The organism is Stenotrophomonas sp. GD03877, assembly GCF_029840555.1.
Classification (GTDB): Bacteria; Pseudomonadota; Gammaproteobacteria; order Xanthomonadales; family Xanthomonadaceae; genus Stenotrophomonas; species Stenotrophomonas geniculata.
In genome coordinates this window covers 107,339-161,140 of sequence record NZ_JAOCCT010000005.1, presented here as the reverse complement: position 1 = coordinate 161,140, position 53,802 = coordinate 107,339, and the positions used below count along the sequence as shown (strand labels likewise).

60 protein-coding genes and 3 pseudogenes (2 of these 63 only partly in view) are annotated in these 53,802 nt (G+C 65.5%); 11 read left to right on the top strand and 52 right to left on the bottom strand.

Going from position 1 to position 53,802, the window contains the following annotated elements:
- From N5D20_RS05635 to N5D20_RS05570, 14 genes are all read right to left on the bottom strand, one after another.
- Positions 1–18: the 5' portion of an integrating conjugative element protein gene (locus N5D20_RS05635; protein ID WP_003821123.1), read on the bottom strand. The gene continues 1,380 nt to the left of window position 1, outside the view; 18 of the gene's 1,398 nt are visible here — the first part of the coding sequence; its start codon is at positions 16–18; the stop codon falls past the left edge of the window.
- Between the two features lie 9 nt (positions 19–27).
- Positions 28–975: a TIGR03756 family integrating conjugative element protein gene (locus N5D20_RS05630; RefSeq protein WP_012614067.1), complete on the bottom strand. Its 948-nt coding sequence runs from the start codon at positions 973–975 to the stop codon at positions 28–30.
- Positions 972–1,418, bottom strand: a complete 447-nt coding sequence (locus tag N5D20_RS05625; RefSeq protein WP_003821119.1) for a TIGR03757 family integrating conjugative element protein — start codon at positions 1,416–1,418, stop codon at positions 972–974. The genes N5D20_RS05630 and N5D20_RS05625 overlap by 4 nt, the downstream gene beginning before the upstream one ends.
- A 162-nt stretch (positions 1,419–1,580) precedes the next feature.
- A complete protein-coding gene (locus N5D20_RS05620; RefSeq protein WP_003821118.1) occupies positions 1,581–2,075 on the bottom strand; it encodes a JAB domain-containing protein in 495 nt (164 codons plus the stop codon).
- Between the two features lie 182 nt (positions 2,076–2,257).
- Positions 2,258–3,043 (bottom strand): thioredoxin domain-containing protein, encoded by a 786-nt coding sequence (locus N5D20_RS05615; RefSeq protein WP_012614069.1) that lies wholly within the window; start codon positions 3,041–3,043, stop codon positions 2,258–2,260.
- A gap of 13 nt (positions 3,044–3,056) precedes the next feature.
- Entirely contained in the window at positions 3,057–5,942 is a 2,886-nt protein-coding gene (locus tag N5D20_RS05610; protein ID WP_012614070.1) for a conjugative transfer ATPase, read from the bottom strand.
- A complete protein-coding gene (locus tag N5D20_RS05605; protein ID WP_003149753.1) occupies positions 5,942–6,382 on the bottom strand; it encodes a TIGR03751 family conjugal transfer lipoprotein in 441 nt (146 codons plus the stop codon). Before N5D20_RS05605 ends, N5D20_RS05610 begins: the two co-directional genes overlap by 1 nt.
- Positions 6,363–7,781 carry a TIGR03752 family integrating conjugative element protein gene (locus tag N5D20_RS05600; protein WP_004350605.1) on the bottom strand — a complete coding sequence of 473 codons (1,419 nt, stop codon included), beginning with the start codon at positions 7,779–7,781 and terminating at the stop codon, positions 6,363–6,365. The genes N5D20_RS05605 and N5D20_RS05600 overlap by 20 nt, the downstream gene beginning before the upstream one ends.
- Entirely contained in the window at positions 7,771–8,682 is a 912-nt protein-coding gene (locus N5D20_RS05595; RefSeq protein WP_004350604.1) for a TIGR03749 family integrating conjugative element protein, read from the bottom strand. The genes N5D20_RS05600 and N5D20_RS05595 overlap by 11 nt, the downstream gene beginning before the upstream one ends.
- Positions 8,679–9,371 carry a PFL_4703 family integrating conjugative element protein gene (locus N5D20_RS05590; protein WP_012614071.1) on the bottom strand — a complete coding sequence of 231 codons (693 nt, stop codon included), beginning with the start codon at positions 9,369–9,371 and terminating at the stop codon, positions 8,679–8,681. Before N5D20_RS05590 ends, N5D20_RS05595 begins: the two co-directional genes overlap by 4 nt.
- On the bottom strand, positions 9,368–9,778 hold the full coding sequence (locus N5D20_RS05585) for a TIGR03750 family conjugal transfer protein (RefSeq protein WP_003821108.1): 411 nt from the start codon (positions 9,776–9,778) through the stop codon (positions 9,368–9,370). The genes N5D20_RS05590 and N5D20_RS05585 overlap by 4 nt, the downstream gene beginning before the upstream one ends.
- A 12-nt stretch (positions 9,779–9,790) precedes the next feature.
- A complete protein-coding gene (locus tag N5D20_RS05580) occupies positions 9,791–10,150 on the bottom strand; it encodes a TIGR03745 family integrating conjugative element membrane protein (RefSeq protein WP_003153634.1) in 360 nt (119 codons plus the stop codon).
- A gap of 16 nt (positions 10,151–10,166) precedes the next feature.
- Entirely contained in the window at positions 10,167–10,400 is a 234-nt protein-coding gene (locus tag N5D20_RS05575; protein WP_003050225.1) for a TIGR03758 family integrating conjugative element protein, read from the bottom strand.
- Complete coding sequence (locus N5D20_RS05570) at positions 10,397–10,780, bottom strand: RAQPRD family integrative conjugative element protein (RefSeq protein WP_003090167.1); 384 nt, start codon at positions 10,778–10,780, stop codon at positions 10,397–10,399. The genes N5D20_RS05575 and N5D20_RS05570 overlap by 4 nt, the downstream gene beginning before the upstream one ends.
- A gap of 203 nt (positions 10,781–10,983) precedes the next feature.
- Between N5D20_RS05570 and N5D20_RS05565 the strand changes: the two genes are divergently transcribed.
- The 8 genes from N5D20_RS05565 to N5D20_RS05530 are packed head-to-tail and all read left to right on the top strand — an operon-like array spanning position 10,984 to position 18,222.
- Entirely contained in the window at positions 10,984–11,454 is a 471-nt protein-coding gene (locus N5D20_RS05565) for a helix-turn-helix domain-containing protein (protein ID WP_003050245.1), read from the top strand.
- Positions 11,451–12,026, top strand: a complete 576-nt coding sequence (locus tag N5D20_RS05560; protein WP_003153636.1) for a PIN domain-containing protein — start codon at positions 11,451–11,453, stop codon at positions 12,024–12,026. The genes N5D20_RS05565 and N5D20_RS05560 overlap by 4 nt, the downstream gene beginning before the upstream one ends.
- Positions 12,027–12,043: 17 nt before the next feature.
- On the top strand, positions 12,044–12,958 hold the full coding sequence (locus N5D20_RS05555) for an AAA family ATPase (protein WP_003050256.1): 915 nt from the start codon (positions 12,044–12,046) through the stop codon (positions 12,956–12,958).
- Positions 12,955–13,425: a type III CBASS phage resistance system CD-NTase-associated protein Cap8 gene (gene cap8 / locus N5D20_RS05550; RefSeq protein WP_003153638.1), complete on the top strand. Its 471-nt coding sequence runs from the start codon at positions 12,955–12,957 to the stop codon at positions 13,423–13,425. Before N5D20_RS05555 ends, cap8 begins: the two co-directional genes overlap by 4 nt.
- Entirely contained in the window at positions 13,422–13,922 is a 501-nt protein-coding gene (cap7, locus tag N5D20_RS05545) for a type III CBASS phage resistance system CD-NTase-associated protein Cap7 (RefSeq protein ID WP_003090159.1), read from the top strand. The genes cap8 and cap7 overlap by 4 nt, the downstream gene beginning before the upstream one ends.
- Complete coding sequence (locus tag N5D20_RS05540) at positions 13,922–14,824, top strand: CBASS oligonucleotide cyclase (RefSeq protein ID WP_003153640.1); 903 nt, start codon at positions 13,922–13,924, stop codon at positions 14,822–14,824. Before cap7 ends, N5D20_RS05540 begins: the two co-directional genes overlap by 1 nt.
- A gap of 38 nt (positions 14,825–14,862) precedes the next feature.
- The gene (nucC, locus tag N5D20_RS05535; protein WP_003050273.1) at positions 14,863–15,588 is read left to right on the top strand and encodes a CBASS effector endonuclease NucC; all 726 of its coding nucleotides are present in this window, start codon (positions 14,863–14,865) and stop codon (positions 15,586–15,588) included.
- A gap of 9 nt (positions 15,589–15,597) precedes the next feature.
- A complete protein-coding gene (locus N5D20_RS05530; RefSeq protein ID WP_003153642.1) occupies positions 15,598–18,222 on the top strand; it encodes an AAA family ATPase in 2,625 nt (874 codons plus the stop codon).
- A gap of 40 nt (positions 18,223–18,262) precedes the next feature.
- Here N5D20_RS05530 and N5D20_RS05525 read toward each other — a convergent pair whose 3' ends face one another.
- The 24 genes and pseudogenes from N5D20_RS05525 to merT all read right to left on the bottom strand — a co-directional run bounded on the left by N5D20_RS05525 (position 18,263) and on the right by merT (position 38,014).
- Entirely contained in the window at positions 18,263–19,012 is a 750-nt protein-coding gene (locus N5D20_RS05525) for a TIGR03747 family integrating conjugative element membrane protein (protein WP_003153644.1), read from the bottom strand.
- A complete protein-coding gene (gene traD / locus N5D20_RS05520; protein ID WP_004350569.1) occupies positions 19,009–21,198 on the bottom strand; it encodes a type IV conjugative transfer system coupling protein TraD in 2,190 nt (729 codons plus the stop codon). Before traD ends, N5D20_RS05525 begins: the two co-directional genes overlap by 4 nt.
- A gap of 4 nt (positions 21,199–21,202) precedes the next feature.
- The gene (locus tag N5D20_RS05515; RefSeq protein WP_003109779.1) at positions 21,203–21,751 is read right to left on the bottom strand and encodes an integrating conjugative element protein; all 549 of its coding nucleotides are present in this window, start codon (positions 21,749–21,751) and stop codon (positions 21,203–21,205) included.
- The gene (locus tag N5D20_RS05510) at positions 21,748–22,338 is read right to left on the bottom strand and encodes a transglycosylase SLT domain-containing protein (RefSeq protein WP_003109780.1); all 591 of its coding nucleotides are present in this window, start codon (positions 22,336–22,338) and stop codon (positions 21,748–21,750) included. The genes N5D20_RS05515 and N5D20_RS05510 overlap by 4 nt, the downstream gene beginning before the upstream one ends.
- Positions 22,320–23,057: a TIGR03759 family integrating conjugative element protein gene (locus tag N5D20_RS05505; protein WP_003098886.1), complete on the bottom strand. Its 738-nt coding sequence runs from the start codon at positions 23,055–23,057 to the stop codon at positions 22,320–22,322. The genes N5D20_RS05510 and N5D20_RS05505 overlap by 19 nt, the downstream gene beginning before the upstream one ends.
- A 12-nt stretch (positions 23,058–23,069) precedes the next feature.
- Positions 23,070–23,714, bottom strand: coding sequence for a hypothetical protein (locus N5D20_RS05500; protein ID WP_003098888.1), 645 nt, complete (start codon positions 23,712–23,714; stop codon positions 23,070–23,072).
- Complete coding sequence (locus N5D20_RS05495) at positions 23,711–24,310, bottom strand: PilL N-terminal domain-containing protein (protein ID WP_003098890.1); 600 nt, start codon at positions 24,308–24,310, stop codon at positions 23,711–23,713. The genes N5D20_RS05500 and N5D20_RS05495 overlap by 4 nt, the downstream gene beginning before the upstream one ends.
- A 138-nt stretch (positions 24,311–24,448) precedes the next feature.
- Positions 24,449–26,728 carry a helicase-related protein gene (locus N5D20_RS05490; RefSeq protein ID WP_004350563.1) on the bottom strand — a complete coding sequence of 760 codons (2,280 nt, stop codon included), beginning with the start codon at positions 26,726–26,728 and terminating at the stop codon, positions 24,449–24,451.
- A gap of 136 nt (positions 26,729–26,864) precedes the next feature.
- Positions 26,865–27,170 (bottom strand): hypothetical protein, encoded by a 306-nt coding sequence (locus N5D20_RS05485; RefSeq protein WP_003116817.1) that lies wholly within the window; start codon positions 27,168–27,170, stop codon positions 26,865–26,867.
- 89 nt (positions 27,171–27,259) lie between these two features.
- Positions 27,260–27,580: a hypothetical protein gene (locus N5D20_RS05480; RefSeq protein ID WP_003116818.1), complete on the bottom strand. Its 321-nt coding sequence runs from the start codon at positions 27,578–27,580 to the stop codon at positions 27,260–27,262.
- Between the two features lie 50 nt (positions 27,581–27,630).
- Positions 27,631–28,764 carry a DUF6094 domain-containing protein gene (locus tag N5D20_RS05475; protein WP_223224654.1) on the bottom strand — a complete coding sequence of 378 codons (1,134 nt, stop codon included), beginning with the start codon at positions 28,762–28,764 and terminating at the stop codon, positions 27,631–27,633.
- Between the two features lie 40 nt (positions 28,765–28,804).
- Positions 28,805–29,452 (bottom strand): hypothetical protein, encoded by a 648-nt coding sequence (locus N5D20_RS05470; RefSeq protein ID WP_003116820.1) that lies wholly within the window; start codon positions 29,450–29,452, stop codon positions 28,805–28,807.
- Between the two features lie 76 nt (positions 29,453–29,528).
- Complete coding sequence (locus N5D20_RS05465; protein ID WP_003090124.1) at positions 29,529–29,789, bottom strand: hypothetical protein; 261 nt, start codon at positions 29,787–29,789, stop codon at positions 29,529–29,531.
- Between the two features lie 16 nt (positions 29,790–29,805).
- On the bottom strand, positions 29,806–30,213 hold the full coding sequence (locus N5D20_RS05460) for a hypothetical protein (protein ID WP_003116821.1): 408 nt from the start codon (positions 30,211–30,213) through the stop codon (positions 29,806–29,808).
- A gap of 104 nt (positions 30,214–30,317) precedes the next feature.
- Entirely contained in the window at positions 30,318–30,659 is a 342-nt protein-coding gene (locus N5D20_RS05455) for a hypothetical protein (protein WP_003116822.1), read from the bottom strand.
- A 94-nt stretch (positions 30,660–30,753) separates the two neighbouring features.
- The gene (locus N5D20_RS05450) at positions 30,754–31,443 is read right to left on the bottom strand and encodes a DUF3275 family protein (RefSeq protein ID WP_003116823.1); all 690 of its coding nucleotides are present in this window, start codon (positions 31,441–31,443) and stop codon (positions 30,754–30,756) included.
- A 94-nt stretch (positions 31,444–31,537) separates the two neighbouring features.
- Positions 31,538–32,365, bottom strand: coding sequence for a DUF932 domain-containing protein (locus tag N5D20_RS05445; RefSeq protein ID WP_003116824.1), 828 nt, complete (start codon positions 32,363–32,365; stop codon positions 31,538–31,540).
- Positions 32,366–32,510: 145 nt separating this feature from the next.
- Entirely contained in the window at positions 32,511–33,416 is a 906-nt protein-coding gene (locus tag N5D20_RS05440; protein WP_003116825.1) for a DUF3577 domain-containing protein, read from the bottom strand.
- Between the two features lie 310 nt (positions 33,417–33,726).
- Positions 33,727–34,177: pseudogene (locus N5D20_RS24710) on the bottom strand (XF1762 family protein).
- Positions 34,178–34,318: 141 nt separating this feature from the next.
- Positions 34,319–34,603, bottom strand: coding sequence for a DUF3085 domain-containing protein (locus N5D20_RS05430; protein ID WP_031629745.1), 285 nt, complete (start codon positions 34,601–34,603; stop codon positions 34,319–34,321).
- Positions 34,604–34,648: 45 nt separating this feature from the next.
- Positions 34,649–35,640 (bottom strand): annotated as a pseudogene (locus tag N5D20_RS05425) (Tn3 family transposase); the annotation flags it as partial.
- 24 nt (positions 35,641–35,664) lie between these two features.
- Positions 35,665–37,353, bottom strand: a complete 1,689-nt coding sequence (gene merA, locus N5D20_RS05420) for a mercury(II) reductase (RefSeq protein WP_003098932.1) — start codon at positions 37,351–37,353, stop codon at positions 35,665–35,667.
- A gap of 10 nt (positions 37,354–37,363) precedes the next feature.
- Positions 37,364–37,651 carry a mercury resistance system periplasmic binding protein MerP gene (gene merP, locus N5D20_RS05415; RefSeq protein WP_003116826.1) on the bottom strand — a complete coding sequence of 96 codons (288 nt, stop codon included), beginning with the start codon at positions 37,649–37,651 and terminating at the stop codon, positions 37,364–37,366.
- A 12-nt stretch (positions 37,652–37,663) separates the two neighbouring features.
- A complete protein-coding gene (gene merT / locus N5D20_RS05410; RefSeq protein ID WP_003116827.1) occupies positions 37,664–38,014 on the bottom strand; it encodes a mercuric ion transporter MerT in 351 nt (116 codons plus the stop codon).
- A 71-nt stretch (positions 38,015–38,085) separates the two neighbouring features.
- On the opposite strand from merT, the gene merR reads away from it, so the two are divergent.
- A complete protein-coding gene (gene merR, locus N5D20_RS05405) occupies positions 38,086–38,493 on the top strand; it encodes an Hg(II)-responsive transcriptional regulator (protein WP_003098939.1) in 408 nt (135 codons plus the stop codon).
- A 261-nt stretch (positions 38,494–38,754) separates the two neighbouring features.
- Here the strand turns inward: merR and N5D20_RS05400 are convergent, their stop codons facing one another.
- The 9 genes and pseudogenes from N5D20_RS05400 to N5D20_RS05360 all read right to left on the bottom strand — a co-directional run bounded on the left by N5D20_RS05400 (position 38,755) and on the right by N5D20_RS05360 (position 46,962).
- Entirely contained in the window at positions 38,755–39,579 is an 825-nt protein-coding gene (locus N5D20_RS05400) for a hypothetical protein (RefSeq protein WP_003098941.1), read from the bottom strand.
- Positions 39,580–39,867: 288 nt separating this feature from the next.
- Positions 39,868–40,146: a hypothetical protein gene (locus N5D20_RS05395; RefSeq protein ID WP_003116828.1), complete on the bottom strand. Its 279-nt coding sequence runs from the start codon at positions 40,144–40,146 to the stop codon at positions 39,868–39,870.
- Positions 40,147–40,243: 97 nt separating this feature from the next.
- The gene (locus N5D20_RS05390) at positions 40,244–40,981 is read right to left on the bottom strand and encodes a hypothetical protein (RefSeq protein ID WP_003116829.1); all 738 of its coding nucleotides are present in this window, start codon (positions 40,979–40,981) and stop codon (positions 40,244–40,246) included.
- 83 nt (positions 40,982–41,064) lie between these two features.
- Positions 41,065–41,751 (bottom strand): hypothetical protein, encoded by a 687-nt coding sequence (locus tag N5D20_RS05385; protein WP_003116830.1) that lies wholly within the window; start codon positions 41,749–41,751, stop codon positions 41,065–41,067.
- 182 nt (positions 41,752–41,933) lie between these two features.
- A complete protein-coding gene (locus tag N5D20_RS05380; RefSeq protein WP_003116832.1) occupies positions 41,934–42,326 on the bottom strand; it encodes a hypothetical protein in 393 nt (130 codons plus the stop codon).
- 21 nt (positions 42,327–42,347) lie between these two features.
- Entirely contained in the window at positions 42,348–42,560 is a 213-nt protein-coding gene (locus N5D20_RS05375) for a hypothetical protein (protein WP_003116833.1), read from the bottom strand.
- 337 nt (positions 42,561–42,897) lie between these two features.
- Positions 42,898–43,080, bottom strand: a pseudogene (locus N5D20_RS24705) (hypothetical protein); the annotation flags it as partial.
- Between the two features lie 465 nt (positions 43,081–43,545).
- A complete protein-coding gene (gene lspA, locus N5D20_RS05365; RefSeq protein ID WP_003098955.1) occupies positions 43,546–44,046 on the bottom strand; it encodes a signal peptidase II in 501 nt (166 codons plus the stop codon).
- Positions 44,047–44,049: 3 nt separating this feature from the next.
- Complete coding sequence (locus N5D20_RS05360; RefSeq protein ID WP_003098961.1) at positions 44,050–46,962, bottom strand: heavy metal translocating P-type ATPase; 2,913 nt, start codon at positions 46,960–46,962, stop codon at positions 44,050–44,052.
- A gap of 91 nt (positions 46,963–47,053) precedes the next feature.
- On the opposite strand from N5D20_RS05360, the gene cadR reads away from it, so the two are divergent.
- Positions 47,054–47,452: a Cd(II)/Pb(II)-responsive transcriptional regulator gene (gene cadR, locus N5D20_RS05355; protein WP_003098965.1), complete on the top strand. Its 399-nt coding sequence runs from the start codon at positions 47,054–47,056 to the stop codon at positions 47,450–47,452.
- A gap of 454 nt (positions 47,453–47,906) precedes the next feature.
- On the opposite strand, the gene N5D20_RS05350 is transcribed toward cadR, so the two are convergent.
- Entirely contained in the window at positions 47,907–48,110 is a 204-nt protein-coding gene (locus N5D20_RS05350) for a hypothetical protein (protein ID WP_023657334.1), read from the bottom strand.
- 417 nt (positions 48,111–48,527) lie between these two features.
- On the opposite strand from N5D20_RS05350, the gene N5D20_RS05345 reads away from it, so the two are divergent.
- A complete protein-coding gene (locus N5D20_RS05345) occupies positions 48,528–49,163 on the top strand; it encodes a cation transporter (protein WP_003098972.1) in 636 nt (211 codons plus the stop codon).
- A gap of 723 nt (positions 49,164–49,886) precedes the next feature.
- Here N5D20_RS05345 and N5D20_RS05340 read toward each other — a convergent pair.
- The 4 genes from N5D20_RS05340 to N5D20_RS05325 form a co-directional block, all read right to left on the bottom strand.
- Positions 49,887–51,917: a DNA topoisomerase III gene (locus tag N5D20_RS05340; protein ID WP_003116834.1), complete on the bottom strand. Its 2,031-nt coding sequence runs from the start codon at positions 51,915–51,917 to the stop codon at positions 49,887–49,889.
- Between the two features lie 283 nt (positions 51,918–52,200).
- Positions 52,201–52,641 (bottom strand): single-stranded DNA-binding protein, encoded by a 441-nt coding sequence (locus N5D20_RS05335; RefSeq protein ID WP_003098976.1) that lies wholly within the window; start codon positions 52,639–52,641, stop codon positions 52,201–52,203.
- Between the two features lie 73 nt (positions 52,642–52,714).
- Positions 52,715–53,242 (bottom strand): DUF3158 family protein, encoded by a 528-nt coding sequence (locus N5D20_RS05330; protein ID WP_049323458.1) that lies wholly within the window; start codon positions 53,240–53,242, stop codon positions 52,715–52,717.
- A protein-coding gene (locus tag N5D20_RS05325) for a PFL_4669 family integrating conjugative element protein (protein WP_011871436.1) crosses the window boundary here: on the bottom strand, positions 53,239–53,802 show its 3' portion. Its footprint extends 216 nt past the window's final position; only the last 564 of its 780 coding nucleotides appear in the window; its start codon lies off the right edge, out of view — the gene reads right to left on this strand; the stop codon is at positions 53,239–53,241. The genes N5D20_RS05330 and N5D20_RS05325 overlap by 4 nt, the downstream gene beginning before the upstream one ends.

The window sequence follows — 53,802 nt, the reverse complement described above, 5'->3', positions numbered from 1 at the left end:
TGCAGGACGGAACTTCATGGCACCCCCTCAGAGGAAATCGACGCTGCCCAGGAACACCTGGCCCCGGCGCTCGCAGCAGGCATACGGCCGCCACAGCGCCCATGCGTAGTCGCCTTGCTGGGCCTGGGTAAGGAAGCCGCTGCGCGGGAAGACCGTGCAGGACGAGGACAGGACGGGCGTGAGTTCTTGCCACTTGCCGGTCGAGGCATCGCCCTCCATCAGCGCGCCGGCCGGCCAGTAGCCGTCACGGGAGTTGGCAAGCAACGGCTGATAGACGTGGATCTGCCCGCGGCGCGTGACCACATCGCCCGCACGCTGGGCCACCACTGCGCCGGCCTTGAAGTCGTCGGTCTGGTGCAGGAAGCCGCCACGGGGATACACGTTGCCCCAGAGATTCATCGTGGTACGGGCACCGACTTCGCGCCGGCCCGGAATCAGCGCTTCCGGGTAGGCCATCTCGGGCACGTTGTAGCGCCAGGCCAGCGTATCCAGGGTGCTGAGCAAGTACGGCATAAACGCCGTGCCCGCGCCCTCACAGAAGTAGCCTGACGAAGAGACGAACTGGTTGAACACCTCTGCGCCGGGGTGACCGATGACATCCGCGTTCTTGAATTTGGCGAGGCTGTTTTCGTGATCCTCGTTCGTCGTTCCGTCGCCGCCAGCTTGGGCGGACGGGTTGGGCGTGCTCATTGCCTGGACTTCGACCCAGGGGTTTTCTCCGGTATTCGAGTACGACGACACCACTGCATCGGGGATGTAGTGGCGCACCTTGATCGACGTGCGCACGGTGCAGCCCGTCCATGTGCAGTAGAGCCAGTAGCAGATGCCGACGACGCGGTATTCGAGGCAATCGGGCGATGCCACCGAGCCGATGATGGTCGCTGTATTGAGGGCGTAGCTGCCCGTGGCGCTGAGCAGCAGCAACGAAGCCACGCCAGCGCGCAGGCGGCGCATCAGGTCGAATGGTCGGGTCACGGCTGGGTCCTCCGGTGCTGCTCGATGCGCGCGACAGCGCGAGCCACATCCGGCTCGCCATAGACCACATAGCGCCTGTCCACCACCACGGCCGGGAGGCTGGTGATGCCGAGGCTCCATGCGTCGGTAACGCCTTGGTATGCGGAAGCGATGCGTCGCTGCAGATCGGCACCGCCGCCATTCAGCCGGCGCTTGACGATGGCCGTCGCCTGTTCGGGGTCGGTGGGCAGTCCCGCGGAAAGCTCCGCTTCAATCCTGTGGGCTTCGTCCAGCTCGATCAGCCGCTCGCCGCCCATGGTCTTGACCGGGTGGCGGCTGTCGGTGACGACCACCACGTCGGCGGCGAAGGTGGCCGGGCTGAAAACGGCCAGGGCTGCCGGCAGCGCCACGGCCCGGCCGAGGGTTCGCCAGCCCGGCGCGAACCTGGAAAGGGATGCTGTCATGTCGCGTGCCCTTGAAGTTGATCAGAGCAGTAGTCAAACGCGAAGCCGACGCGGCCCCAACAAACAATGCGCATCGCGCACTGCCCGCATACCTGCTTGTCTCGCGCCCATGAAAAAGCGGAGGCCGAAGCCTCCGCGTGGATCAGGGAGCCGATGCCGTCGCTACAGCAGGCCGGATTCCGCGAACGAGTACGGCGTGCCCTGGCCGACGATGAGGTGATCCAGCACCCTCACGTCGATCAGCGACAACGCGGCCCTCAGCGTTTGGGTCAACGCACGGTCCGCGCTCGACGGCTCCGTGCAGCCCGAAGGGTGTTGGTGAGAAAAAATGACCGCTGCCGCATTCAGTTCCAAGGCACGCTGCACGATCGGACGCGCATGCACCGAGGTCGAATGGATCGTGCCTCTGAACATCGGCTCGTAGGCCAGCACCTCGTGCATGCTGTTGAGGAACACGATGGCGAAGACTTCATTGGGCTCGGCGGCCAGTTTCAGGCGCAGGTAGTCCTTGACGGCGGCAGGCCTCTCCAGGGATGGCCCCTTCTTGAAGACCCGCTGCTCCAGCAGCGCGATGGCTTGCCGGATGATCCAGTCATCGGATTGGGACATGGGGGCAAAACGTGGCTCCACGCAGGAGTCGTTGGCGACGAGAGACATGGCGGACCTCCAGAAAGTGAGCGGAGGGCGCCACCCTGGGAGGGCAAGCCCTCCTGGGGATGGAAACAGCGGAACAAGGTGCATCCATCACCGCGCGGCGGTGATTGTTCGCGGCCAGGATGCGAAAGCGAACGGGTAGCGGTCAGCGCGGCGAGCCGCGCCGTAGCCTTCAAGACCGAGGGCTACCTGGGCATGTCGCCGACAACGTCGGCAGGCATTTCGGATGTGGGGGTGGCGGGCGAACCCGGCGCGTCGCTGGCCATTTCCCCGGCCGCCAGCAGGTCCATGGCCGAGAGCAAGGCATCGCCCTCGATCGGCCCCTGCAACAGGATGGCCTGGCCCGTCTGGCGATCGAGCAGTCGCAGCGACGGCGTGGCGGTCACGCCGCTCTTGGTGGCTTCCGCGGCCTGCGCGCGGATGGCCACGTTGGGGCGCTCGCTAGCCATGCACTGTTCGATGGCTGACGTTGTTTCGGGGTAACGCAAGCCATCGGGCAAGCCCTGGCCGTCGCTGCGCGTGTGGGCATAGACCCATTCGACCGCCTGCCAGAACGCCGCATGCCCGCCCGCTTCGGCGGCGCACTCGGCCAGACGTGCCTCGGCCGACGCGGCAGGCTCGTGCGCGGCCAGCGGCTGGTGATGCCATTGCAGCGCCACGTCGGTGTTGTTGCCGACCCAGCGCTTGAGCTGCGGGAAATACTCCCGGCAGAACGGGCATTCCAGGTCGGCATAGAGCGTCAGCGTGAAACGGCCTTCCGGGTTGCCCATCTGCCAGGGTGGCCCAGCGACCTGCGCCGTGCTGACCGGCGCGCGCGACGGCGCTGAGGATTCGCCGGGCGTCCGGGACACCAGCCAGATCAGCAGCAGCGCGACCAGCGCAGCAGCCAATACCCAGGGCCAGCGAGGCCGCCAGCGGCGACGGCGGAACGCCTGGACCTGCATCGGAATGGAAGGACGTTTCTGTTCCATGGCGTTCTCCGGTTTACGACAGTTCCAGGGCCGGCGACTCGATGCCGCGGGCCTGGTCGATCTTCTCGGCCACCTTGAAAGCCGCTTCCAGTTCGGTGCAGCCGTACTGCTGCATGAGCTGGTAGCGTTCGGCCTTCTCCTCGGGTTCTGTCTGCGCGAGGGCGAGGTACAGGGACGGCGGCACGGCGCGGAACAGCACTTCCATGCTCTTGGAGAGGATGACGCCTTCGGTGAATTTCCCCGCTTCCTTGCGCGCCGAAAGCATCAGCGCCTTCTGCGCGGGCGAGAGTTCGCGGAACCGCGCGATCTTCTCAACTTCATCGGGCGGCATGCTGAGACAGATCCACCACTCGATCATGTTGAGCATGGGCTCCGCGGCGCGCGGCAGGTCGTCGATGTTCTGCGTCGCGAGCCAGAACCAGGCCCCCAATTTCCTCCACATCTTTGTAATTTTCACGACGTAGGGCGCGAGCAGCGGGTTCTTCGTGATGATGTGGCCTTCGTCGGTGACGTTGATGATCGGGCGTCCCAGGTATTGGTCGCGCTCGGCGATGTTGTTCACCGTGCTGATCAGGCTGATGTAAGCGATGGAGAGCTGCGCGTTGTAGCCCTCGCGGGCGTATGTCGCGAGGTCAACCAAGGTGATGTCGGCTTCGGGCCACGGCGTGCCGTCGCGGTCGAACATTTCGCCGTCCGTGCCTTGACAGAACATGTCCATCGCATCCGCCATCTCCAGCAGCCGCACGCGGCGCATTTCGGGCAGCGTCGGGTCCTGGCCGCGGGCGCGCAACGCGTTGCGCACGTCGCGCGTAAGCACCGTGCGTTTGTCGGCCACGCAGTGCTCGGCGGCGTCGAGGATGCACTGACGGATCAGCGAGCGGTCAGCCCGCGTCATCCGGGCTTCCTCCTTGTCCTCTCCGCCCGTGATCATCAGCCGCGCCGTGATCTCCAGTTCGCCGAGCACGTCGCGCTGCTCGTCCGCCTCCATGGCCGAGGCATCTGGTGGCGGGTCTTCATCCAGCGCGTCGGCGTCGAGCGTCTGCACGTCGCTGGGCGTCTCGATCAGCCGACGCGCGTCTGCGAATGGCGCGAGGCTGATGCCCGAACCTGGGGCCAGCTTGACCCGGTTTACCGTCAGCCCGAGCATGCGTGCGAAGTCGCTGAACAGGCCGAAGCTGTTGCCAGCCTCCACGATGAACAGCCGCGGTCGGTAGATGGCCGTGACCTGATTCAAGAGGTTGTTGAGCGTGGCGCTCTTGCCGGAGCCGGTGGGGCCGAACAGGAACAGATGGGCGTTCATCTGCCGATCCAGGCGGCTGAGCGGGTCGAAGGTGATCGGCCCGCCACCGCGGTTGAACATCGTGATGCCCGGGTGCCCCGTACCTTGAGCGCGGCCCCACACCGGCGACAGGTTCGCCGCGTGCTGAGCGAACATCAGTTGGGTGTACCACTTGCGCCGATCCTGGCCGGGGTTGTAGCAGCATGGCAGCCACCGCAAGTAGCTGTTGAGCGGCGCCACCTCGTCGTCCTCGCGCACCGGCTGCAAGCCAGCATTGAGCATCACGTTCGCCAGGTCCAGGCCGCGCCGGTCCAGTTCCGCTTCGTCGCGTCCGCGCAGGTAGAATGCCAGCGTCCCCCGGTAGAGCTTGTGTGCGCTGCCGATGAGGGAGCGGGCTTCCTGCACGTCCTTCAACGTCTGCTCCGACGCCAGCGTCTCGCCCACGGCCTTCTTCGCCAGGTGGTTGAGATCCGCTTCCAGGACATCCTGCGGCGTGGCGACCATCGTGAGACACAGCAAGGTGTCTTCCGGCATCTGGTCGAACAGCGTGTTGATGGCATCCCCTTTGCGGGTCTCGCCGGTCAGGTGTCCGGTGCCGGGCGGCATGCGCAGCCGGTCGGTGATCAGCACGCGGTGCGGCATGCCGTCGAAATACCAGGTGCCGTGCTCCACGTCGGAGCGTGGCTGGCCGAAGAACAGCCGCTGGCTGAAATCCCGCCCGCTCGCCAGCTCGATTTCGCCGGCCTCGCTTTCTTCGGTGCTGTCGGGGTAGCGCGCCAGCGCGTAGAAGCGCTCCCGGTCCTCTGCACTCGGTCCAAGCATCGCCGGGCGCGGATTGAACCACCGCAGCAGCCAGTCGTGGACGTCGGCTGCGACCATGCGCCGTGCCTGGATGCCGGCGTTCGCCAGGCCGCCGCACAGGCGGTCGCAGACGATGTTCAGCATCTGCTCGGGCGTCTGGCCGCGGCGGCTTGCCTGCCCAGTTGCACGGCGATAGATCACCATGCGCACCCGCCGCGTCTGGCCGCGCCAGCGCAGCCGCGTGACCACCGTGTCCTCGAACAGGCCGCCGGGCTTGGCCACAGCGCGCAGGTGGTGGCCGAAGAAGCGCAAGTAGAACTCGGTGAACGCCGAGCCGCGCGCACGTGGCTGCACGTAATCGCGCAAGGTCTGCATGTACTGGTCGAAGCTCGGTTCGTCCTGGGCATAGAGCTGGAGCACCCACGGGTTCTCGTCCAGTTCATCGAAACTGTCCTGAAGCGCGTTTTCCAGGGCGTCGCGGGCATGCGCGAGCCAGCCGGGTTCCCGGCCTTCGGTGCCCAGCGGCACCAGTTCGTAGAACGCCGCCACCGATTGGCCATCCTCCAGGAGCATCGATTTCGACCCGGGCAAGAACTCCACCCAGGGCAGCAGTTCCACGAAGGACGGCGCAACGTCGTACAGCGCCTGCTCGTCGGCCACGGTCGCTGGCTTGCGGCCGTGGACTGCCGAACCGGGTTCGGGGATGCCGGCCTGGCGCAAGGCCTCGACGTGGCGCTGCCAGCTGTCCGGCTGCTCATCGCTAGCCGGGCTACTGGAGCCGGCGCCGGCCAGCTTCGGCCATGGGAGTTTCCACCGCATCAGTAGTCCTCCACGCGCTCGCCCGGCATCGCGTACTGGATGCGCTGGTAGAGCGGGAAGACGGTCGTGTAGCCGGGCACCGGCACGGGATCGGTGCCGGCCAGATGCGGGTACACGTACATCACGAGATCGGGATTGGGCAGGCGCTGGAACTGGCGGTGGACCTCATTGCGCGCGGTGCGCGTGTAGCGCATCTGCTCGACAGGTGCGGCCTGCACGTCGGCGTCGGTCAGGGGCCGACGCAGGCTCTGGCGCGCATCGAGCAGCTGGCGGCCGGCGTTCCGTCCGGCTGCGCCACCGCCGTCGCCGGCCTCCTGCTGCCAGATGTCCATCATCGTGCGGTCACCGTGGGTCAGCAGCTTTTCCTTGCTGGTGGCGCAGCCGCCGAGCACCGCGACGGCGAGGGCCAGCACCAGGCCCTTAATCGAGTTCGAGAGCATGGCTTTCTCCTGCGCGGTGATCGACCTTGCGGCCTTCGGGATCGAAGTCGATGGCGAGCGGTTTTTCGAGGTGGACGGCGACCTTGGCGCCGGGCTGCACATAGACGGCGGCGAACGCCTGGCCGTAGAGCTTGTTGACCCAGGCCGACATGTCCCGGACACCGCCCGCGAGAATCTGGCCGACCGCTTCCTGGCCGGTGATGCCCACGGTGCCGATGGAGCCGTCCGAGCCGACATAGGACATGCGGCCGCTGTCGCTCTCGATGAGCGAGGCCACGCCGGCACCGGCCGCGGTGATCAGGGCCTGCGAGCCGAGGTACTGCTGGGCGTTGCTGCGCCGCTCGCCGCTGACGCAGGGGATGCCGTGCGGGTCGCTGATCCAGCCCAAGCCGTCGCGTTGCTGGTTGTTCTGCTGGTTGCCCTCGCGGTCTTCGGGGATCGTGCGGATCGTGCCGTCGTTGAAGACGAACGTGATGCTGCGCACCTGGCCGCGCACGCACGAAAGCGTCCAGTCGCCCGATGCGGTGCCGCTGAACACGGCGCCGGCCACGTCGGGAATGTCGATGCCATTGGCGGTCAGGTTGTCCGGCCCGACCAGGACTTTGAACGGATAGGGATCGTTGACCGTGCCGTCGATCGGCACGCGGCCGATCAGCGCGGTCATGGCGACCGAACCCATGAGCGTGGAGTTGGTCGGCACGGTATAGACCGGCTTGGCACTCTTGACCCCAGAGGCGCGGGCGCCCGCGTTGGCCACGGTTTCCGCGGTGGTTTCGAGCGTGCTCTGCGCCGGGCCGAAGCTCGTGGGGAAGCTCATTCCGCCGCTCGCGCCACGACCGCCGTTGCGCCCCTCGGCGGGCTTTGCGTCGTCCGGCTCGACCCACCGCACGCCGCCCTCCATGCCGGCCTCGTCGCCGCCCTGCAGCCCCAGGCCCACGGGCAGGTCCGCATGGCCGCCGCCGCGCCCGCCGATGCTGTCCAGGCGCCGCTGCAGGTCGGCGAGCAGCCCTTCGGTCTGCTGGCGCGCGCTGGCCGCCTGCTCCTGGTCGCGGCGCAGGTTGGACCGCTCGGATTCGAGCGCCGAGTTGATGCGCTGGTCGATGGAGTTCTCGCGCTGGCGCAGTCGCTGGTTCTCTTCACGCTGCGACTTGTTGTCCGAGAGCGCGGTCTGAAGCTCGGTGCGCAACTGCTTCACTTGGGCAACGAGCGTCGCCACGGTGTCGCGCGGGGTGTCGCCTTCGATGCCCAGCGCCTTCATTTCCTCGGGCGTGAGCTGGGCGCCGTTGTCCGCCGCGGGTGGCGCCGTGCTGCCTCCACCCGAGAACAGCCGGATACCGACGAACAGCACCAGGATGGCGACAGGGATCATCAGCCACTTGAGCAGGCCGTTACTGCGCATGGCGGGCCTCCTTGGCGTTCTCGTCGCCGTCCGGCTGCGGCAGATGCACGGCAGGGTCGAAGCGGTGAATCGCCGGCAGCAGCGACTGCGCGAGGCCGCGGCCGCCCGTGACCAGGTAGAGGACGGTCGTGTCCTCGGGCGTGCCGCGCGGGCCCAGCGCCTCGTGCTGGAAGGTGGCGGTGAGGAAATCGCCTTGCAGCACGCGCGGGTCGAGCGCGACCCAGTCGGCGCCGGTGTTGGTAAGGCGCACGGCAGTCACCCATTGGTCTTCCAGGCGCCACGACGCGAGCGCGACCGCGCGCACCGGCAGCGTTGGCATCAGTGTGTCCAGGTCGAGGTCGCGGGGCAGGTTGACCCGCATGACGCCCGGAAGCGGCTCGACGGTGCGCAGCGGTGCGTAGAGGTTCTGCGCGGCGAAGCGCGTCAGCACGACAGGGACCGGAGTTTCGCGCCGCGCGGTCCGCGCACCTGCCTGGCCCTGGGCGCGTGCCGGGGCCTCGGCACTGTCGGCCTGCTCGCCATAGCGTCCCGGTGCGCTGTCACCCTCGACGATGCGCACCGGCTCCAGCTCGGCTTCCCCGTCCTTGGGCGGTTCGGCTGCGATGTCCAGCAGGATCAGCGCGCCCGTGTCGGCGTCCTGCAGTTGCAACCGCGTGGGCTCGATCGGCTCGCTGGCGCGCAGGTACACCGCGCCACCCGCACTCTGCACGCGCAGGCGTTCGCCCACGCCCGCGGGCACGCCCACGCGCACGTTCCGGTCGATGAACACGATGCGTTCCTGACCGACCTTCAGCGGCACTGCCAGTGGCATGCGTTCCCAACGCAGGATCTCCACCGCCTGGGCGACGGGTGCCGCGGCCACGGCCAGTAGCCCCAGCAGCGCGAGTACAGGATGCTTCATGGGGTGTTTCCTCCTTGAGGCGCTTGCGGAGACAGGCCACTCGACGCCGGGCGCGCCGGCTCCGGTGCACTGATGCGCTGGGGCGCGCCTTCGTAGCAGTCCAGCGCCAGGCCGAACGGGTTGCGGGCGGGATCGACGTCCACCCGCGTGACCTTGATCGGATAACGCACCAGGGCGCGCTTGACCTGCTCGGCGCCGTAGTACTCGTCCGCCGTGATGTCCAGCGTCACCACCCAGTCGCGATCGGACACGGTGCGCACGCGCGCCGTGGGGTCGTCGCCATAGCCGCGGCCGGGAATCTCGTAGATGCCGCGCACGCGCTGGCGTAGCTCGCCGGTGGAGCGGCGGTAGTCGTAGTCCGCGCGAAGGAAGGCCTGGCAGGACGGGGTGAGGTACGGCGAGAGCGTGTGGAGGTTGCGCGAGTAGTCTTCTTCGCCATTGGTCGGCCAGCGGTTCAGCGTCTGGAACACGTAGAACGTGAACGCATAGACCGATTCGGGCGGCACTTCCCACCACTTGCGGGTACTGCCAGAGCGCAGGTCGGGCGGGACGTGGATGGTCAGGTCGCGCGGCGCGCTCCACCAGCCGCCGCCCATGACCAGGGCGACAATGACCAGCGCGCCCGCGCCCAGGCGCAAGGTCTTGATGTGCGCCTGCAGGTGGGTGATCTCGTTCTTGAAGCGGCTCATCGTGCCCCCCTTGCAACGGACCTTCGGGTGGACCAGAAGCCGGAGCGCGAGATCAGCACGTGGCCGCCTACCCATCCCGCCATCAGTGGATGGCGCGTGGCGATGCGCCATTGCAGTTGCCGGTACAGCCAGGTGTCGGGGCGCCCGCGCTTGAGCCGGCGCAGGATGCCGCCGCCGATGAAGACGCCCAGGGCCACGCCCAGGACGACGAACGTCGGCGCGATGGCGATCGTGCGGAACACCCAGGACAGCGGCGCGCCGACCAGCAGGCCGGCGGCGCCGGACAGGCCGCAGCAGATCCACAGTTCGTCGGCGGTGAGGCCGCGCACGACAACAGGGTGGCGGTTGAGCCGATGCGGAAGGAACGTGACCGTCCCGTCCGCACGGACGTGCTGCTGCTCGGACATACCGGCCTCGCCTTACAGGATGCCGGTGGCTTCGGTGAGCAGCCAGATGCCGATCACGAGCAGCACGGCACCGATCGCGACGGTGAGGCCAAACTGGCCCCAGGTCTTGCGGCCGGTGTGGATTTCCGCGTAGGTGCCGTAGGCGTGGTAGCAGACGCCGATGAACATCGACGCCACGACCAGGAGGGCTACGAGCATGATGATGTCGTAGCCGTAGTTCCTGATCGTTTCCATGATGCCGTTGCCGGTGCCGCGGGTCGGGTTCTCCAACTGCGGCAGGCCTTGCGCGAACGACAGCGCGGGCAGCGCGGCGGCGCCCAGGGCCATGGCGGCGCGCTGGGCGAGACGGGAAGTGAGGATGCGGTTGTGCATGGTCGGGCCTTTCAGGTCAGGACAGAAGGAAGAAACTCAGGACGAGGTACATCGCGACGAAGCGGATGCAGACGCCGAGGAACTGGCGCTGGTTGAGGCGGCTCTCGGACCACCCCACGTAGGCCGTTCGGATGGCCCAGACGCCCCACACGAGCAGGACCGCGAACACGACGCCGACCAGGACGGTCGCCATTGCGGAAGGCGCGATGCCGCTGTTGGCTTGAAATGCCGAGACCTGGGCGCCGTTCATTGCTTGCCCCCCGCAGTCGTCGCCGGCAGCGGCTCGGCCGCCCGCTCGGTGCGGTAGTCGCCGGCCAGTTCGGAGGGGTCGCGCGGCTGAGCGCGCGATGGCGTCAGGTGAAACTGGATGCCGGCGCGAACGCGCGCCAGGTCAGCCAGCAGCCGCGGGTAGTCGAAGTGGTAGCGCTCGCCCGGCTGGATGGGGGCATGCGCGGCGCTGTCCGCGACGGTGCGCTCCAGCGCGTCGAGCTGGCGCAGTGCGGCGACCAGCTCCTGGCGCTGTGCCGGAGACTCGGCCAAGGCCATCTGGGACTGACCCAGCAGGAGGGCCGTCACGAGAAAAGTGGGCACGCCGCGATGCGCGGCGCGCAGCCAGATCGAAGCCACCATCGCGCCATTCCTGTGTGATCAGCAATGGGGTGATCGTGGAGATCAGGGCTGTTTTAGGCCGCAAACAATAGGAACTGGCGGACGACCGGATTGGGCATACCGCGAGCGAACCTACAAAAGCCCGGGTGGAGTTTCGATTATTGCGTTTTTCGAGTGTTTCGAATATGATCGGCTCTGCAACCGTTTTCGCTTAGGAGCTACCCATGACCACCGCCACTGCCCAATCCAAGATGACCCTTCCCGCCGCGGGAGAGGTTAAGGCAGCCGTCCAGGGTCAACGTGCCTTGGCGGCTTACCTCGCAACCCAGTTCGAGACGCAGCACATCCAGATCTTTGATGACCACAAACAGGCTCATCAGGTGGAACTGCCTACCTCGGCTTTACGCCTGCTGGTCGACATCCTGGCCGAGTTGGCCGATGGCAATGCAGTAAAGGTGGTGCCCGTCCATGCAGAGCTGACGACCCAAGAGGCGGCGGACTTGCTCAACGTGTCCCGTCCCCATTTCGTCAAGCTGCTAGAAGATGGGGTGTTGGCATTTCATCGCACCGGCAAGCACCGCAGGGTGAGGTTCGCCGATCTGATGCAGTACAAGGAAGCGCGCGAGCGCGCCAGTGAGCAGGCGATGGCCGAACTCGCTCAGCAGTCGCAAGAGTTGGGAATGGGATACGAATGAGGCATTCCCCATTCACCGCCGTCTACGACGCGTGCGTTCTATATCCCGCGCCACTGCGGGATTTCCTGATGTGGCTCGGCCTGTCTGGCCGCTTCCGGGCGCGGTGGAGCCAAGCCATTCATGAGGAGTGGAAACGCAATCTGTTGATCAACCGCCCCGATCTCACCCGGGTTCAGGTCGACAGGACGTCGGATCTCATGGACAGGGCCATTCCGGACGGCTTGGTGGAGGGCTACGAAGCGCTCGTGGCAGGCCTGACATTACCCGATCCGAACGATCGGCACGTCCTGGCTGCGGCGATTCGCTGCGGTGCGAGCGTGATTGTGACGTTCAACGAACGTGATTTCCCGAACGATCTGCTGGCTCCGTACGGCATCGAATCGCAGCACCCCGATGAGTTTGTGGACAACCTGCTGGATCTGGATGCGGCCGCCGTAGTGTCGGCTGCGCAGCGCCAGCGTGCCCAACTCAAGCATCCGCCGATCGATGTGGACCGCTATCTCGAAATCCTGCTGCGCCAAGGCCTTGTGCAAACGACCAAGGTGCTGGCGACCTATCGCACCATTCTCTGACCCGCCGAGAGCCACGGATGACCAAGAATCCTTCATCAGACGCCACTTTGCCGAAAGGCATCCATCGAAGCTGGAAGCTGCCGGATAAGTCGCTGGGTGACTTGTGGGATTCGATCGTGATGGACGAAGCCATCAAAAAACAGTTGCTGTCACAAGCGATCGTCAACTTCACGGTGCGCCCCAAGGTGGAGCGCACGGTACTCCCCCTGCACGGCGTGATCTTGTTGGTCGGCCCGCCGGGGACTGGGAAGACCTCCTTGGCACGGGGCTTGGCGCATCGTGTGGCCGAATCTTTTTCTTCTGCGAAGTTTCGATTGCTGGAAGTGGAGCCTCACACGCTGACGAGCTCTGCAATGGGAAAGACTCAACGCGCCGTGGCAGACCTGTTCTCGCAATCGATCGCAGAATCCGCAGCGGCGGGCCCGACGATCGTCCTTCTGGACGAGGTCGAAACGCTTGCGGCTGATCGAGCGAAGCTCAGCCTGGAAGCCAACCCGGTTGATGTGCACCGGGCCACCGACGCGGTGTTGGTGCAGTTGGACATGTTGGCCGAACGCAACCCGCATCTGCTGTTCGTGGCCACCAGCAACTTCCCACAGGCCGTCGACAGTGCCTTCCTATCTCGTTGCGACATGGTGATGGAGGTGCCACTGCCCGGCAAGGATGCCTGCAAGCAGATCCTAGTGGACTGCCTGAATGGCCTGGCAAAGACATTTCCGGGGATTGGCAAGCTTTCCTCGGCTCACCAGTTCGACGCGTGCGCTGGCGAGTGCGTCGGATTGGATGGTCGGGCCATTCGCAAGGTCGTAGCCAACGCCCTCGCGGCCGACCCGCAAGTGGCTATCGATCCGAACAAGCTTTCCGTAGAGCACTTGCGCAGTGCGATACGACAGGCAAAGCAAATGCGCCTTCAAGGAGGGAAGCAAAAATGACCACCGTTGTCAGCCGGACGTTTCGCAGCTCGCCGCACCGCGATGCGTTGCAGACATGGGATGCCATTGTCGAACTGCTCACTCAGGGCAAGGACGGCACGGCTCGCTCTGAACTCAGGGCCGTGACGGGCGTGGCCGCCAGCTTGATCGCCGACCAGGCACCCAAGAGCGCGCCCATCGTTGCGACATGCGATGGACCACGGACCAGGATCTACTGCCTCTTCGACGAAGACGCGATCTATGGTGATGATGCCAACGAAGAAGTCTTGGGGTTCGAGCCGTTGAAGGGAGACTGGGGAGTCTCGCTGCCGTGTCCGAAGGAGCAGCTCGGCTGGGTGCAAAGCGCGCTCAAAAAGCACAGTTCTCGCATCATTGCACGGGACTTGAGCCAAGGAATTGCCACGCAGGCGCAGGCCGATGCTGGGCAAGCGCTGTCGCTCGACCTCGGAGGTTTCCTCAAGTCATGAGCACCGTCGCCACCTACTCGTACACGCACTCGGTTACCTATGTGACCGACAACATCCTCAAGAGCTTGAAAGACATCATCCTGCTCAGTGGGCTGGACCCTGAGCACTTTGCGGATCGCTGGGAGAGCAATACCCGAGCCATCAAGACGTGGCTCGGGACCGGTGATCTGCGCAAGGTGATTCTGGAGATCTACAACCCGGCAACCGACAAGCTCGTGACCCGATGGGATATCGACATCGTGTATGGGTGGTCCGATGGCGACGGCAGCTTCTGGACAGATACCGAGCAGTTGAAGTACGCGATCAAGAAAGCTGGGCTGCTGCCATCGCAGGCCAAGTACAAGTTAATGCTCGATACAAAGCCAGGGCGACCTGATGTGGAGGGATGGAGCAAAGGAAGTTATCGCTCGACGGATGGAATGGTCAAGCAGAGCCTAGGCTCGACTGTCGAACACAGCGGCCTGGCGGGTCAGGCCGGATATTGGAGGCAACGCTGATGCTGTCGATCGATGAAGCTTTTCGCAAGTTCAAGTCGCGTCTGGAACTCAACGAACGCGAACAGAAGAATGCCTCGCAACGCCAGAACGAAGTGCGGGACTACCTGCAGACCAAGTTCGGCATTGCGCGCAGCTTCCTGACCGGTTCCTATGCTCGATACACGAAGACGAAGCCGCTCAAGGATATCGACATCTTCTTCGTGCTGAAGGACTCGGAGAAGCATTACCACGGCAAGGCCGCATCGGTAGTGCTGGATGATTTCCACTCTGCATTGGTGGAGAAATACGGTTCGGCGGCCGTGCGCAAACAGGCGCGCTCGATCAACGTGGATTTCGGTGTTCACATCGACGCGGAGGACAACACGGACTACCGGGTGGTCAGCGTGGATGCGGTGCCCGCATTCGATACCGGCGACCAGTATGAGATCCCCGATACGGCGTCCGGAAAGTGGATCAAGACGGACCCGGAGATCCATAAGGACAAGGCGACCGCAGCGCACCAAGCCTATGGCAATGAGTGGAAAGGTCTCGTGCGCATGGTGAAGTACTGGAACAACAATCCCAAGCACGGCGATCTGAAGCCGGTGAAGCCCTCGTTCCTGATCGAGGTAATGGCCCTTGAGTGTCTTTACGGCGGCTGGGGAGGATCGTTCGATCGCGAGATCCAGTCGTTCTTTGCCACGCTTGCCGATCGAGTTCATGACGAGTGGCCGGATCCCGCCGGACTTGGCCCGGCGATCAGCAACGATATGGATGCCGCGCGCAAGCAGCGCGCGCAGCAGCTGCTGTTCCAGGCGAGCCAAGACGCAAGCATCGCCATCGACCACGCGCGTCGTGGTCGCAATATCGAAGCGCTTCGCGCCTGGCGCGCACTGTTTGGCCCCAAGTTCCCACTGTCCTGATTCCATCGGCTTCCATACACGTCCCATCGAGGTACAGCATGTCCCAGTGGTCGCTTTCCCAGCTCCTGTCGTCCCTGCATGAGGACATCCAGCAGCGCTTGTCCGTAGTACGCAAGACCTTCGGTCACCCGGGTACGAAGGGGGATGCGAGCGAGAACGTCTGGATCGACATGCTGGATACCTATCTGCCCAAACGGTACCAGGCGGCCAAGGCGCATGTGGTGGACAGCCTGGGGAACTTCAGCCAGCAGATCGATGTGGTGGTGTTTGATCGGCAATATTCGCCTTTTATCTTCACCTACGAGAACGAGACGATCATTCCAGCCGAAAGCGTGTACGCCGTTTTCGAGGCCAAGCAGACGGCTGACGCGGGGCTTGTGGCCTATGCCCAGGAGAAGGTCGCCAGTGTGCGCAGGCTGCACCGCACGAGCCTGCCGATCCCGCACGCTGGCGGGACCTACCCAGCGAAGCCGTTGATTCCGATTCTGGGTGGCTTGCTCACCTTCGAGAGCGAATGGAGTCCTGCATTGGGTCCATCCATGGACAAGGCGCTGAACGCAAACCTCACCGAGGGGCGTCTGGACATCGGATGCGTTGCCGCCCACGGGCACTTTTTCTATGACCAAGCCAGCGGCGCGTACAGCTACACCAACGAAAACAAGCCGGCGACCGCGTTTCTTTTCAAGCTGATCGCGCAGCTTCAGTTCAGTGGAACGGTCCCCATGATCGATGTGGAGGCTTACGGTCAGTGGTTGACCAAGTGAGGGGGCGCTGTGGCAAGCATACGTTCGGAGTACCACCGGTTCCTGGCGCACTTGGCGCAGCGGCACGTGCACGACGACGTGCGCCGGCTGGCGCACCTGGTGCTCGATCACCTGCAGCCACTGGCCGAGGTCGGTGCTGCACGCCGGGGGCGCTCCACGCGCTTGGCGCCGCTGGCCATCGCGCATCTGGCGCAGATGCCTGTCGCCTACGACGGGGACGCGCGCGGCCCCGAAAACGGGCCGGCGCTCGGGCGACTGCACCAGCTCGAAGTCGGGCCGTTTCGAGGATTCATGCGGCAGGAGACGTTCGACCTCAGCCATGACATCACCTTGGTCTACGGTGCCAACGGCACCGGCAAGAGCAGCTTCTGCGAAGCCTTGGAAGTGGCGATGCTCGGTTCGATCAGCGAAGCGCAGGCCAAGCGGGTCGACCAGCGGACGTACTGCAACAACGCTCGCCTGCGCCGCCACGTCGCGCCAGTCCTGTCGTCTACGGCGGCGGGCGAAGCGCAGGCCGTCCAGCCCGACGAAGCTGAGTATCGCTTCTGCTTCATCGAGAAGAACCGCCTCGACGATTTCGCCCGAATCGCCGCGCGGACCCCGAGCGATCAGCGCCAGCTCATCGCCACCCTGTTCGGCGTGGACCAGTTCAGCGAGTTCGTGCGCGGCTTCAACCCCTCGCTCGATCAGGACCTGATGCTTGCCGGCGTGCAGGCGGCGCAGCTGGCGCAGCGTCGCCTGCGGTTGGCGAACTCCGAACAGACCATCGCCGCCTACCCGCAGAAGATCGCAGCGGTCGAGGGCCTGGAACAAGCTTTGGCGCAGCGCATGTCACCTGGCGCGACCTATCAAGCCTGCGTGGACTGGCTGCTGGGTACGCCGCAGCAGCAAGGACGGCTACCGTATGTCCAGGCTCAGCTGGACGCCAACCCGCCTGCCATTCACGAGGTGACCCAGGCCCGCCTGCAAGCGTTGCTGGCAGAGGCCTACCGCGTCCAGGGACTGTGGCAAGCGTCTTCCGCGCAACTCGCGGCCCGCGCGGGCGAGGTGTCGTACGCGAAGCTCTACGAGGCCGTGCAAGCGTTGGCGGACGGGGCGACCGCGTGTCCGGCATGTGGAACCGGACTGGCCGCTGTGGCACAGGACCCGTTCGCCAGGGCGCGAATGGGCCTGGAGCAGCTCGCGCAACTGGCCGTCCTGCAGCAGCAAGAGGCCGGGCATCGGACGCAGTTGAGCGAGGCGGTCCGAGCGCTGTGGGACGAAATGCGCCGCGTGGTGGCGGCGGCTGGGGTCGCTTGTCCTGCCGAATCGCAGGCCGCGGGCCTGCCACTGCTGCCTCCCACGTCGGCGGGCAATTGGCTCGGCGGCTGGGTGAATGGGGACCAGCGCGCCTGGCAAGCCCTCTTACGGATCGCACAGATCATCGAAGGCTTCGACGCGCAGGCGCGCGACGTGCATGCCCAGCGCGGCGCGATGGCCCAGGAGCGGGACCGCCTGCAACAGCATCAGCTGGAGATCGAACGGCTGCGGACCATGCGCACGACTGCGGATCAGGAGCTGGCGGCCGCCCGCCAAACCGTGGCCCAATTCGACGACGCGAACCGCGGCCTGATCCAGGCGGCCACGGACGAAATGCCGGTGGTGGTGCACCATCAGCGGGTCAAGGCCGCCTACGACGGCTTCCTACCCGAGATTCAGGCATACCTGACCGCTCTGCCGGGGGTTCTGCTACAGGGGCTGGGAGACCAAGCCCGCCATCTCTACAACGCATTCAACCGGGCCGATCCGCCCGGCGATCTGCTGCACGCGCTGTGGTTGCCCGTGGCCGAGAACGGCAAGATCGAGGTGGAGTTCGCCGGCGAGCCGGGCGTGCGCTACGACGCGTTGATCGTCTTCAGCGAAGGGCACATCAAATGCTTGGGTCTGGCGATTCTGCTTGCCAAGAACCTCGCGCAGGGCTGCCCCGTGGTCATCTTCGATGACGTCGTCAATGCGATAGACGACGACCATCGCGATGGCATCTGGCGTACCTTCTTCGAGGACGGTTTGCTCCACGGCAAGCAGGTTATCCTCACCTCGCACGCAGAGGAGTTCCTGCACCGCATCCAGCAGGAGTTGGGCGTGCGCCGCGCCGCGGCCATCAAGCGCTACAAGTTTCTCCCGCATCAGGGAGAGCACGAACTGCGGGTCGACAGCGACCCGCCAGCGAAGAACTATGTTCTTCTGGCCCAGCAGGCGTTGGCGGCTGACGAGAAACGCGAGGCACTGCGCCAGGCCCGGCCGGCGCTGGAGAGTCTGACGGACCGCCTGTGGACGTGGCTGGGTCGGCGGGCGGACGGCCGGATCGACATCAAGCTGAGCGGGCCCCGCGCGCCTTGGGAGCTGAACAATAAATGCACCAAGTTGCGGTCGGCCGTCGAGCGTATCGCGGCGCAACATGCGGGTGCGCCGGATGCCGTAGGGGCGTTGGTCAGGCTGCTCAATGTCAGCGGTACGAGTATTGAATGGGGTTACCTCAATAGCGGTGTGCACGACGCTCAGCGCGATCATGAGTTCGATCGGGCGACGGTAAGAACGGTCGTCGAGGCGGTTACGGCGTTGGATGCTGCTCTTGATACCCTGCAGAACCGATGAACGGCACACGGCTTTGCAGAGCAGTGCCGCCCGTGTCACCTCATAAGTACTTCTTGAAGCTGCCTGCGGTCAGGCTGACTGCCATCCCCAGCAACGCCGCGCTGGGCAGCAGGATGACCAGAGGATGCACCGCTATGGGCAGTGCGAGATAGGTGACCCAAGGCAGCACGGCCAACGGCATCAGGCTGGCCTTCGCGCGGTGGTAGATGAAGCCGGATTCGCGGCCCGCGCCGAACCGGCGCACATCCCGTCGCACCAGGCCGTCGATCAGGCCGACGAATGCTGCAGTGAGGATCAGCGGCAGCGTGAGTACCAGGACCAGCAGGCGCACCAGGAAGGTGAGCGTCGTGAAGGCCGCAGCGATCAGGTAGCTTTCGGCCCAGACATAGACTTGGCTGATGTAGTAGCGGAAGTTGCGGCTCTGCCCGTGGCTGGCCGCGCGGGCGCGCTCGGCGGTCTGGCTCATGCGCTCCAGCAACCCCGAGCGCACGAACACCCACTCGTACCCGGTATCCACCAGCTCGTGCGCCGTGCGCCCGGGCTCCTGCACCACCACGCTGCGCGTGAAGTGGTTGGACAGGTGCCCGAGTTCGTACTGCAGCATCTGCTGGGAGTGGCGCCAGCCCTGGTCCTTCCAGAACAGGTGCATGCCGACGCACTCCACCACGATCGAGAACAGCAGCGAGCCGATGAGCACCCCGAGCAGCCGGAACGGCAAGGTGATGGTGCCGACGATCAGCCCCTGGCGCTGGTTCTGCTCCCGCTGCGCGGTCGAGGCGGCATCCTTCATGGTGCGGCCTCGCCGGTGCTGTCGTCGGCGCCGGTGGCCACCGCGTCAGGCTCGGCTGGAGCGGCGTCATCCAGCAGGTCGTCGGGCAAGGCTGCATGCGGCAAGGCTGCGGAACTGGTGAACTCCCACCACTGCGTGGCCTCGCTGTAGCTCTGGCGCATATACCCGGCCAGTTGCTGCAAGTCCGTCGGCATCACTTCATCGGGGTCTGGCGCCGGAAGCGGCATGCGCACCTTCCAAAGCTGGCCGCCCTGCAGCAGCGCGAAGCATTGGCCCTTGGGCAGACCGACGACGTGTGACGGCTCGATCATCGGCACGCTGGCCATGCTGATGCGGTCCTGGGTGTTCGACGTGAAGTCCGTCGCGCCGCGGATGTCTGAGCTGTCCGTCGCGCCCGAGACGATGGTGGTCGTATAGACCTCGACCTTCGGCAACTGCCTCGTCAGCAGTTCCGCGGTGGCCGTCTCGCGCACGCGCAACATGAATAAATTGTTGAAATTCCCGATCACTTGGCCGGCCTTCGCGCGGTTGCCGATGCGGGCCTCGATGTCCGAAAGCGTTTGCGTGTAGGCGGTGACTTGCAGGCCCGCGCCACCGCCCTTGTTGATGAGCGGAATGAACTCGTCACCCATCAATTCATTGAACTCGTCCGCATGCACGTTGATCGGCACGCGCGCACCAGCCGATGCGCCCGGCAGGCCATCGTCGATTCCGTGCTTGTAGATGTGCCCAGCCACCGAGACGAGATCGCTGAACATCGAGTTGCCGACCGCTGCGGCGACCTCCGCATCGGACAGCGCGTCCAAGCCGACATAGACGACGGCGCGCTTCCTGATCACCTGCATCCAGTCGAAGATCGGGCGCGGGTCGGCCAGGTCGGAGTAGTTCGGCGCCAGGAGCTGGGCGATCTTGCCGCTCGTGAGCTTTTCCAGCAGCGGCAGCAGCGATGCAACGATCTTGTCGAAGTAGGTCTTGTCGTAGCGCACCGCCGAGCGCAGGCCATCGAGCACAGGGTCGTAGTTGCGCGCCTGGGAGAGGTATTGCTCCAGCGCCACCACACGCTTCTCGCGCCCGATCATGTTCCTTGGGATGTTCTTCTCGTTGAGCTTGGCCTCGATCTGGACGATCACCTCCCAGGCCTTGGGCTCCGTCTTGGCAAAGTAGTGCTGGGCGTACTCAATGAACAGCGCGTCGATGTTGATGACGTGGCGCTGGATCAGCATGTAGTCCGGGCGCTGCCCCAGTTCCACCAGGGCGCGGGCGATGATGTTCACGAAGCGCCATGCGAACTCGCGGAACGCCGCGCTGTTGCCTTCGCCGGAGAGCTGCCCCGCGATGCGTGTCGCCACTTCCGAGATCCGACCGAAGCGGCCCACGGCGTTGTAGCGGGCGCTGATTTCCGGCCAGCCCAAGTGGAAGATGTAGAACTCGCCTTCGCGGCCAGCGCGCTGGGCTTCGACGTACATCCGTTTCAAGAGATCGGCATCCCCCTTGGGGTCGATGACGATGACGACCTCATGCTCGCCGGCAGCATTCCTGCGACGGATGTCCTGCGTGACGAACAACTCGGCCAGGCGCGTCTTGCCCACCCGCGTGGTGCCCAGCACCAGCGAGTGCCCGACGCGCTCGCCCAGCGGCAGGCTGACGTCCACTTCGTCGGGCTCGATGCCGTGCAGCCTTGGCAGGCCGCCGACAGGCGGCAACGGGCGCACGGGGTTGAAAGGCGCGTCCCAGCCGGTGAGCTTCGGCAGGCGCGAGAGCGGCAATGGCGCGAACTCCAGCCGTTCCTCCAGGCGCCTGGTCAGCCGGTAGGCCGGCGTCGGCTCGACGTAGCGGCGGAACTCGGGCCGGTACGTCTGCATCAGCCGATGCGTGTGCTTCTGCTCCCAGAGAAAGCCGCGCCCCACGAATAGGCGCTGCTGGCTGACCGGCACGTCCTTGCTGGTCATCACGTAACGCGGCAGACGGCGGATGTTGCGCCGGTAGCGCAGGATGATGCGGGCATCGCGGTAGCGGATCGCGCCGTAGGCGCCGAACGCCAAGGCGCTGCCGATGCCCATGGCCGGGCTCAGCGCGAGCGACCATGGGGCCACCAGGCACAGAAACGCGGCGCCTGCACACGCCGCGACGGTGTATAGCTCCACCGCTGGGCGTAGCAGAACCTCGACCGGCTGTTTGCCCGACATGGCTTCATTGCTCGATGCCGGTGGCCGTGATCAGCGCCGGGTAGTGCCGCAGGCCCAGGCGATCGGCCAGGTCGTCGCCGGCCACGGGCGCGAGCGGCACGCCCGGCACCAGGGCGCGCAGCCGCGCCAGGCCCTGCGCGGTCTCGACGTTGACGACCAGGCCGACCGCGCCACGTTCGCGCAAAGCGGCGGCGCGGCGCTGCAACCAGGCCCGGGAAGCCTCGTCGTCGCCGATGACCACGAACGGCCGCAGGCCGGGCGCTTCGATCACCCGTCGCGCGACGGTGCCGGGCGTGAGCTTGGCGCTGCGCACCGGCAGCATCGCGGCTTCGTCCGCCCGTGTGGCAGGAACCTGGGGCGTCGGGATGGACGGCCGCGCCGGTGCGTTGGCGCGCGGCTGGAGATTCAGGGCTTCGTAGTACGGCAATGCCGACGTGCCGCCACGGTCCTCGACAACGATCAGTGGCTCGCCGGCACGCGAGGCCAGCGGCAGGCCTGACAGCAGCATGAGTAGGCCCGTGAACGCGAGATGGGCGGGATGGGGTTTCGTCATGGGGAGGTCTCCTGGCGCGCCGCGAGGACCGCGGCGGCTGGTCGCGTGCCCTGCACGCGGGCAAGGTGGCGCGACACGCTGCGCCGATAGCGGGCGGCGGGCTCGCCGCCTGCGGGGCGGTGGTAGCGGCCGATCGCCAGCAGCCAGTCCTCGCCGGGGGTGTGCTGCTCCTTCAGGATCTCGGCGGCAACGGCCAGGTTGCGATACGGATCCAGCAGGTCGCACGCGCCGGTAAAGCGGTGCTTGTGGTAGCCGAGGTTGATCTGGCCCAGGCCCGCATCAATGCGCGTGTGCGGCGTGGCGCGCATCGCCTGCTGCAGGCCAGCGCAGGCGTCGGCGCGCGTGGCGAAGCGGCGCGACTGGCCGGCGACGTTGAGGGACCACGGCCACGGCACCAGGCGCCCGTTGCGCCGGATGCCGCTCTCCTGCAAGGCCACGGCGTAGAGCACGGTCGAGGGGATGCCTGCGCGCTGGGCGGCAAGCTGGTAAGCCGGTGGCGGAACCTCCTGGGCCAGGGCGGCAACGGCATACAGGCCGGCAGTGAGCACCAGTGCGCGCAGGGGCATGGCTACGGCTGGCGCTGCCATTGGCCGTTCACTTCGCGCACGGCGGCGGGCAGATCGCCGGGCAGGCCCAGTGACAGCCAGCGGCCGCCGTCGTGGTTGAGCGTGATGCTGCCGGCGCGCACGCGCGCCGGGTCGATCTGCGCGCGCTTGGCCCAGTCGCGGATGCGCGCGTCATCCTGGCGGCTGCCCACCATGTACAGGTCGAACTCCGCGCCCGAGGATTGCAGGCGCTGCACGAGCTGTCCGCAGGCTGCGCAGCCGTCCTTGACGAACACCGCCATGCGGCCGCTGCCGCGCAAGGGACTGCTGGATGGGCCGGCGCCCGGCTTGTCGTCGGGCAGGTTCACGCGCTGCATCCCCGGATTCAGGCGCTGCCAGGCCTCGTCGTAGGCGCGCTGGTAGGCGAGCAGCTTCTCGACGCGGCGCGCTTCCACCTGCACCTGCAGTTCCGCATAGCGGCGCCGTTCTTCGTCCGTGCGAGCTTCGATGCCCAGGGCGGACAGCGGGTCCAGGTTGGGCGAGTAGATACCCAGCGGCCCATCCATCAGCTCGCGGTAGCGTGCCCATTCTTGTGGCTGCAAGCCCCATTCGGTTGCCACCCGGTCGTCCAGCACGCGGGCGGCCAGCGGGCGCTCCTGGCTCTGTGCGTTGCGCGCCGAGGTCGTTGCGGGCTGCTGCGCCCAGGCGGGCCATTGCGACGACGCCACCAGGACCGCGAAAAGGAGGATCGACGGCTTCATGGGGTGCTCCGGTCAGGGAATCGCCACGCGGCGGGTCTGGTTGCCGGCCTGGAACACTGCGGTGTTGCCCTCGATCGCCTGCAGGCGCCACGGGCCGACCGCATCCCCGGGCAGCAGCACCTGAAGTTGGGCGGGCGTGAAGTCCCCGATGCTCGGCGCGACGGACACGCTGCGCTGGCCGGCGCGCAGTTCGGCGCCGACGACGCGGAATGGCAGCGGCGGCAGCTCGGTCTTGGAGGCGGCGGACGTGCGCGATGCGCGCCGCTGGGCGGGTGCGGTGGCACGCGCGGCGGCTTGGCGCGCCTTGATCTGCTCGACCTCCGCGCGCAGCGCCTGGAGGTCGTCGGCCGCTGCGTAGCCACTGAGAGATTTCTCGACCTGGGCCGCGCGTGCTTCCAGAATCTGGCGGGTGTCTTTGAGGTCAGCGTCCGTCGCGACGGCCGGGCGCTGCTGGATGGCCTCGATCGTCTCGGCCAAGCCAGTTGCCTGCGCTTCCAGGCGTTGCAGGCGGGAATCCAGCCGCTCCTGGTCGGCCTGGTCGCTGAGGGCCTGGTAGCCCAGGGCCGCCAAGACGCTGAGGAAGATCAACCAGAGCCACATCAGGCTCTGCACCACCACGGCGGCGGTCGATCGCTGGGCAGGTTGCGGGGCGTTCATGGCTGGCCTCCCGAAACCATGGGTGCCAGCGGGAACGTCTGCACCGCCTCGGTGGCGGGTGGCTCGGATGGGGACTCGGCGACCGCGCGATCGCCGGGCCGCTCGAAGCAGATTTGCCGTGCGCGGTCATCCGCGTGCAGTTCCCAGGCCGGGCCAGCCAGCGTGAGCAGCGCATCGCGCAAGGTCATGGGGCCGAGGTGCAGGTGTACCGCCGGCAACGGCAGCGCGTACAGCTCGATCACGGCATGCGCGGTCTGGCACAGGCCATAGCCGCTGCGTTTGAGCACGTGCCGAAGCCCATCCCCGACCGTGGCGCGGGCATCCTCGGGCATGGACACGTCGATGGTCTGCAACAACAGGTCGCGCTGCGCCGCCATGGGTGCCAGTTCGACCAGTGTGTAGCGGGCGTAGCGCACGACCGGGATGTACTCGGAAGCCTCGGGTTCAGGCGCGGCCAAGACTTCCGCGATGGTGTCGGGCGCGACCGGCGCAGTCGTCGTCGCGCAGCCACCGGCCAGCACCGACCACAGCAGGCCGAGAAATCCCGCCAGAAGGCGGCGTTCGGGATAGTGAAACCACGGTGGAGAGGGGCACATAGCTCGGCGTCCTGAAACATCCAGCCCTCACCATCGCCGCTCAGGCCGCGAGCGGCAGCAAACAATGCGAACCAGGCAGCGTCCGATTTACCGGGAGCGGCAAAAAAAACGGCCCCGAAGGGCCGTAAGTGGAACGTGTCATGCGGCGACAAGCTGCCGGGCCAGTGCGACCTCGACGGAATCACCGTCCTGGTTCAGGACATCGAGCCCGGATTCGGGCACGTCGCCCGAGGTGGACTGCGAGACCATGATCTTCTTGGCCATCAGCTCCAGGCAGGTCATCTGCGAGGAACCGGCGTAGCCGAGGTAGATCACACGCACGGGCTGCTTCTGCCCGATGCGCCAGGAGCGGCGTGCCGCCTGCTGGAGCGAGTACACGTTGTAGCCCGACTGCATGAACACGATCGTCGGGAACTCCAACAGGTCCAGCCCCGTCTTGACCAACTCGGGGTTGGTGATGAGCACGTCGATGCCACGGTCCAGTTGCTCGGCGATCCAGTCTTCGCGGCGGCTGGCATCCACGCTCGCGCGCAGCACCGCCACCTTGAAGCCTTCCTGCTCCAGCAACACCTTCAGGCGCGACGTGGTGTCGCGCGTGCCGGTATAGACCGTGTAGGCCAGGACCTTGCGGCCCTGCGCCTTCTCCTCTTTGCAGATGTCGATCAGCTCACGCTCCTTGGGGCTGATCTCGAACTCGTTGAACTGAGCCGGGACAAACGCCAAGGTGTTGCGCGTGCGCGGATGCACCACGGTCTCCGACCGGAAGCAGCAATCCGGCCAGGCCAGCAGCACGTTGAGGACCACACCCAGCAAGGTCGTATCGCGTCGCGCCAGAGCCTGTTTCAGCTCCGCGGTCAGCCGACCCGCCAGATCGCGGTAGGCCGCGGCTTGCGCCGTGTCCATCGCGACTTCACGGAACTCCTCGTCATACGGCGGCAGGACGTTGCCACCGATGTCCTTGAGCTTGAGAAAGATCGTGAACGGCAGGATGCAGCGCAGCACGCCCTTGGGGCCAAACCCCGGGGCCTTGACCGTGCGCACCGATACCTTGGTGCCCTTGGCCGTCTTGTGCGCCGTGCCGGTGCTCTCGGAGTAGATGTCCTTCAACACCCCGTGATCGCGCATGAACGCCATCGCAGCCGAGGTCATGCTGCCGCTCGTGGTCGGGCGGTAGCCGTCTTCGATCATCCGCCCCGGAAGGGCTCGGAACAGCAGGTGGAACAGGTCGTCCCCGTAGCCGCCCATCAACGTGCCGGTCAGCAGCAAGGTCTTGCGAGCCTTCGCCGCCAGCACGCCCATGGCCTGGCCCTGGGCACTGCCCCCGTTCTTGTACTCATGTGCCTCATCGGCGATGAGCAGGTCGAACGTGCCTTGCGGCAGGTAGCGTTTGATGAACTCGGACGGCTGATAGCCGCCCTCGCCAAAGCCGAACTCCATGTTGGCCATCGCACGTTCCATGCGCGTGGCCTGACGGTCGGAAAACACCAGCTCGCCGTTGCCATCCATGAGGTTGATGAACTCATGGATGTTGTCGCCGAGCATCGACGCCAGGAACCCGTCACCGAACTTTTGCATCAGCTTCTGCGCGGTGACCTCTCCGATGGTCGGTATGCGCTTTAAGGCTTTGAGCACGGCCGAGGACTGGTCGCTGCCGGACAGACTGCGCGGGCGGATCAGTGTCCACAGGGGCGCGGCGCAGTGGCCGCACTTCCTGCGGCACTCCTCGGCTTGGAGCGCGATCGGGTTGACCGGCTCGCCGTCGAGGTCGGTGATGACCGTGCCGCAGTCCGGGCAGGCCGCCACGTCGCCGTGGCGGGTGCGCCGCGTGGTGAAGACAGGCTTCCAGTGAAAGCCCATCCGCATCCTGACGCGCCCCAGGACGAAGAACTCCTGGCCCGTGGGCTGCACGCCCAACTGCTCGCGCAGCTTGATGAGCTTGACGAGCGTATCCGGCCCGTTGAGTACCCACACCTTGGCACCGGCCACCGTCTCCTGGATCTCGCGCCGCCACTTGTAAACCAGGTGGGGCGGCGACAGCACCAGAGTGCGGCGATAGCCTTCGGCGTTGAGCACGGCGGCCGTGGCAATGCCGACGGTCGTCTTGCCGCAGCCCATCTCGCCATTGACGATCGCAGCACGTTCGCCACGGTCGATCAGCAGCTCGGCGGCGGCGTGGACGACTTCGGCCTGGGCTGGGAACAGCTTGCGCTTGAGGCTGGCGACCACCAGTTGCCGGTGCGCCTGCGGTTGGCCGGTATAGACCGGCGGATTAGCGCTGTTGAGGGCGTCGAGTAGTTCGTCGCCGAACTCGCCGACAAAATCCTGAAGGCTCAGGGTCAGAGGGGAAGATTCCGCGTCGAGCAGTTCGCCCTGTACGGGCGCGGATTCAGCGGCAGTGGTTTCGAGATCGAGGGACATGGTGATGCTCCAAAGAAAAATGGGGCATGCACCACCCCCAGCGGGGCAATGGCATGCCCCGTGGTGGGAAGAGAATCGACGCGTGGCTGAGGGTGGTTGAAGGTGCTGGCCTGGGCGGCCCGCAGGTGAACCGTGCTCAGTCTTCGGACGGAAGCACGATGACGGTTGCGCAGCGCTGCGAATCGGTGACGATGCGAATGGCGAGCCCCGGATGGATCACGTAGTGCGATTCCAGCGACGCGCCCGATTGAAGCGCGCTGCTGTTCGTCTGCCATTGCTGGATGTTGACGTCGCCCCAGTCGCCACGGGTGTGGCGCCTGAAGTACGGGATCGGGTCCAGGCGACCCGCGCGGACCAGGCGGTCTACACCTCTGCTGAAGATGAGCGCCCCGATGGGGAACGCCAGCCGCTGGCAGTAGGTTTCGATGCGATGCGATGCCATGGGCTCCTCCTTGATGAGTCATTGAGCCACGACACCCCTGCCGGAGTGAAGTGGCTCCGTCAGGTGGATGAGGATGACGATGTGGGGCCTCAGATCAGGTCCCGCTCTTCGGGAAGCTGGACCACCGTGGTCTGGTGGTCCTCGCTGGTCTTGACGATCAGCGCCAGGTCCGGCGTGATCCTGAACTGCGAGATCATTAGGTTGTCCTGTTGGATCGCCACGTCGTTGGCTTGGCGTGTGGCCTCATCGATCTCGCCCCAGTCCCCGCGCACATGGCGCTGGACATAGGCCAAGGGGTCGATCAGGCCTCGCCGGGCCAGCCAATGCACCTTCTCGCTCAACTTCAACGTACTCGGTGCGAACAACGGTTGCTTGTGCGGCGCAGGCCGCTTGAACGGATTGGGGATCATGGTGTTTCTCCTTCGAGTTGGTACAGCAGGACGGCAGCGCGTCCGGTGGATCAGCGAATGGTCAACACCTCGCCCCGTGTCGCGGAGCCAGGTGTCATGTCCCACGCGCGGATGACGGGAACGAACTTGTCGGTGAGGATGCGGGTCTCGGCGATGGAGCCGTCTTCGCGTTCGGTGAACTCCCGCTGGAGCGTCTTGTCCTTGTGGGTGTCACCTTTGACGACGAGCACGCGCCCGGTCTTGGAGCGCACAACCCCCGAGATCGCACCCGCGGCCAGAGCCAGGGCGAGATGCCAGCGGGACAAGGCCCGCGCCGGTGGACGCAGCGATTGCTGCGCAGCCCCCAGGTGCGTGTCCTGCGATGGCCACAAGCCTTGCAGCCTGCCAACCTCATCGGCGAACTGCTCGGGCTCCATCGTCACGCGGAAGAAATGCTCTGGCTCGGCCGGGCTGGCGGGGACGATGTACGGCAGGAACGGCCACTCGCTCGGCAGTTCCTCGGCTTCGACTTCGCCTTGCCCTACCTGCAACAGCAGATTGCGCACGGCCTTGACGCCATCGGGCACCTGCTCGCGCTGGCGCACCCGGCGTCCGAAGATCACCACCTGCTTGAACTGCGTCTCCACCGCTCGGTAGATGCGCAGGTCCGTGTAGTGGCGCGTCAGCCAGCCGACCAACTCCGCGTCGAGCACGTAGCCGGGGACGATGAAAACCAGCACGCCGCCGTATTGCAGCAGCGAGAGCGTGCGCTGGTAGAACAGCTTTTCAAGGCGGGCACGGCCCTGGCCCTGATAGCCGATGTTGCCGTTGACGTCCTTGGACAGGTCCCCATACGGCGGGTTGAGCCAGAGCAGCCCGAAGGACTGCTTGGAGACCATCGTGTCCATCAGGTCCGCGTGCAGGCAGTGATCGACCAGGCCGCGGGCATGGCGCGCCCGCTCCGCGTCGAACTCGACGGCGAACGCCTTTGCCTGCTCGCGCCCGAGGGCATGGGCGGCTTCGGCGATCGCCACGCCTTCGCCGGCGCAGGGATCGAGGATGCACATCGGCCCGTCGCTGGGCATCAGTGCGTTGAGCGCTCTTTCGAGCGTGGGTTCGTCGGTCGGGAAATATCCGTTCTTGACGAAATTGCGGGCGAGCCGCGGGAACATGAGGGCCATGGAAGTCTCCTGGTTGGCGGGGATGAAACACGGAAGTACGCCAAGGCGTGCCTCCGAGGGTGGGTCAAGCCGCTACCGCTTCCGGCGTCCAAATCTTGGCCGGATACGGATAGGCGGTGAGCGCGTCGCTGCGGATCAGGGAGCCGAGCGCCAGGGTCAGCGCCGGCACGTCGATGGCGAGCCGATGGCCTTCCAGCGGCCCGAGGGCGAACGGAAGGCGGGCCAGCATCTCGCGGGTTTGCAGCAGTTCCAGCACGGTCTCGCGCCAGTGATCGAGCAGCGGCAACGGGCAGGTGTCCCGCACCAGCATCCACAGGCGGTCAAGCCTGTGGGCGCTGTCGCGTGGCAGCAGTGCCAATGCGCTGGCGTTGGCCTTGTCGGGCTTGACGCAGCGCCGGTCGAACAGCCACACGTTGGACAGCGAGCCGAACAGCGTCCGCCGGTACGCGCGCGTGATGCGCTTTTCCAGGCGATCGACGTTGCCGATGAATACCGGGACGCTGCCGCCCTGGTCGGTGATGACGTGGAACTGGTCCAGTCCCTGCTCGTCGCGCCCGAGGGTCAGGCGAGCGAGGAACTGCTGGACGGCGGTGTCCCGCGCCCAGATGGACAGGAAGATCAGGTTGCCCTGGTCATCGCCGACGCAGGCGTCGGCCATCACGTCCGGGCATTCGTCGATGCGGTACAGCGTGGAAGAAGTGTTTGCGGGCATGGTGGTGTCCTCGGATGAACGGGAACAGCACCGCCCGCTGGGGCAAGTACTGCCCCAGGGGGTGGAAGAAAACCGCTCAGTCCGGCTCGAACTGCCGGGTGTGCGGGTTGAAGTGAAGCGGCTCGTCCGCCGAAGTGATCGGCGTGAAGCCTTCCAGGTAGATGTTGTTGAGGTACTGGTCGCGGTAGGTCAGTGCCTGCCGTGCCTGGTCCTCGGTGAGGCCGTTGTCGATGAAGTACGCCAGCATTTCCTCGTCGGAGGACACTTCGTCGTTGGACAAACTCCCTTCAACGAGTGCCAGCAACGAGGGCGGAAGCGTTGCCAGGATCGGGTCCATGTCGGTTCCTCCTGGCTCAGGCCATCGACGCCGCGGCGGATGCCGCGGATGCCGTGGGTGTGCGCCGCCGGGCGTGGTAGGCGCGAACGCCTGCACGCCAGTCGGCGGACTGCTCCGGTGCGAGGTCCAGATAGGACAGCGGGCACGTGTAGTAGTACGGGTGCATGGACTCGTCCAAGGACTTGTAGCCCCACTGGCCGCCGCTTCGTTCAAGCAGATCGCAGCGGATGTAGCGCAGGGACTGGCCCGGTGCGAGATCACGATGCACGCCTTCGACCTTGGCGGTCACTTCGGCGACGGACCACAGCACGTTGCCGCGCAGGGTGTGAGCGATGACCTTGACGCTGGCGCGCTCGGTCTCTTGCGGTGCGATCAGTTCCGCGATCAGTTCGGACCGCGATTGGTTTGAGAAATACCAGCCCATGAGAGGCCTCCTCGAAAAGTTGAGCTGAAGGCCTCCCCGTGGGGAAGAACCCCCAGCGGGTGATGGAATGCCGCATCTGCGGCGAAGGAACCTATGCGTCGCCCTCAATCCCAGTCGTCATCGTCTCGATCACAACCGGCCGGGCAGTAGCCGAACTCGATCCCGTGCGAGCAATAGCCATGCTCCGCATTCCAGTCCTGGGTTTCCTGCCGTTCGGCAGGTGTTGCGTAGTCCCATTCCTGGGCCGCGATTTCGAGAGCCTGAGCACGTTGCTCATCCGGCAAACGATTGGCCTGTGCGTCGATCGCCGAACTGAAGAGCGTCACGTAGTGGTCGTAGGACAAGCCGCAACCGCGCTGGGCGTGTGCGGCGGCCGCTTTGCAAAGGTCCCGCCACGCGGGTTCATCCAGCGTTGAACGCGGGGTATCGCAAGCGATGGTGGACATGATGGAGACCTCCAGAAAATGGCCAGGGCCTCCCCCGCATGGGAAAGGAACCCCGGCGGGTGGATGAAGAACACCGCGCATGCGGCGTCTGCGATCACGCAGGTTTTGGTTCGGCCTGGCGGCTCCACTCCTGCGTCTTGAAGTCCAGCGCGTAGCCCAGCTCGCCCAGGCGGGCGATCTGCGCGCGCAGGGTGCGGCGGTCGATGGTCGAATCCAGTTTCACGGACTCGCCCAGCGGCCACAGCAGGCCGAAGAGCGCGGCGTCACCGTCTTCGGTGCTGCCGGGGGCAGCGGCCGTAGCAGGCGGTGGCGCATCCACGCCGAAGGGCGTGGTATCGACCAGCGGGTCCGCGGACGCCTGCACGGGTGCGGGCTTGGCGGGCCTGGACGCTTTGGTGGGCTTGGCCGGCGTTGCCGCAGGCTGCGCCCCTTGCTCTTCATCGAGCGGATCGACGTCCTGGGTGGCGAAGCTGCGGGCTTCGTCGCGGCTGAGTTTGTCGATGCCGTTGAGCGTCATGCCGTCGAGGCTGGCACGGATCTCGAACCGCATGCCGCCGCCGACCGGATAGGACTTCGGGAAGATGTACCTGATGATGAATTCCCCGTCGTACTTGCCTTCGGGGTACTGCTCCAGCTCCGGGTCTTTGACCTCGAAAGTACCGAGGTGCGTCGCGAGGCGGCCAACCGTGAACGGGCCGTTCTTGCCGCGGATGGTACGCAGCGTGAGCTGGCCGGGGACGACGATGGGCGCAACAGATTTCTCGGAAGCCGATGGGGTTGCCATGATGGTTCTCCTGATGATGAATGACGGGCCGCCGACGGCACCCGGTGGATGAGAGGAAATGGCCTCGCCCGAGGTGGGCGAGGTCCGCGTGGCATCACGCCTTGAGCTGGCGCATGCCTTCGGCCAGCAGCCACAACGCCCGGTTCAGGCGCAGGTTCTGGTCGATGCCTTGCACCGGACGGGTGCGCTGATTGCGGCCGTTGGCCGTGCGTCCGTTCAGGCCCCCTTTGACTAGGTTCTCCTGGACGCGGTTGAAGACGGCCCACAGGTCGTTCTTGCGGTCGTCCCATCGCCGAGGGGCCAGCAGTTGGCTCTCGGTGACAGGCGTGGACTTGGCCGGATCGTCGTACTTGAGTGCGAGCGCAGAGTTCGCAAAGACCTCCGCTTCGCCCTCATCGAGGGTGATGGTGCGCATCGCATCGCGCGCGTTATGCACGCGCTCGAAACCTTCGAGGACTCCGTAGGCACCTTCGATCACCTGGCTGGCCACGTCGCCCTTGTGGGGAACGCGGATGTCTGCGGTGGTGTCACCGCAAACCAGGCCGTTGTGGCAGACGAACCGGAACATGCCGGCGAGCATCTGATAGCTGCTCGTGCCGTCATGGCTGTTGAGCAGGATGATCTCGTTCGCCTCGTCGCCGTTGATCTGGCTTGCATGGCGAAGTCGGATGAGGTGCTTCGTGTACTCGCGCCGGTCTTCGTTGCGCACGCGCGTCTGACACACCATGAAGGGCTCGAAGCCCTCCTGGCGCAGCTTGGTCAGCACGGTCGAGGTCGGTATGTAGGCATACCGATCGGACCGGCTCCCATGTGGAGCGTCGGCGAAGATCGACGGAACGACGGCACGAATGCGGTCGTCCGAGAGTGGGCGATCAGAGCGCAGGATCGGGGATTGCGGAGCAAAGCGGGATACCAGAGACATGGCTGATCTCCTTTGAGAAATTCGACAACCGCGTGGCCGTGAGACCACGCGGAACTCGGGGGATGAAATGCGCAAGCACGCGTCCTGGGGACGCGGCGTACGTGGGGAGGAAAAGCGACAAGGCCCCGTGAGAGGCCGTGCCGGATCAGAACGAAGCAGCCAATGCCGGCTCCTGCTCCTGGACTTGCGCCTCGGGCTCGCGCTCGGCGGGCTCGGTGGCCGTGTCGATGGCATCGTCGGCTTCGGACGCGGATGCGTCTTCGGCCGGCGGCGCCTCGGCTTGCGCCTGGCTCGTCGGATAGACCTGGGTGCCGTCGATCTTGATGAGACCGATGTGGACCAGCGTCGATTCCAGGCTGGCGGCCGGTTCCCCGGCGTGCTCACCCTTGGTGCGGATGTACGGATCGATCTTCATGTCGTTCAGACGGAAGGCGATCAGCACCTTGCGGTCACCCTCGACGGCCTGAACGCACCGGCGAACCAGGTGCTCGGCTTCCGGGGTGGCGACGATGGTGTCGAAGTACCGATACTCCGGTTCATCGACAGGCCCGGCCAGTGCCGCGACGGTGCAAGAGAGGAACGAGTCGCCAGCTTTTGGGGTGACGTCCTTCACACGATTGAGATAGCCGATGCCGCGGGTGATCAACTCGTGCTGCTCGATCGAAGCCAGTTCGGCCCGGTCGATCAGTTCGGCCTTGAGCAGTCGCGCCTTGAGGGACGCGGCGGCCTGACCCTTCTGCTCACCCTTGTCGCGGATGTACACATCGCCCCACAGGTCACCGAGGCGAAAGCGCACCAGCGGGCGCTGCTTGGGATCGTCAACGCCGATGTAGCGCTGAACGAGCTTCTTGGCCTCGGCACCCGAGACCTTGACGTCGAAGTAGCGGTAGCTGGGGTCCCGGGCGGGGCCGACCAGCGCGGCGATGGTGCATGCCAGGAAAGGCTGCGCACGGCGGCCGCCCCGGACGGGCACTTCACGGACACGCTGGATGTAGCCGATGCCCGAGGTGTGGAGGTCGAAATACGATTTCTCGTTGGACGTGGTGTTCATGGTGAATCTCCATTGGGATGAAGCGGAGACACACCGGCCCACGCATGCGGGGAAGGTGCGTGACCCCGCGGTGGGTTGATAAGGCGAAAGCATCCGCCACCAGAGGCTGGTGGCCGCTCGCGGAAGGATGCGGTGCGAGCTGGCTCGGTCACGCAGTGGGAACTGCGCCGCAACCTCGAAGACCGATGGTTGCCTGGCATGTCGCTGACGACGTCAGCAGGCATGGGGCCAGCATGGCGGGGCCTCGCGCGCGCGGCAGCAATCAATCGGCACCCGGGCGCTTCCCTTTGTCCGCGCCACCCGGCGCCTGTCACAGGCACTTGGCGCCGCGCAGGTGCTCGGGGGTATCGGCGCGCGGACGGCCGGGACGGCTCCAGGCGCCGCCACCGCGCGCGCCGATCAGCCGCCAGCCGGCGGCGCGCAGGCTGGCGCCACCTTCGTCGGGCATGGTGTAGGTGAGCAGGCGTATGTAGCCCAGCGCCCTTGCCGCCTGCCAGGCCGCGCCGTAGAGCTTGCTGCAGGCGCTGGGTGTGCCGTCGGTGCACAGCCGCGTGACTTCCAGCGTCCAGGTGCCGCGCGACCGGGCGGCCGACAATGGCCACGCCGTGGATCAGGTCGCTGTCGCTCAGCGTGACGGCCAGGGCGAACTTCGCGCCCTGGACCGGGCGGTGGTGGCGATGGTGCGACAGAACGAATGCATTGGCCGTGCGCAGCGACACCGGTAGGAGGTGCAGCCTCGGCGAGGTCGATGGCGTGTTCATGCGGTTGTCTCCGGTGGCATGCCGGCGTTGTGGCCGGCGGGGCGTGCCTCGGCGGCTGGAGACAAACGCGCACGCGCGGCGATGGCGGCGGTGCGAACAAAAGAAGGCCCCCGATGCGGGGGCTGCGAGGCGGTTGCCGCGTCAGGCGGGAGGCACCACTGCTAAGGACAGGTGCGTGGCGGTGGCGGAAAGCACGAGATCGTCCGCCGAGTGCTGGAGGCGCGTGAACAGGCCGTCCTTCGGGTCGAAATACTCCGCGAAGTCATCGCCGCCCAGCTCGCGGCCGGCGAGGTGCCACCAGTCATCGAACGGGTCGGTGTCCGGGTTGCATCCGACGGCGTAGGCGAGCAGTGCCTGGCGCCCATCCGGGCGACGCTCCCCACGCTCGGCGAGGAAGTACACGCCCTGATCCTTGACCAGGACAATGCGGCACTGATTGGGGACGTCTCAGAAAACGGAAAAAATCGTACGCTAAGCCGGTTGCAGCGGTCGTAGCGGCCTGAACTTGCCCGCGCCGATCTTGGCGCTGCTGCGCCAGAGGTAATCGCCGGTCAGGTTGATGTGCTCCCAGCCCAGCGGCGACAGGTACTGCAACAGGGCGTCATCGACAGTCTGGCCGTGACCGCGTAAGGCGTTTGAGGCCCGTTCCAGATAGACCGTGTTCCACAACACTATGGCCGCCGTCACCAGGTTGAGGCCGCTGGCCCGGTAGCGCTGCTGCTCGAAACTGCGGTCGCGGATTTCGCCCAGCCGGTTGAAGAACACGGCGCGGGCTAGCGCGTTGCGGGCTTCGCCCTTGTTCAGTCCGGCATGCACGCGGCGGCGCAGCTCGACGCTTTGCAGCCAGTCCAGGATGAACAGCGTTCGCTCGATGCGGCCCAGCTCGCGCAGCGCCACGGCCAGGCCGTTCTGGCGCGGGTAGCTGCCGAGTTTCCTGAGCATCAGCGAGGCCGTCACCGTGCCCTGCTTGATCGAGGTGGCCAGCCGCACCTTGGCGTTGATCGCCTTGCCGGACGCCTGGAACTGCTGCTGATGCTTGTGCTTGGCAGCGTTGAACAGCTTGCCCAGGATGCGGTCGTGCAGGTCGATGATTTCGTCGGTGACGGTGGCCATGCCCTCGATGGCGAGCGCACCAGGGTCGCGTAGCGGCGCTGTGCCTCGAACTTGGCCAGATCGGCGGGCGTCATCTGGCCGCCTTCGCGGGCGATCTTGAGCAGGCGGTTCTGGTGCACCGACCGCTCGATGCCGGAAGGCAGGTCGAGCGCCTGCCAGGCTTTGAGGCGCTCGATGTGTTCGAGTATGTGGCGCGAGTTCGGCTTGACGGGCGACTGGCGCAGCCAGGCCAGCCAGGTCGTCTTGCCGTTGTCGTGGCGCTTGAGCAGATCGTCGAGGCGGTGCCGGTGGGTGGCCGACAGGGGATCGGACAAGGCCGCGTAGATGCGGCGGTTGGCGCGGCTGTAGGCGTTCATCGAACACCTCCCTTTTCCTCATCCGGCGCAACAGGACAGTTGCTTCACGTCCTTGTTGAAGGTCTGCGCCGCGAGCTTCAGTCCCTCGACCATGGTCAGGTAGGGGAACAACTGGTCGGCCAGCTCCTGCACGGTCATCCGGTGGCGGATCGCCAGCGCGGCCGTCTGGATCAGTTCGCCCGCTTCCGGCGCGACCGCCTGTACGCCGATCAGCCGCCCTGAGCCAGCTTCCGCCACCAGCTTGATGAAGCCGCGCGTGTCGAAGTTGGCGAGCGCCCTCGGCACGTTGTCGAGCGTCAGCAGCCGGCTGTCGGTCTCGATGCCGTCGTGGTGCGCTTCCGCCTCGCTGTAGCCCACGGTCGCCACCTGCGGATCGGTGAACACCACCGCCGGCATCGCCGTCAGGTCCAGCGCCGCGTCGCCGCCGGTCATGTTGATCGCGGCGCGCGTGCCGGCCGCCGCCGCCACATAGACGAACTGCGGCTGGTCGGTGCAGTCGCCGGCAGCAAAGATGTGCGGTGCGCTCGTGCGCATGGCGCGGTCGATGACGATGGCTCCCTGCGCATTGACTTCGACGCCTGCCGCTTCAAGGTTCAGGCTGCGCGTGTTCGGCGCGCGACCGGTGGCGACCAGCAGCTTGTCGGCGCGCACTTCCCCCTGCCCGGTGGTGAGCACGAATTCCCCGCCCGCATAGGCAACGTGGCTCGCCTGGGTGTGGTCCAGCACCTCGATGCCCTCGGCGCGGAAGGCGTCTGTTACGGCTTCCCCGATGGCCGGGTCTTCTCGGAAGAACAGCGTGCTGCGCGCCAGGATCGTGACCTGGCTGCCCAGCCGGGCGAAGGCTTGCGCCAACTCGACCGCCACCACGGAGGAACCAATCACGGCCAGCCGCTCGGGGAGCGAGCTGCTTTCCAGCGCCTCGGTGGAGGTCCAGTGGGGTGTGTCCGCAAGGCCCGGGATTGGCGGAAGCGCCGGGCTCGCGCCGGTGGCAATCAGGCAGCGGTCGAAGTTCACCTCGTGCGTGCCGCCGTCAGCGGTCGCCACGGTCAGCGTGCGCGTGTCCCTGAACCGGGCCTCGCCGCGCAGCACGGTGATGGCCGGAGTGCTTGCCAGGATGCCTTCGTACTTGGCATGGCGCAGCTCCTCGACGCGGCCTTGTTGCTGGGCCAGCAGCCGCTCGCGCAGTACAGCGGGCGCTGCGGCCGGCAGGCCAGCATCGAACGGGCTTTCGCGGCGCAGGTGGACGATGTGCGCGGCGCGGATCATGATCTTGGACGGCACGCAGCCGACATTGACGCAGGTGCCGCCGATGGTGCCGCGCTCGATCAGCGTGACGCGGGCGCCTTGCTCCACGGCCTTCAAGGCAGCCGCCATCGCCGCGCCGCCGCTGCCTATCACAGCCACGTGCAGCGCTTGTTCACCGCCAACATGCTTCGTTTCGCCACCGAGCCAGCCCAGCGCCTTGTCTAGCAGGCCGGCAGGCTTGTTCGGCGTGTCGGTAAGCCGTGCGCGATAGCCGAGCGTGGCCACTGCGGCAACCAGCGGGGCCACGCTCACGCCTGCATCCGCCTCGATTTCGGCCTGCCGCTGCGGATAGGACACCGAGGCCGCGCGCACGCCGGGCACGTTCGTCAAAGCCTGCTGGACGTGCTCGGCGCACGACGTGCAGGTCATGCCTTCGATGTGGAGGGTGATCGCCTCGGCCATGATTACGCCCTCACTGCTTGACGCTGGACGGGTAACCCGCGTTTGCGGTGGCCTTGGTCAAGGCGTCGGCATTGGTCTTGGCCTCGTCGAAGGTGACGACGGCCTCCCGCTTCTCGAAGCTGACTTCGGCCTTCTCGACGCCGGCGACCTTGGACAGAGCCGTCTTGACCGTGATCGGGCACGCGGCGCAGGTCATGCCGGGCACCGACAGGGTGACGGTCTTGGTGGCAGCCCAGGCGGGCGCGCTTAGAGCGGCGGCCAGGGCGATGAGGGTGGTGAGGGTGGTGAGTTTCTTCATGGTGATCTCCTTTCAGTAGAACAGCGGCAGGACGTAGGGAAACGCGAGGGCAACCAGAACCAGGGCGGCCACGATCCAGAAGATCACCTTGTAGGCAGTCCGCACTTGGGGCACGGCGCAAACGTCGCCGGGCTTGCAGGCATGGGCTGGTCGGAAGATGCTGCGCCAGGCGAAGAACAGCGCGATGAGCGCTGCGCCGATGAAGATCGGCCGATACGGCTCCAGCACGGTCAGGTTGCCGATCCACGCGCCAGAGAAGCCGAGCGCGACCAGGACAAGGGGGCCGAGGCAGCAGGCCGAGGCGAGGACGGCCGCGACGCCGCCGGTCGCCAGTGCGCCGCAGCCGTTCTTGGGTTCCGACATAAGGTTCTCCTTCCGGGACTTCGCTTGATGCTGTAACGTTACTTCCGTAGTCAACTACGGAGTCAAGCGCCATGGAGAACGCTCAAGAGAATCTGACCATCGGGGCCTTCGCCAAGGCAGCCCGGGTCAACGTGGAGACGATCCGCTTCTATCAGCTCAAGGGCTTGCTACCCCAGCCGGAGCGGCCCTACGGTCGCATCCGCCGCTACGGGCAGGCGGACGTGGCGCGGGTGAAGTTCGTGAAGTCAGCCCAGCGCCTGGGATTCAGCCTGGATGAAGTCGGCCAGCTCCTGAAACTGGAGGACGGCACCCATTGCAGCGAGGCGGCCGAACTGGCTGCTCACCGGCTGGCCGATGTGCGCGCACGCATGGCGGACCTCACGCGGATGGAAGAGGCCCTGTCGACGCTAGTGAGAGAGTGCAACGCGCACCATGGCAATGTTTCCTGCCCGTTGATCGCAGCTTTGCATTGCTGCTAAAGGGCCCACTTCGGCTCTTAGCGTACGATTTTTTTCCGTTTTCTGAGACGACCCCTGATTGGCGATGGCTTCGGTCAGCACGGGGCGCAGGTCAGCGCCTTTGAATCGCAGTGACATGGATGAAATCTCCTGTGTGGAAGAATGAGAAAGGCCTCCATCCGATGGGATGAAGGGCCTGTAGTGCACGCGGCCGGAACGGCTGGAACGCCGTGGCGGATGCCTCGGGTCAGCCGCAGGACCGCCCGGTTTCGCTGCGGGGCGTCATGCCGGGACGGCCTGGCGCTTGCGGGCCGCTTTCGCGTCGAGGATGCTCACGTCGATCTGGCGCCAGCGCCCGTCGTCGATGAGCCTCTCCAGCACTTCGCCGAGCATGTCGAAATACACCTCGTCGTGCCGATCGACCAGTTCGACCGATTCACCGTTCTGACGGTGCAGTTCCACCACGTAGGTGTCTCCGCCGCGGTCGTAGAGGATCGTCACCCGGCCCTCGAACTTCGCGGTCGAGACCGTGAAGCTGATCGCCGGCGGGGTCTCGATGATCTTGGAGGGCGTGGGATCGACCCAGGTGAAGTCGCGGGCACCGGCATCCACCAGCATGTGGGTGATGCGCCGGAAGCGATCGGGGGCCGGCATCTCCTCCAACTGCTCGATGAGCTGGCCCAACTCCATGCACTGCGGCGTGGGAATGGGCAGCTTGGCCGGCGCCGAGCCGAGGATGTGCCTCGTGATGGTGTACGGCGTGCCGTCCGAAGTCTCCTCGGTGATGACCTCCGGCGTGTCCGCGCGCAGTCCGTCGAAGCGACGACGGGCATAGGGTTGGACATGCACCTTGGCGCCTTCGGCAGGAACCGTGGTCACCAGGCTGGGATCGAGCACCGCGAACTCGGAAGGCTTGAGCTTGACGACGATGGCATCGTCGGTCGCGGCGACCACCTTGCCGTCGAAGGGTTGGGGGTCGATGGCGAAGCCCAGCGTTGAGGACAGCGGCTGATCATCGAACACGCGGTACTTGAACGACCGCACGTTGCGGGGCACATGGCCTGCGACCAGCGAAGGCATCATGGATTTGATGAGGGAACGATCCATGGGGAAACTCCTTGAGGAAAAACAAGGGATTCCCCGCCCGCAAGGGAGAGGTCCCTTGTGGGTGGCGTGGATGGACGCGGTAGGTCCGTAGGAAGAAACGACCAGCACGGTTTCCCGCGCTTGCAGCCTCGAAGGTCTCGACTGCCTGGGCATGTGCCGGCAACGCCGACGAACATGGGGCAAGCATGGCCCTGGGGCGGTCTGCCTGCCCGCAGGAAACGGCACCGCACCACAACCGTTTTCCTGTGCTGCGGGCAAGAAAAAGCCCCTCGAAAGGGGCTGGAGGAATCAGGCTTGGTACACGAAGTAGTGCTCGCGCTGACGCGGAAAGAACACGTGTTTCCACGTGTCGCCGCTTGTGTTGCCACCGTCGAAGACGACCATTTCGTAGTCGTCCACGTCGGTGTCCACCAGGTCGGCGCTGGCGATATGGCGCATGTGCAGCGTGCCGCTCATGCGCTCGAATACCAGGATCTGGCCGATGGCATCTTCCTGGCTCATGGCGTTGACGCAGGCTCCGAGTTGGTGCTCGAAGTCGGATGCGGGTGTGATGAGGTCGGGGAACATGGGATCGCTCCTGTGAAAGTGCGCCGGCCCGGCTCTCTGGCGGGAGACCGGGCCGGCATGCGGTGAGGACAAGGAAGGCCGGGGATGTGTGTGGCAGCTATTCGCCGGCCAGCGATAGGCCCGGCAACACGGGTGCGTCGGCATCGAGGATGAGGATGCGCACGTCGGCCTGGCCGGCCAGTTCAAGGATCTGTGCCAGCTCGTCCGGCATGCCCTTGCTGCGGTGCTCCTGCCGAAGCTGCTCGGCGGCGATCCCCTCGACGTCCTGCAGGTGCTGGTCCGTCCAGGGCGTGGAGATCAGCTTGACGCCGATCGCCGGGCTGTAGGGAATCCGGAACGCGATGAACAAAAAGGCCTCCGGCGTCGCGAGGTCAGCCAGGTTGGCCAGGTACTGGCCGGTTTCGCGGCTGATGTGCGCGCTGCTGATTTCCCAGCACCGGCTGTAGTAGCCGGTCTCGAAGCTCAACCGCTGCACGACTTCCCGTGCGGCCTCGGCCGAATAGGTGTCGCCAATGTGGACGGGGCGGCCGTCGAAGTCGTCGCCGTGGATCGCGTACACCACGGCACCCACCATGCCTTCGCCGCTGCCCCCTTCAGCCGCGTCGCATTCGGCGATCAGTGCGGCGCCGACAGGTTCGGTGCCAGTCCTGACCACCGCGAAGTCGCTGGTGATGATGCAAGGAGAAGAAACCAGCGCCGCGTCGCAGAGGTGCTGCTGGCTCGGGTGGATGTTTCGCCAAACATGCGGGCTTCCGTCCTCGTAGCTGATGGACAGCGTGCGGACGATTTTCAGATTCCAGTAGCCGCGTAGAAAGGGATTGGGATTCTGGGACATGGGATTTCTCCAACAGAATAATGATGGAGCAAATCCCCGCCACCGGGAATTGACCCCGGTGGGTGGAAAGAAAGGAAACAGCGTCAGGTGACGCTGATCGTTGGCGTTTGGGCCAATCGCTCGGCGACGCGCCGGCGCAAATTCATGCGGAATGGCTCGTCGCTGACGCCCGCCAGCAGATTGATGGTCTCCAGCGCGATCAGGGCCGAAGCCTCTTCGATGTCGGCGGCCACAATGGTCTTGCGCAATTGGTCGCCGAGCTGGAGGGCCTGGGAGGAGGAGCTGATGAAGCGGACCTCGCGGCTCAGGTAGCAGCCGTTGCCGCCGAACTCGAACAGCCGCGGCTTGCTGCAGTACCAGCAGCCCTCGAACTGGATGGCGGTCAGGTGGTGCCCGTCATCGAACCGGGTGGCGATCAGAAACAATGCGTCGAGATCGGCGGTGTCCTCGAACGAATGACGGTCGATCAAGTTCCCCAGCTCTTCGTCCTCATCGGCACGGAAGTGCACGGCGAGCAGTTCGAGCAGCGGCGGGATCGACAGCCCTTCGTCGTCCGGCATCGGAATACCGAGTTGCGTGGCCAGGTCTTCCAGGCCATCGAGCACGTCCGGCCATTGCGGATTGGTGGTCTCGGCGATCTGGGCGATGTAGGCCTGCCCGTTGCCGGGGTGGCTCTCGTCCAGCGCGAAGGCGCCGAACAGCGCCTGGATGACGGGCGTCACACGGTCGAGCACGAGAACGCCGGTGGCTTCGTAGTAGTTGTTGGCCATGAAGGCTCCTTTCGATGAATGAACGGAGCCAGCCCTTGCGGACGATGGCATCCGCAGGGGAAACCGCCTGATGCCGGATGGCGCTGGGCGGGGAGAAAACGCGAGGGACATGGCCTCGAACGAGGCGCATGTCCCTCATGGGGTCCCGTGAACGCAGTGATGAAGGTGTGCCAGGGACCGGCTCACCAACCGCTGTAGTTCAGCAGCAGGTCGGCGATCACCTGGCGACGTTGCAGATCGAGACCATCGAAGTCCGACAGTCCTTGGAAGTGGCAGCGCTTGAGCATGGCACCGCCCTCGCGCGCGTTGTAGAAGCTGAACATGGCGGACAGGAACATGCGTTCCCCGCTGCTCAGGACGCCGAGTGCGTCGTTGGCACGCAGCATGTCGGGACGCAGATCCCACTTGCTCTTTGCCTGGTTCAGGCCTTCGCGCGTGCCGTCGCCAAACCATTGCGGGCCTGCGATCTCGACGCCGCGCTTCCAGACCTCGAAGAAGGCTTGGGGCGCGGCGGCGAAATGCTGCTCTTCCCGCATGATCTGATCGACGACTTCCTGGGGCAAAAGCTGGTTCATGACGTGGTTCCTCCAGTTGGATCAGGGTGTGGCGAGCTGGGACCAGCCGCCTCTTTCGAGGGCACGTTGAGCCGCGGCATAGCTGCGGAAGTACTGGCAGGATTCCCGCGAAACGGGACCTTCTGTATCGCGCGTGCCGATGTAGTGGCCGGCGGCGCTATGCAGGATTTCGAGCGGCAGGAACTTGCCGCAATGGATCAAGGCCAACTGGCCGAAAGAGGCTTGCTGGGACATGGACGGGCTCCTTGGAAAAAGCGGGGCCTCGTCCCTCACGGGATGGCAGCTCCCGCACGCGGTTGAGAAAAAAGCATCGGCGTCACGGGTGACGCGCGTCCGCAGACTCGATGCGATGGCGGACTGGCGGGTAGCGCGGAAAGAATCCGCGGCAGCCTGGAAACTCTGGCTGCTGGCATGGTGCTGACGAATCAGCGACACATGCGGGCAGCTTCATGCGCGAGGCGAGCCGCGTCAGCCGGAAATCGGCATTTGCAACAGCCCCGATTGGCGAACGCGGAAAAAAGAAAGCCCCGCAATAAGTGCGGGGCTGTCAGGAGGATGAGGCGAAACTGGGTCAGCGAGGCCTGTCGCCCAGTACATGCTGCTTCCACAGGGCGAATGCCTCGTCCGGTCCCAGCTCTGCGAGGATGACGATGGGCTGGCCCCGACGGGCACGCAGCGATGCGAAATACGCTGGCCGGTCGGCGATGGCGTTGAGCTTGATGCCCTTTAGGAACAGCAACTGGCGGGGGCGAACTTTGGTGGTAACGCAGGCATGATTGCGCTTGTTTGGGGCAAAAGGGCCAGCGAAGCGGGCGGACACGGCCAGAAAACCGCGACGAACTACTTGTACTTGCCAGGCGAGGCGAACGGGTGACATCAGCATATCGCTATGCGGTAAAGAAGACCGTCCTAAAGCTTGCAGGATCCCGGCATAGCTTCATCATCACCTCTCCGTGACGGCTCATTGGAACGAAAAAGGCCAGCATCGCCGTGATGGACTTTCATAATTGCCAGGTCAACTGGCTTGCGTGCTGTTTATTCACAGCAAGGCATTGCGACGTCGTTGCAGCAATCGCCGCCATCGCAACAGGGCGTTGCAGCAAAAGCGGCGGTGGGCGCTAGCATGAGGGCCAAGCCGCGGCCGCTCATGCTGGGGGCCGTTCTCTTCAGATTGGTGTCCTGCACCGTGTGCATTGCGAATTTCCGGATCGTCCCAATGTCACTGGGACTCCTTTGTGGCGGCCGGGTTCTCCACGCTCATGAACGACTGGGCCACCAGCGCGATCGCCCCGCCCACGATGGCCATGTCAGCGATGTTGAAGGCGGGCCAGTGCCAGCCGTGCAGGTGAAAGTCGATGTAGTCGATAACGTGCCCGCGCGTGGCGCGGTCGAACGCGTTGCCCAATGCGCCGCCCAGAATGAGGCTGTACGAAAGGCCTTCCGTTTTGCGCAGCGGCCGGGAGAGCAGCCATGCGAGCCATGCCGATATTGCGAACGCGATCGCCAGAAAAAACCACCGCTGCCAGCCGCCCGCGCCAGCAAGGAAGCTGAACGCCGCGCCGGGATTGAGAGCGTGAACTAGGTTGAAGAATGACGCCACCTCGTGCGACCAACCCAAGGGAGTTGTCGCGTCAATGTAGCTCTTAGCTGCCTGATCGCCGGCGAATATAACGATCGCGAGTGAGTACCACTGCGTCTTGCGAAGAGATGGTTCATCCATTGTTCATGCCGCCTTGAACTTCAGGAGGCGCAGCCCATTGACGACAACCAAAAGACTTGCCCCCATGTCAGCGAACACAGCCATCCACATGGTGGCATGCCCTGTGAACGTCAACGCAAGGAACACCGCCTTGATGCCAAGGGCCAGAACGATGTTCTGCGTGAGGATCGCCGCAGTGCTACGCGACAGCCGGATGAAGGCGGGGATCTTGCGCAGGTCGTCGTCCATCAGGGCGACGTCGGCTGTTTCGATCGCGGTGTCGGTGCCGGCCGCGCCCATGGCGAAGCCGATGTCGGCACGGGCGAGCGCGGGCGAATCGTTGATGCCGTCGCCCACCATGCCCACCTGGCCCTCGCCGCCGACCAGGCTTTCGATGGTCTTGAGCTTGTCTTCGGGCAGTTGGTCACCACGGGCTTCAGAGATTCCGACCTGGGCAGCGATGGCCGCGGCCGTGTGCTGGTTGTCCCCCGTCAGCATCAGCGTGCGCACACCCAGCGCCTGCAGGTCGGCCACCGCCTCACGGCTGGTTTCCTTCACGGTGTCGGCCACTGCAAAAATGCCGAGCACGGTCGCATCGTCCATCAGCAGGATCGCTGTCTTGCCTTGGCGCTCCAGGGTCTCCAGCCGAGCCTGGAGCGTCGCTTCGCTCAGGCCCAGCTCCTGGGCGAGCCTGTGGTTGCCCATGTGCAACATGCGCCCGGCGACGCGGCCGCGCACGCCGCGGCCAGGCAGCGCCGCGAAGTCGTCGACCTCGTGCAGCGCGATGCCGTCACGGTTCGCCTTGCGGGCGATGGCCTGAGACACAGGATGGTCCGAGCGTGCCGCGAGGCTTGCGGCCCAGGCGGCAACTTCCTGCGCCTCGCCGATCAGCGGCACGAAGTCGGTCTGCTCGGGCTTGCCATGTGTGAGTGTGCCGGTCTTGTCCAGGGCCAACGCCTTGAGCTTGCGCCCGCCCTCCAGGTAGACGCCACCCTTGATCAGGATGCCGCGTCGGGCGGCAGCGGCCAAGCCGCTGACGATGGTGACCGGCGTGGAGATGACCAGAGCGCAGGGGCAGGCGATCACCAGCAGTACCAGGGCCTTGTAGACCCAGTCAAACCATGCGCCGCCGAAGGCGAGCGGCGGCACGACGGCAACCAGCACGGACACCGCGAACACCGCCGGCGTGTAGACGCGGGCGAACTGGTCGACGAAGCGCTGCGTGGGCGCACGGCTGCCCTGCGCGGACTCCACGGCATGGATGATGCGCGCGAGCGTCGAGTCGCTGGCGCCTGCGGTCACCTTGTATTCGAAAGAGCCGGTCTCATTGATGGTTCCGGCGAAGACCTGGTCACCTTCGGCCTTCTCGACGGGCAGGCTCTCGCCGGTGATGGGCGCCTGGTTGATGGCCGATCGACCCGAGGTGATCAGGCCGTCCAGTGCGATGCGCTCGCCAGGACGCACGCGGACCACCGCGCCCTTTGCGACCTCCTTGGCCGGCAGCTCTGTCCATGAGCCATCGGCCTGCCGCACGGTCGCGGTCTCGGGCGCCAAGTCCATCAGCCCCCGAATGGCGTTGCGGGCGCGGTCCAGCGACTTCGCCTCGATCACTTCCGCCAACGCGAACAGGAACATGACCATGGCGGCCTCCGGCCAGTGGCCGATCGCCATGCCGCCGGTGACCGCGATGGCCATCAGGGCGTTCATGTTCAGGTTGAGGTTCTTCAGCGCGATCCAGCCCTTCTTGTAGGTGCTGAGGCCGCCGGTGAAGATCGAAACCAGTGCCAGCACGATCACGGCCCAATGATTGCCGTCGTTGACCCAGTACACGCCTTCGGCGGCCACCGCCGCAACGCCCGAAACCGCCATCGGCCACCAATTGGTCTTGTGCGCGGCCACCGGGGCATCGCGCGGCTCATCAGTCCTCTGGACCTCGGCTTCCATGCCCAGCGATTCGATGGCTTCGACTGCCGGCTTGATCGCGTCGGGTGTGTGCCGAACCGTGAGCGTGCGCTGCATCAGGTTGAAATCCATTCCCTGCACGCCCGGCATGCCTTGCAGCTTGCCGCGGATCAGACTTTCCTCGGTCGGACAGTCCATCTTCGCGATGCGAAGTACCGTGGTGGCTGTCTGCATGTCCTGCCGCGCAGCCTGCATTCCAATGGAAGCAAGCGCCTTCTCGATCGGCGCTGAGGTCGCCAGCGTGTGCTGGACTCCCAGCACACGCTGCATCAGATTGAAGTCGAGCGCGGTCACACCCGGCAGCTTGCCCAGCCGGTCGCGGATCAGCGCTTCTTCCGTCGGGCAATCCATGTTCTCGATCCGGTACGTCACCCGCTCGCCGATCGGCGGCGCGGAAACGGCAGCGGTTGGTTGCTGCTGCAGGGCCGAGGATGGGATCACAGCCGCGGCTTCGATCGGCCCCGTGTGGCCGAAGGTCTGCTCCTTGGCGCGCATGCCGATCGAGGCCAGGACCTGCTCCATCTGCGCGCGTGCCTGAGCGAGGTGTTTCACCGACAGGGTGCGCTCAGCGAGGTCGAAGTCGAGGTCCTGAATTCCCTCGACTGCCCCGAGGTGCGAGCGGATGAGTTTCTCCTCGCTCGGGCAGTCCATGTTCTCGATGCGGTAGGTGGTCGACACGGCGGCGTCTCGGACAGCCTGAGCCTTCATGCCCACCGAATTCAGCGCTTGCTCCAAGGCATCGGCCGAGACTTCGCGGTGCGAAATGGTCAACAAACGCTGCGGAAGATCGAACAGGAGCCGCTCGACACCGGGCATGCCCTCCAGCGTTCGCCGCACCAGTGCTTCCTCATTGCGGCAATCCATGTTGCTCACGTGGAAAACGGTGGTTTCAGTGCTGGCCTGCTCACTGGCGCACGCCGTCTGTTGGCCATTGCCGCCGGAGCAGGCGCATGGGCTGGAAGGTTCTTTGTTCATAGATCGCTCTTCATTGACAAGGTTTTCCCCGGATGCCATCATTAGAAAACCTCTAGTAGATATAGAGTCAAGTTTTTTATAGGAAGCAACCATGATGCGGATCGGTGAACTGGGCAAGAAGGCAGATTGCTTGGTGCAGACCGTGCGCTTTTACGAGTCAGAAGGCTTGCTGCCCGAGCCTGCACGTAGCGAGGGCAACTTCAGGCTCTATGACGAAGTCCATTTGCAGCGCTTGCTGTTCATCCGCCGCTGCCGGGCGAAGGACATGACGCTGGATGAGATCCGTCAACTGCTGAACTTACGGGATCGGCCAGAGTTGGGCTGCGGCGAGGTGAACGCGCTGGTCGACGCTCATATCGCGCAAGTGCGGACCAAGATGAAGGAATTGCGCGCCTTGGAGCGCGAGTTAATGGATCTGCGACGCTCCTGCGATAGCGCCCGAACCTCGCGCGAGTGCGGCATTCTCAACAGCTTGGCCGAGCCCGCCTGAAGCTCGAGCGTGTCATCGGTGCTGGAAGTGATCGGGTCCAGTTCTGAGAGCCACGTGCCGCGCTCCATCATGCGAAAGCGCGCGATTCTGACGTTTTGAGACGGCGTGCGACCGAGGGCGTGGCCCACAGGAGCCAGCGCGAGCCGGACGACCTGCGCGCCGCAATCTCCGCCACCTTACGGGTTCTCCAGGCCAGACCGAGCATCGCGGCGTGGCTGCGCAGGTGCAGGTGCAGGCCAAGGTAGCAGTGCGCCACGACGCGGCCCGACTCATGGGCACGCCACGCAACTCGCGATCGCTTCGCAAGAAGCCGCAAGGCCCGACTCGCGCAAGAATGCGACGTGGGCAAGATCGTATAGCCAGCAGCGCAAGCGTTTGCCGCTGCTGGCCGGCTCCGGAAGGGATAGACAAGCTGCGGGCCGTAGTCCATTGGAAAGTCCATCTTTCTTGAGTGTCACTCTTTGGCGCCCAGCGTGTGCTTTTGCGACCGGAAAGCGCTGAACAAGTGGCCCCCGGGCATCCAGAAATCGCCGTAGTTGACTTGGGCGTCTTCGTGCTCACGCTTGTGATGCCAGCGATGGGCTTCAGCCACCCCGATCAACAATCCCAACGGCCCGACCCGGTATCCCAGATTGGAGTGCTGGAAGGCCAGATGCACGACCAAGAAGCCGAGCCATGCGCCGACGGCCAACCACAGCTTGGAACGCCGCTACTGGCTCAACGGGGAGTGGAAAGGCCGCCCGCCCTCTAGCAAGGCGGCACAAGCGAGCGCGACGATCACTGTGAGTAGCTCCGTCGGAAAAGACGGCCGGCCGGTCGCGAGCTCGCCGAAGAGCACAACCGCAGTGGCGCCACGGATCAGTGGATAGCAGCCATACCGGATGACAGTCGCAATGAAGGGGGCGCATTGGTGCTCATCTGTTCTGTCCTAAAGCTCTGACTGGATTGGAAAACCTTCTAGCTACGGTAGAGTCAAGGGCGTCCGGGAAGACCCTGTGGCAAGTTCGTTGCATCTGCGCCTTGACTCTCCAGCCGCTACAGGCTTCAGCATCCATCGATTTGGAAGGAACAATGCATGGCTGAAAACCACAGAAATCACGAAAACGACGAGTTGGGCCGCCTAGATGCGAGCGATGCGAAGGACCGAAAGATTCTTCTGACTGTGTTGCTGATCAACCTGACGCAGTCCGCCGCCGGCATTGCCCTTGGCATCTGGGCTGGCTCTACGGCGCTGATGGGCGCCGGGTTGGACAACCTCGCCGATGCGTCGGTCTATGCGGTTAGCCTGTATGCCGTCGGTCGTGCGGCAACGGTCAAGGTGGGCGCGGCCCGCTTGTCGGGTTTCTTGCTAATCGGCCTGGCCGCGCTGCTGCTGTTGGAAGTCCTACGCCGCTTCGCTGGAGGGGAAGAGCCTGTCGGCCCAGCCATGATGGCCATGGCCGCGCTGAACGCGGCTTTGAACCTAGTGTGCCTCAGACTACTGCGCCGCCATCGCGGGGAAGATGTGAACTTCAAGGCGTCAGCGATCTTTACCAGCAACGACTCCATCGTCAATGGTGCGATTGTGCTGTCCGGGGTGCTGGTGATGGGGTTCGGGTCGAACATCCCGGATCTGGTGCTGGGCGTCATCGTGGCCGCAATCGCAGCGAATGGGGGGCGGGAAATCCTGCGCGAAGCATCGGAAACAGCTCGCCGTAAGGCGGGCACATAAGGCATGTTTTCGCCCAGTTCATCCCGAGGTTTACCTCTGCAAAAGAGGTAGTCCAGCCTTTGGGCTACGGCCTCGGCTGCAGCCGAGCGTACCATTGGCGATGGCCGCGCGATAGGCGGGCATGCCGTTCTCGACCTCCGTCTGCCGTACAGCAGCGGTGCGCAAGGTTGAGGGTGCATGTCGTCTCTCCTGTTCGTGTGGCCCAGGCCAATGGCCGGGCCGGGACGTTGATGGGCAGGAGAATGGCGCCGAAGGCCCAACGGCCTTCGGCTCGGGAGAAAAGAGGAACCACCCGTGGGCTGATTGGCAGGCCCGGTCGTCGCTAGAACCGTCTGCTCATCAAGCAATCACACCCGGCCCATGTCGTGGCTGGGGCCGGCATCGTCTGGCGCACATCCGCGCACAAAGGGAGCCCGTTTTTGCACCGGCGGGCACCGGCACCGATTACCGCTGACCACGAAGGGTCTCCCGGTGGCTCGTGCAGCCTGGCAAGCCACCGGGAGACCCTTCGCAGAGGGCGGAAGAAACGCAGATCAACAGAACGCGCGTGGTGCGGCTCGCAGAGAAGCTACCTTCAGGTCCCGCGGCCGGGGACGGCTGGGCGGGACGCGCACACGGATCAAGAAGGCGTTGCGCGCTGGGCGTCCCGCAGGGCATGCGGCGGAGTGCGGGACAGGGGCCACGCCGCCGAAGGCGGGCACGGCTCACGGGGAACGGGGGCGGTCAGGAGCCTTTGCGGCCGCTACGGCGCGGGCGCGAGGCGCCGCGCTTGGAGCTGCCGGATTCGACTGGCAGCGTGCCTTTGCAGTCCGGGTAGCGGCTGCACGACCAGAACGGGCCGCTCTTGCCGCTGCGCTGGCGCGTGGGTGCGCCGCACTGCGGGCATGCCGGCCCTTGGGGAACCTTGATGGACAGGGAGGCGCTGCCGTACTGCGCAATCAACTGCGAAATCCACGCGGCCTGCTTGCCGATGAACACGTCCAGGGTGAGCTGTCCGGCCTCGATCATGTCGAGCGCCTGTTCCCAGACGGCGGTGGTGCCAGGGTCGGCAATCGCCGCAGGCACGGCATCGATCAAAGTGAAAGCCGCATCCGAGGCGCGGATGGCGCGCCCCTTCTTCACGAGGTAGCCGCGAGCGATCAGGCCGCCGATGATGTTGGCCCGCGTCGCTTCGGTGCCGATGCCAACCGTATCCTTGAGCTTCTGCTTCAGGCGGGGATCGGACACCAGCTTGGCGACGCCTTTCATGGACTTGACCAACTCGCCTTGCGTGTACGGTTTGGGCGGCAGCGTCTTGAGTGCCTTGAGATCGACGTCGGCCACCTGGCATGCCAGGCCCTCATACAGTTTCGGCAGCGCGGGCAGCACCTGGGCGCGGACCGCAGTATCGCCCTCGCCATCACCGTCTTCGGCCTGCGGCTCGGCGAGCACCTGGCGCCAACCCGGGATGACAACCTGCTTGCCCGTGGCCGCCAGGTTCTGCCCCCCGCACGAAAACTTGGCCACAGTGCGGTCGAACTCGTGGTGAGGGAGGAACTGCGCCAGGTAATGCGACCGGATGAGCCTGTACACGGCCAGTTCCTTCTCGCTCATGGCGGAGAGCTTCGCCGGTTCGAGCGTCGGGATGATGCCGTGGTGCGCCGTGACCTTGCCATCGTTCCAGGCGCGCGAGCGCTGCGAGCGGTCGAGCTGGCCCATGATCGAGCGCAGCGAGGGATCGGTCTTGAGCAGGCTGTCGAGAACGGTGGGCACTTCGGCAAACATGCTCTCGGGCAGGTAGCCGGAGTCCGAGCGGGGGTACGTCGTGGCCTTGTGCGTCTCGTACAGGGCTTGGGCAATCTCCAAGGTTTCCTGCACGTCCAGCCCAAGCTGCTTGGAACACACTTCCTGCAAGGTGCCCAGGTCGAACGGCAGCGGCGGGCCTTCGCGGACACGCTCAGTCTCCACCGACACGACGTGGGCACTGCCCGCAGCGCGGATCTGCTGCATGGTCTGCTGTGCGACCGGCTGCCGCAGGCAGCGGCCTGCGTCGTCGGTGCACGCATCGGGTGGAACCCATTGCGCGGCGAAAGTCGAACCGCCTGCGAACAGGGACACGGCGATGGCCCAGTATGGTACGGACACGAAGCGCGCGATCTCGCGGTCGCGGTCCACAACGAGCTTGAGCGTCGGGGTCTGTACGCGGCCGACCGACAGCACGCCGTCGTAACCCGCCTGTCGCCCCAGCACCGTGAACAGCCGGCTCAGGTTCATGCCCACGAGCCAATCCGCACGGGAGCGCGCCAGCGCCGAGTGGTACATCGAAAGCGTCTCGGCCGAAGGCCGCAGCTTGCCCAGTGCCGCCCGAATGGACGCATCGTTGAGCGCCGACAGCCACAGGCGTTCGATGGGGCCGCGGTAGCCGCAAAGCTCCACGATCTCGCGGGCGATCAATTCGCCCTCGCGGTCGGCATCGGTGGCGATAACCAGGTGAGTCGCCTTCGCCAAGAGCGCCTTGACGACCTTGAATTGCGTGGCGGTCTTCGGTTTGACCTCGACCCGCCAGTGCTGGGGAATGATGGGCAACTGCTCAACGGACCATCGTTTGAGCTGCTCGTCGTAGGCCTCGGGCGGCGCCGCCTCCACGAGATGGCCGATGCACCAGGTGACCGTGACGCCGGAACCGTTGAGGCAGCCTTCACCGCGCTGCGTGGCGCCGAGAATCCGGCCAATGTCTTTGCCCTGGGAGGGCTTCTCGCACAAGAACAGCCGCATATCCGTCCATCCCGATTCCTGTTGTTCATGGAGTTGCTGGGATCGAGGATGCCGAGCGCAGCCCCTGGCAGCAGCAAACAAGCCGCATGCGGCAGCGACCGCTTTCACGCCGATGAAATGGCGAGTGCGGGGAAGGTGCGTGGCCGGAAGTGTGCGGGCCGAGAGCCGCGATTTCCGGGAGCGCGCGTGGAACTCGGTGGACGTTGGTGGAGCTATCCCCTGGGGATAATTCGCAGCGCATGGAGGGCGGCGAAGCACTGCGGCAGCCGCCCTCCATGCCCGATCACTTCCTGCGCTTGGTCTCTTTCGGCGCCGTCGATTCCTGGGTGGCCTGGGGCTTCGGCTCTGCCTCCTGTGGCTTCGGGCTGAGGGCCACAGACTCGATGCGGTACGGCAGGATGCCGACACTGCGCGCGTTGACCTGCCAAGTCTCACGCGGCTGATCTTCGTTGTCCGTCCAGGGGTCGCGCTCCATGCGGCCGACGACCAGCACCCGCATGCCCTTCTGGTAGAGCTGCTGCCAGCGGTCGGCGTCGTGGTGCCAGAGTTCCACCGGCGCCCAGAAGCCGCCGCGGTCCTCGAACTCGCCGCCCTTGGTGGGGACGGGGTTGTCGAAGTACACGTTCAGCCGGAGCAACCGGCGAGGATCGTCGTTGCCATTGGGGAATTCGCGGTACTCGGGAGGCGATCCGATGTTGCCCTCGCCGATGAATTGTGTGCTCATGTTGGAATCTCCGTGGTGGTTGAAATACCCGTGCCTCGTTGGGCTCGGGCGCGTGCTCGGATGGCAGGCGCAATCACCGATCGCGCACTGCGGCAGGAACGGACGCGAGCCGGCGCAGGTAGGTGTTGTCCGCCTGCGCGGCCTTGCTGGCGCATTCCTGTGCTTGCCTGCCCAGGGTGTGCAGCAGGCTGATCTGCATGTTCAGCATGACGCGCTGCAGTTCGATCTCGTGCAGGTCGTGCAGCAGGTTGACCGGCGTGCTGGGGCTCGCCATCAGCTCCTGCCACAACGCCACGCCCATGGCCGATCGATCGTGCTTGCGCCAGCGAAGAAAGGTCGTGCCTGCGCCAGTGGTCTGCTGGGCCAGCTCGACGGGAAGCAGGTGGAAGGGATGCCCGCACGCCTGTGGCAGCACCTGTCGCTGCGCCAGGGCAATCAACTCGTCGCGCATGGCGAAGCACTGGCTGGCCCAGGCCTCGAAGTCCCCTTTACCTTTAAAAGGCTTTAAAAGGCCTTTTAGAGAGGCCGCGTGTTCCAGCCGCATGAAGGCTGGCTGTTCCAGACCACGGAAGTAGCGAGGTTCGCGGTTCGGGTCGCTCATGCCTGTTCGTCCTCGCCGGTGCTGGCCTCGGCCGGATCGGCGGCAGTGCCTTCGTCGCTGGGAGGTGCGGCTGCGGCAGCGCTATCACTGCGCTGTTGCAGGCCGCGGCGCACGACGGGCGGCGCAAACTTCGAGCGGCGAGCGCCTTCGAGCACGTCCTGCGGCAAGTCGCCGAACTTCTCCAGCGCCGCCCGCGCTGCGGCGTTCTTGGCCGCGAAGTCGTCGCGGGTGCATCCCGAGTAGCGGTACTGCTGGGCCAGGCTGAACAGGCTGCGCAGCGTGTGAGCGCCTTCGTTGAGCCACCGCTCCAATGTCGAGCGATCGATCAGCGCGGTGTGATGGGCGAGGATCAGCTTGCGGGCGATGTCGTCATAGTCGGCCAGGAGATAGACCGCGGCAAAGCCGAGCTGCGCGTTCACGAACAAGGGGAGCTTCACCGGTTGCACGTTGAGGTTCTCGCCCAGGCTCAACGCCGCTGGCACGCCGGCCAATGCCTGGTCCACCTGCTCGCGCAGCGATTGCAACGTGGTCTTGGCCTGGTCGAGCTTTTCCTCGATGCG

What these genes read in the sequence shown, in the direction of transcription:
- N5D20_RS05625 (WP_003821119.1), bottom strand. Translation starts at nt 1,418, where the DNA reads ATGACAGCATCCCTTTCCAGGTTCGCGCCGGGCTGGCGAACCCTCGGC.
- N5D20_RS05620 (WP_003821118.1), bottom strand. Translation starts at nt 2,075, where the DNA reads ATGTCTCTCGTCGCCAACGACTCCTGCGTGGAGCCACGTTTTGCCCCC.
- N5D20_RS05615 (WP_012614069.1), bottom strand. Translation starts at nt 3,043, where the DNA reads ATGGAACAGAAACGTCCTTCCATTCCGATGCAGGTCCAGGCGTTCCGC.
- N5D20_RS05610 (WP_012614070.1), bottom strand. Translation starts at nt 5,942, where the DNA reads ATGCGGTGGAAACTCCCATGGCCGAAGCTGGCCGGCGCCGGCTCCAGT.
- N5D20_RS05605 (WP_003149753.1), bottom strand. Translation starts at nt 6,382, where the DNA reads ATGCTCTCGAACTCGATTAAGGGCCTGGTGCTGGCCCTCGCCGTCGCG.
- N5D20_RS05600 (WP_004350605.1), bottom strand. Translation starts at nt 7,781, where the DNA reads ATGCGCAGTAACGGCCTGCTCAAGTGGCTGATGATCCCTGTCGCCATC.
- N5D20_RS05595 (WP_004350604.1), bottom strand. Translation starts at nt 8,682, where the DNA reads ATGAAGCATCCTGTACTCGCGCTGCTGGGGCTACTGGCCGTGGCCGCG.
- N5D20_RS05590 (WP_012614071.1), bottom strand. Translation starts at nt 9,371, where the DNA reads ATGAGCCGCTTCAAGAACGAGATCACCCACCTGCAGGCGCACATCAAG.
- N5D20_RS05585 (WP_003821108.1), bottom strand. Translation starts at nt 9,778, where the DNA reads ATGTCCGAGCAGCAGCACGTCCGTGCGGACGGGACGGTCACGTTCCTT.
- N5D20_RS05580 (WP_003153634.1), bottom strand. Translation starts at nt 10,150, where the DNA reads ATGCACAACCGCATCCTCACTTCCCGTCTCGCCCAGCGCGCCGCCATG.
- N5D20_RS05575 (WP_003050225.1), bottom strand. Translation starts at nt 10,400, where the DNA reads ATGAACGGCGCCCAGGTCTCGGCATTTCAAGCCAACAGCGGCATCGCG.
- N5D20_RS05570 (WP_003090167.1), bottom strand. Translation starts at nt 10,780, where the DNA reads ATGGTGGCTTCGATCTGGCTGCGCGCCGCGCATCGCGGCGTGCCCACT.
- N5D20_RS05565 (WP_003050245.1), top strand. Translation starts at nt 10,984, where the DNA reads ATGACCACCGCCACTGCCCAATCCAAGATGACCCTTCCCGCCGCGGGA.
- N5D20_RS05560 (WP_003153636.1), top strand. Translation starts at nt 11,451, where the DNA reads ATGAGGCATTCCCCATTCACCGCCGTCTACGACGCGTGCGTTCTATAT.
- N5D20_RS05555 (WP_003050256.1), top strand. Translation starts at nt 12,044, where the DNA reads ATGACCAAGAATCCTTCATCAGACGCCACTTTGCCGAAAGGCATCCAT.
- cap8 (WP_003153638.1), top strand. Translation starts at nt 12,955, where the DNA reads ATGACCACCGTTGTCAGCCGGACGTTTCGCAGCTCGCCGCACCGCGAT.
- cap7 (WP_003090159.1), top strand. Translation starts at nt 13,422, where the DNA reads ATGAGCACCGTCGCCACCTACTCGTACACGCACTCGGTTACCTATGTG.
- N5D20_RS05540 (WP_003153640.1), top strand. Translation starts at nt 13,922, where the DNA reads ATGCTGTCGATCGATGAAGCTTTTCGCAAGTTCAAGTCGCGTCTGGAA.
- nucC (WP_003050273.1), top strand. Translation starts at nt 14,863, where the DNA reads ATGTCCCAGTGGTCGCTTTCCCAGCTCCTGTCGTCCCTGCATGAGGAC.
- N5D20_RS05525 (WP_003153644.1), bottom strand. Translation starts at nt 19,012, where the DNA reads ATGAAGGATGCCGCCTCGACCGCGCAGCGGGAGCAGAACCAGCGCCAG.
- traD (WP_004350569.1), bottom strand. Translation starts at nt 21,198, where the DNA reads ATGTCGGGCAAACAGCCGGTCGAGGTTCTGCTACGCCCAGCGGTGGAG.
- N5D20_RS05515 (WP_003109779.1), bottom strand. Translation starts at nt 21,751, where the DNA reads ATGACGAAACCCCATCCCGCCCATCTCGCGTTCACGGGCCTACTCATG.
- N5D20_RS05510 (WP_003109780.1), bottom strand. Translation starts at nt 22,338, where the DNA reads ATGGCAGCGCCAGCCGTAGCCATGCCCCTGCGCGCACTGGTGCTCACT.
- N5D20_RS05505 (WP_003098886.1), bottom strand. Translation starts at nt 23,057, where the DNA reads ATGAAGCCGTCGATCCTCCTTTTCGCGGTCCTGGTGGCGTCGTCGCAA.
- N5D20_RS05500 (WP_003098888.1), bottom strand. Translation starts at nt 23,714, where the DNA reads ATGAACGCCCCGCAACCTGCCCAGCGATCGACCGCCGCCGTGGTGGTG.
- N5D20_RS05495 (WP_003098890.1), bottom strand. Translation starts at nt 24,310, where the DNA reads ATGTGCCCCTCTCCACCGTGGTTTCACTATCCCGAACGCCGCCTTCTG.
- N5D20_RS05490 (WP_004350563.1), bottom strand. Translation starts at nt 26,728, where the DNA reads ATGTCCCTCGATCTCGAAACCACTGCCGCTGAATCCGCGCCCGTACAG.
- N5D20_RS05485 (WP_003116817.1), bottom strand. Translation starts at nt 27,170, where the DNA reads ATGGCATCGCATCGCATCGAAACCTACTGCCAGCGGCTGGCGTTCCCC.
- N5D20_RS05480 (WP_003116818.1), bottom strand. Translation starts at nt 27,580, where the DNA reads ATGATCCCCAATCCGTTCAAGCGGCCTGCGCCGCACAAGCAACCGTTG.
- N5D20_RS05470 (WP_003116820.1), bottom strand. Translation starts at nt 29,452, where the DNA reads ATGCCCGCAAACACTTCTTCCACGCTGTACCGCATCGACGAATGCCCG.
- N5D20_RS05465 (WP_003090124.1), bottom strand. Translation starts at nt 29,789, where the DNA reads ATGGACCCGATCCTGGCAACGCTTCCGCCCTCGTTGCTGGCACTCGTT.
- N5D20_RS05460 (WP_003116821.1), bottom strand. Translation starts at nt 30,213, where the DNA reads ATGGGCTGGTATTTCTCAAACCAATCGCGGTCCGAACTGATCGCGGAA.
- N5D20_RS05455 (WP_003116822.1), bottom strand. Translation starts at nt 30,659, where the DNA reads ATGTCCACCATCGCTTGCGATACCCCGCGTTCAACGCTGGATGAACCC.
- N5D20_RS05450 (WP_003116823.1), bottom strand. Translation starts at nt 31,443, where the DNA reads ATGGCAACCCCATCGGCTTCCGAGAAATCTGTTGCGCCCATCGTCGTC.
- N5D20_RS05445 (WP_003116824.1), bottom strand. Translation starts at nt 32,365, where the DNA reads ATGTCTCTGGTATCCCGCTTTGCTCCGCAATCCCCGATCCTGCGCTCT.
- N5D20_RS05440 (WP_003116825.1), bottom strand. Translation starts at nt 33,416, where the DNA reads ATGAACACCACGTCCAACGAGAAATCGTATTTCGACCTCCACACCTCG.
- merA (WP_003098932.1), bottom strand. Translation starts at nt 37,353, where the DNA reads ATGGCCGAGGCGATCACCCTCCACATCGAAGGCATGACCTGCACGTCG.
- merP (WP_003116826.1), bottom strand. Translation starts at nt 37,651, where the DNA reads ATGAAGAAACTCACCACCCTCACCACCCTCATCGCCCTGGCCGCCGCT.
- merT (WP_003116827.1), bottom strand. Translation starts at nt 38,014, where the DNA reads ATGTCGGAACCCAAGAACGGCTGCGGCGCACTGGCGACCGGCGGCGTC.
- merR (WP_003098939.1), top strand. Translation starts at nt 38,086, where the DNA reads ATGGAGAACGCTCAAGAGAATCTGACCATCGGGGCCTTCGCCAAGGCA.
- N5D20_RS05400 (WP_003098941.1), bottom strand. Translation starts at nt 39,579, where the DNA reads ATGGATCGTTCCCTCATCAAATCCATGATGCCTTCGCTGGTCGCAGGC.
- N5D20_RS05395 (WP_003116828.1), bottom strand. Translation starts at nt 40,146, where the DNA reads ATGTTCCCCGACCTCATCACACCCGCATCCGACTTCGAGCACCAACTC.
- N5D20_RS05390 (WP_003116829.1), bottom strand. Translation starts at nt 40,981, where the DNA reads ATGTCCCAGAATCCCAATCCCTTTCTACGCGGCTACTGGAATCTGAAA.
- N5D20_RS05385 (WP_003116830.1), bottom strand. Translation starts at nt 41,751, where the DNA reads ATGGCCAACAACTACTACGAAGCCACCGGCGTTCTCGTGCTCGACCGT.
- N5D20_RS05380 (WP_003116832.1), bottom strand. Translation starts at nt 42,326, where the DNA reads ATGAACCAGCTTTTGCCCCAGGAAGTCGTCGATCAGATCATGCGGGAA.
- N5D20_RS05375 (WP_003116833.1), bottom strand. Translation starts at nt 42,560, where the DNA reads ATGTCCCAGCAAGCCTCTTTCGGCCAGTTGGCCTTGATCCATTGCGGC.
- lspA (WP_003098955.1), bottom strand. Translation starts at nt 44,046, where the DNA reads ATGGATGAACCATCTCTTCGCAAGACGCAGTGGTACTCACTCGCGATC.
- N5D20_RS05360 (WP_003098961.1), bottom strand. Translation starts at nt 46,962, where the DNA reads ATGAACAAAGAACCTTCCAGCCCATGCGCCTGCTCCGGCGGCAATGGC.
- cadR (WP_003098965.1), top strand. Translation starts at nt 47,054, where the DNA reads ATGATGCGGATCGGTGAACTGGGCAAGAAGGCAGATTGCTTGGTGCAG.
- N5D20_RS05345 (WP_003098972.1), top strand. Translation starts at nt 48,528, where the DNA reads ATGGCTGAAAACCACAGAAATCACGAAAACGACGAGTTGGGCCGCCTA.
- N5D20_RS05340 (WP_003116834.1), bottom strand. Translation starts at nt 51,917, where the DNA reads ATGCGGCTGTTCTTGTGCGAGAAGCCCTCCCAGGGCAAAGACATTGGC.
- N5D20_RS05335 (WP_003098976.1), bottom strand. Translation starts at nt 52,641, where the DNA reads ATGAGCACACAATTCATCGGCGAGGGCAACATCGGATCGCCTCCCGAG.
- N5D20_RS05330 (WP_049323458.1), bottom strand. Translation starts at nt 53,242, where the DNA reads ATGAGCGACCCGAACCGCGAACCTCGCTACTTCCGTGGTCTGGAACAG.